Here is a 56,938-nt window from a genome sequence, read left to right on the forward strand (position 1 = left end):
CCACCGGACGTTTGAGGGACCTTCGGGCCCAGGGTCAGGCGCTGAGCGGGAACTCGGCGCCCAACTCGCGGAAGACCGCGCCATTGAAGTCAAAGGCGCGCTTGCACTCGTCGACTATCCGCTGCTTCTCCAGATCGTCCGCGTTCACCGCGTCCAGCAGCTCGCGGTATCCGCGCTTGAAGGCCGCGGGGTTGGCGATGCCCTCGAAGACGTAGAACCGCACCCCATCGCCCTTGCGGGCGAAGCCCCAGGTCTTCTCCGCTCGGTCCCGGATGATCTGACCACCGGAGAGGTCACCGAGGTAGCGGGTGTAGTGGTGGGCGACATAACCCGCGGGCCAACTCCGGGCGCATTCGGCCACCCGGGCCGCGTACGCCTCGGTCGCGGGCAGCGGCGAGGCCGTCGTCTGCCAGTCGGCTCCCCGCATATGCGCCAGGTCGCGCTCCAGTTCGGCCGTGCGAAAGAGCTCGGGCTGGATGAAGGGCCCGGCCACCGGGTCGTCCCTGAGCGCCTCGGCGCCCTCCTCCAGCGCCCGGTACACGAACCACAGCTGCTCGGTGTAGCGCGCATAGGCGTCGACGCCCAGCTGACCACCCATGAGGTCGCTCATGAAGGAGGAGGTCTCGGCCTCGGTGTGCTGCTCGTGCGAGGCGACGCGGATGAGCGTGGAAAAGGGCGTGACGGTGGCGGTGGCGTCCAAGGCGGACCTCCAGGGACAGGTGGCGGAGAAGAACAGAGAGCACCAGCGCATAGCTGCTGCCGCCACCGATCATCCTACTTAGGCATACCTAAGTCAATGGGTTCCCGACGGACTGTCGGTAAATTTCCGACAGGCTGTCGGTAAAAGTGGGTCCCTGGGGTCCGAATCAGGGGAGGGTGAGGATCTCCGCTCCGCTCGCCGTCACCACCAGCGTGTGCTCGAACTGGGCGGTGCGCTTGCGGTCCTTGGTGACCACGGTCCAGCCGTCGTCCCACATGTCGTGCTCATAGGTACCGAGGGTGAGCATCGGCTCGATGGTGAAGGTCATACCGGTCTGGATGACGGTGGTGGCGTGTGCGGCGTCATAGTGCGGAACGATCAGACCGGAGTGGAAGGCGGTGTTGATCCCGTGCCCGGTGAAGTCACGGACCACGCCATAGCCGAACCGTTTCGCATAGGACTCGATCACCCGGCCGATCACATTGATCTGGCGCCCCGGCTTGACCGCCTTGATGGCCCGGTTGAGTGATTCCCGGGTCCGCTCCACCAGCAGCCGGGACTCGTCGTCGACATCACCGCAGAAGTAGGTGGCGTTGTTGTCGCCGTGGACGCCGTGGATGAACGCGGTGACGTCGAGGTTCACGATGTCGCCGTCGCGCAGCACGGTGGAGTCGGGGATGCCGTGGCAGATGACCTCGTTGACCGAGGCGCACAGCGACTTGGGAAACCCTCGGTAGCCGAGCGTCGACGGATAGGCGCCGTGGTCGCACATGAACTCATGGGCGACCCGGTCGAGCTCGTCCGTGGTCACCCCGGGGGCGATGTGCTTGGCGGCCTCTTCCATCGCCTGGGCGGCGATCTTGCCCGCGATGCGCATCCGCTCGACGGTGTCGGAGTCCTGCACCTCCGGGCCGGTGTACGGGGTCGGCGCGGCCTTCCCCACGTACTCGGGTCGGCGGATGGAGGCGGGCACGGAGCGGATGGGGGAGAGCTCGCCGGGAACGAGCGTTGACTGGCCAGACATACCAGCGAGTCTAACCAGGGGTGGTGGGGCAGCATGGCGAGAGAGGGCGGGCACCGAGCCCCGGGAAACCATCGGCGAGACATGAGAAGAGAGGAGCCCCTGATGGCTCTGTTCAAGAGGCGCACGGTCGGAAAGCCGGGCGAGTGGTTCTACTGCCTGGAGCACAAGAAGGTCGAGGAGGGACCGGAGTGCCCGGCGAAGAACCGCTTCGGCCCGTATGGGACACGGGCCGAAGCGGAACGGGCGATGGAGACGGCGCGGGAGAGGAACCTGGAGTGGGAGACCGACCCGAAGTGGCATGACGGTCCCGGCGCTGGTGGCAGCTCCGGGGGTGGCACCGCGGCCTGAGCGGGCCACGACCCCTGGGGGCTGGTTCTCCGGGTCGGGTCCGTTCGGGCGGGCAGCTCATGACCGCGGGCGCGCCCTGTCGACGCCCGGGCTGCCCCCGACTCGCGCCGCCCCCCGGCACGGCCCCTCGAAGGGGCCGGGCCCCTCGGCGCTCCGGTCGGCCCCTCCCCAGAGCGGCCGAGCCGGTGGCTCCCCCTAGGCCTGGGCCTGGGGCGTCTCCTTCTGGGCGCGGCGGCGCAGAGCGTCCTCGTCCGTGTCGGCGTCGTACCGCACCAACTTGGGCAGCACCGCCGTGAGCGCTCCCACCCCCACCAGACAGAGCAGCCCGCCGCCCCAGAACGCCGAGCGCGTACCCGTCCAGCCTGCCATGGCACCCGCCCGGACCTGCCCGAGTTGCGGGCCGACGCTGTACGAGAGCACCTCTATCCCCGCCAGCCGCCCCCGGAGCTCCTCGGGGATCGTCTGGTTCCAGATCGTGGAGCGGCCCAGCCCGCTGAGGGTGTCCCCGGCGCCCGCGAAGGCCAGAGCGAGCAGCACCAGCCAGATGTTGCTGAACCACCCGGCCGCCGCGATGGCCAGCCCCCAGGCCGCCGCGCCGAAGATGACGAGTAGCCCGTGCCGCCGTATCCGCGAGGTCCACCCGCTGGTCACACTGAGCGCCACCGAGCCGACCGCGAGCGCCGTGTACATCAGCCCCAGTGACCACTCCGCGTCCAGATCGTCCGCCAGAAAGGCGAAGACCGCGAGCGGGAAGGCGAAGATCATGGCGACCAGGTCGATCGCATAGGTCCCGAGCAGCACCGGTCGCGACCAGGCATAGCGTGCGCCTTCCGCGATGCCCCGCAGCGAGGGCTTCTCCGCGTCATGGGCGGCCGGTGCGGGAGACAGGCGCAGACACATCAGTAGGGAGAGGGCGTATCCGACGATCGTCCCTCCGTAGGCCGTCGCATGACCGGAGTACGCCACCAGCAGGCCCGCCGCCGCCGGACCCGCGATACCGGCGAGCTGCCAGCGCAGTGTGTTCAGCGCCGCCGCGGCCGTGAGCTGGTCATGCGGGACGATTCGGGCCATGAGGGAGTCCAGCGCCGGGCGCTGGAGGCCGGCGAGGGCGGACACCCCTGCGGCGACCACATACAGCGGCCACAGCAGGGGCTCCGGCAGCAGAGCGTTCACCAGCAGCACGAAGGCGAGCAGGCCGAGGCCCGCCTCGGTGGCGAGGATGAGGACGCGCCGGTCGAAGTAGTCGGCGAGGGCACCGCCGTAGAGCCCGAAGACGATCAGGGGGATCAGCTCGACGGCCCCCATCGCCCCCACGGCCAGCGGCGATCCGGTGAGCTCCTTGATCTGGAGCGGTAGTGCCACCATCGCCATGGAACTGCCGAAGAAGGTGATCAGCCCCTGGACCCACAGCAGTCGAAAATCACGCGAGGAGCGCCAGGGGGAGAGGTCCGGCAGTATCGCCGAGAGCTTGGAGGCCACAACGAGCCATCGTCGGGTTTAGCCACCGCCCCCAGCAACCGATTTACCCGCCCGGCCGGGGGCACGCCGCTGGCACCGGCGGTGGGCTCAGAGGTGGCTCGGCAGTGGGGTGGGACTCACCAACGGGCGGGCGGCGGGGTGGTCAACTGGTCCACCAGACGGGAGAGCCGGTCACGGAAGTGCCGTTGTCCCCGGGCGCCCGGTACGCGGTTCTCCCCGGCTGCCGCGCTCACCAGGTGCTGCACGGTGTCCATGTCCACATCATGGATCGTCTCGTTCACCGTCAGCGCCTCATGCGCCAAACCCTCCACCTCCCGATGCCCGCCGTCCAGCGCCAGCACCGTCGCCCCCGCCCGGCGGGCGTCATGCACCCGCTCCAGCAGTTCGGCCTCCGGCCGCCCCGGGGTGACCAGCAGCAGTGTCTCGCCCTTCCGCGCGGCCTCCAGTCGGCCCAGACCGATCGCCAGATGCGCCGGATCATCGGGGTGCACCTGGTGGCGGACCAGCGTCGGCGTCAGCTCGGGCAGTCCCGACCAGGCCGCCTCGTCCACCAGATGCGCGGCAAGGTGCCAGGGCTCGTACTCCCCGGTCCCCACCAGCAGTAGTCCGCCGCCCCGGGGGACCACGGAGGACCGCAGGACCCCGGCGAACCGTCTGGTCGCGGCGGGCCACGTCGTACCGGCGAGGACTTCACGCAGCAGGGCGACACGTACGGCATCCATGCCCCCGAATCCTGCAACACGCCCGGTGCGCGGATCAGGCGATCAGCTGCGGTTCACCCGTTCGAGAGACTGATACCTGCGAGTAGGGTCGGGGCATGACTTCCACGAATCCCGCGAGCAGCCCCCCGGGGACCGAGAGTTCCACCGGCGCGAGCGCCGCGGCCAAGCCCGCCGCCAAGGACCCCTGGGATCTCCCCGATGTGTCCGGGTTGGTGGTCGGTGTGCTCGGAGGCACCGGTGACCAGGGGCGTGGCCTCGCCTATCGGCTGGCCAAGGCGGGCCAGAAGGTGATCATTGGCTCCCGTGCGGTGGAGCGGGCCGAGAGCGCCGCCGCCGATCTCGGCCATGGGGTCGAGGGCGCCGACAACGCCGACTGCGCCCGGCGTAGCGATGTGGTGATCGTGGCGGTGCCGTGGGACGGACACGCCAAGACCCTGGAGTCCCTGGTCCAGGAGTTGAGCGGCAAGCTCGTCATCGACTGCGTCAACCCGCTCGGGTTCGACAAGTCGGGCGCCTACGCGCTGAAGCCGGCGGAGGGCAGCGCCGCGGAGCAGGCCGCCGCACTACTGCCCGACTCGCGGGTGACCGCCGCCTTCCACCATCTGTCGGCGGTGCTGCTCCAGGACGCCTCCATCGAGGAGATCGACACCGATGTGATGGTGCTGGGCGAGTCCCGTGCGGACACCGATCTCGTCCAGGCCCTGGCCGGCCGCATCCCCGGCATGCGCGGGGTCTTCGCGGGACGGCTGCGCAATGCCCATCAGGTCGAGTCGCTGGTCGCCAATCTGATCTCCGTCAACCGTCGCTACAAGGCGCACGCGGGGCTACGGGTCACCGACGTGTAAGGGCGGGTGGGGCATGGGGGACACTGTGGGGGAAGACCGTCCCCCCGACAGGAGCCTCAACCCCATGCCCCGCCTCGCTCTCTTCGCACTTGCCGTCTGTGTGCTCGCCGTCGTGGCGGCCGTGGTCTCCTTCGCACAGGGTCTGTGGATCGGGGCCATCTGGGTCCTGGTGGTCGGGCTGTCGTCCAACATGGCCTGGTACTACCTGCGCAAGGCCAAGGTCGAGGCCCGCCAGGCCACCGCTGCCACCGACTAGCGCACGCTGACGCGACCACGCACCCGTACCGGTCGACCGGCCGTGCGCCACCGCCAGCCCTTCGCACCCACCGCCAGCCCTTCGCACCCGCCGACCGCTCACTGGTTGACGAAGGACTCACAGAACTCGTTGGTCCCCTGCCAGAAGCGGTAGTACTCCAACCCGCAGTCGGACTCAAGACCGCTCACTCCCAGCCCGCGCAGCACCGCGTCGACCCCGTCGAAGAAGAAGTGGTTGACCTCGGGGATGAAGAGCAGCGCGAACACCGCGAGCAGTCCGAACGGCGCGATGGGCTCCACCTGTCGACGGATCTTGTACGAGAGCCAGGGCTCGATCACCCCATAGCCGTCGAGACCGGGCACCGGCAGGAAGTTCAAGATCGCCGCCGTCACCTGGAGCAGCGCCAGGAAGGCCAGCGCGTACCGGAACACCATCGGCACACCGTCCAGCGCGTCCAGCCAGAACGGCGCCGTGCACACGATCGCGAACAGCACGTTCGTCAGCGGCCCCGCCGCCGAGATCAAGCTGTGCTTCCAGCGGCCCTGGATGCGTCCGCGCTCGATGAAGACCGCGCCACCCGGCAGACCGATGCCCCCCATGATCACGAACAGCACGGGGAGCACGATGCTCAACAGCGCATGGGTGTAGGCCAGCGGATTGAGGGTGAGATACCCCTTGGTCCCGATGGAGATGTCGCCGCTGTGGAGCGCCGTGCGCGCGTGTGCGTACTCATGCAGACAGAGCGAGACGATCCACGCCGAGGTGACGAAGAGGAAGACCGCGAGGCCGACCGTCGCCGCGTAGTCCGTCCACACGGCCCAGCCGCTCACCCCCATCACTGCGACGATCCCGAGGAAGACGGGGCTGATGCGCCGGTCGCTGCGGCGTGAGGCGGCAGTGGGCATGGGACGACTCCAAGGCCATGAGGCTGATGTGTGCTGACCGACCGTACAACCGGTGCTGGTAGAACGGCCGATGGATACGGATCGGTTCCACGCCGGTCGGTCCCACCCGGGAAGGGGATCGGCCATGTGCGCACCGTCCGTGAGCCCGCTTGTCCGTACCGTTCGTGGACCTACCCGCACACCAGGGACAATGAGGGGGTGCACTATCGGCTCCTTGGCACCACCCAGGCTATTGACGACGACGGCAGGCCCGTCCCGATGGGCGGTGCGCGGCTGCGCGCCCTGCTGACCGTACTGGCGCTGCGCGTCGGACGTACGGTCCCGGTCGGCGTCCTCATCGCCGAGGTGTGGGACGACGATCCGCCGGCGGACGCGTCAGCCGCGGTACAGGCCCTGGTCGGCCGACTGCGGCGGGCGATCGGGCGGAAGGCGGTCACATCGGTCGCCGGCGGATACCGGCTGAGCGCCACCGCGGACGACATCGATCTCCACCGGTTCGCCCGGCTGGCGGGCGAGGGCGCACGGGCGTTGGAGCGCGGTGATCCCGGCCGAGCGACCGAGTTGCTCGACGAGGCGCTGGAGCTGTGGCGGGGACCGGTACTGGCCGACCTTCCGCAGCGCGGCGCGGAGGTGTCCCGCTGGGAGTCCCGCAGACTGGACGCCCGGCGCAACCGGCTGTCTGCGGCGCTGCTCCAGGGGCGGGCGAAGGACACACTCGTGGAGCTGAACACGCTCTGCGCTGACCATCCCATCGACGAGTCGCTCCAGGCCCTACGACTGCGCGCACTACAGGCGGTCGGCCGCCCAGCGGAAGCACTGGCCGACTATGAGACGTTCCGCCGCCGACTGGCGGACCGGTTGGGCGCGGACCCGGGGCCGGCCCTGCGGGCGCTGCACGCGGAACTGCTGGGGGTGCGCGAGCGGTCCGCGCCGACCTCCCCCCACCCCGCGATCGCGTCCGCCCCCGCGGCTTCGCACGAGCCCGCGAGTCCGGGCGACCGAGAGCCGGCGGTGGACCACCGAGCCGCTCCGCCCGGTGCCGAGTGGCTCGCCGATCCTCCCCCGGCAGCCCAGGCCCCTGTCCGGCAGCGGCCCGCGGTGGGAAACCTTCGGGCCCGGCTCACCTCCTTCGTCGGGCGGGAGCGCGATATCGAGGCCATTCGGGACGATCTCGCCAAGGCCCGTCTCGTCACCCTCCTGGGACCCGGGGGAGCCGGCAAGACCCGGCTGTCCCAGGAGGCCGCCGAGGGCATCCACGCAGACGCCCCCGATGGGGTCTGGCTCGCCGAACTCGCCCCCGTCGACGACCCCGACGATGTCCCCGAGACCGTTCTGGCCGCACTCGGCGCACGGGAGACGGTGCTCCGAGGCGCGGGCGCCGAGGAGCTACGCGTCGGCGACGCGATCGGCGGCGACCCTCTCGTGCGGCTGATCGAACACTGTTCCCGCCGTCGGATGCTGCTGGTCCTCGACAACTGCGAACATGTCGTCACGGCCGCCGCCACCCTCGCCGAGCAACTGCTGGAGAGCTGCCCGGGACTCACGATCCTGGCCACCAGCCGTGAGCCACTGGGCATACCGGGGGAGTTGGTGCGACCGGTCGGCCCGCTGCCGGACCCCATGGCCCTGCGGCTGCTCGCCGACCGCGGCGCTGCCGCCCGCCCGGACTTCCGCGTCGAGGACGACCCGGAGGCCTGTGCCGAGATCTGCCGCCGACTCGATGGGCTGCCCCTCGCCATCGAACTGGCCGCCGCGCGGCTGCGGATGCTCACCCCGCGTCAGATCGCGGATCGGCTCGATGACCGCTTCAGGCTTCTCACCAGCGGCAGCCGTACGGTGCTGCCCCGCCAGCAGACCCTGAGGGCCGTGGTCGACTGGTCCTGGGACCTGCTCGACGCCGCTGAGCGGGCCGTACTGCGACGGCTCTCCGTCTTCGCCGGCGGCTGTGAACTGACCGCCGCCGAAGCCGTCTGCGCGGATGGCCCAGATGGCGCGGATGGCACCGATGGCGCAGCCGTACCCGAACAACCCCACGGCCAGCAGGGCCCGAACGGATCTGACGAGACAGGTGCCGCAGGGGCCCGGCTCGGCCCCGGCTCCTCGTCGACAGGAAGCGGGCCCGGGCGGACCCATGGGGCGGGCATCGCCGATGTGCTGGGCTCGCTCATCGACAAGTCCCTTGTCGTCGCCACCCCCACTCCCCACGGCGATATGCGCTACCGCCTGCTGGAGACGGTCGCCGAGTACGCGGAGGTACGGCTCGACGAGGCGGCCGAGCGGGCCGCGACCGAGCGCCGCCATCTGGTCCACTACCGTGAGTTGGCGCGCACCACCGATCCCCTGCTGCGTGGCCCTGGGCAGGGTGCCGCCATCGAAACCTTCCAAACGGAGTACGAGAACCTCCGTACCGCGCTGCGCCGTGCCATCGGCGACCGCGATGAGCAGGAGGCCCTCTGCCTCGTCATCTCCCTCTCCTGGTACTGGCAGATTCGGGATCTGCGCGGCGATGCCCGCCACTGGTCCACCCTCGCGGGCGAACTGGGCCCCGACCCCTTCGCCCCGCCGTACGTCCCCGCGCCCCCGGTGTACGAACGGGTCACGGACTCACCGCCGCCGATGGCACCGCTGCTGCTGGATGAGGCCCGCCGCGGGGTCGCCATGCTCCGCATGATCTTTGTGGACCATGGTGTGGAGGAGTGGGGCACCCCCGAGAACCAGGCACGGCTGCGCGGTGTCACCGAGGTCTACCGGCCCGGGCTACCGCAGACCTGTCGCGCTCCCGGGGCGCTCTGGTTCTTCGCGATCCTGATGACCGGCGACATGGAGCAGCTCAAAGCCATGCTCGACGCCACCGTCCAGACCTGCCGTGACCTGGGATACGAATGGGAGTTGGCCACCGCGCTCCAGATGCGGGCCTCCGTTCTCGCCCACCGCGTCCACTGGTCCGGTGACGCGGCGCGCGACGCGGAGGAGGCATGGAAGCTCTTCACCGGGCTCGGCGATGACTGGGGTGCCTCCGAGGCGCTGTCCGCCCGCGGTGAGACCCGGGAGCGCAACGGGGAGTACGAGCTGGCCGCGGAGGACTACAACGCGGCCATCGTGCACGCGGAGCGGATCGGCGCCCGTATCCAGGTGGCGGTGTTGCGGGGCCGGCTCGCCGGGATTCTGCTGGAGATGGGCCAGGGTGAGCAGGGCGAGGCGATGGCCCGCGGGGTGCTGTCCGACTATGACGGCGCGACCAATGAGTCAACGGCCATCGCCCGTATCCATCTGGCGCTCTGGCTGGGTCAGACCGGTCGTCGCGACGAGGCGCGGGCTGAGATCGAGCTCTTGATGGAGCAGTTCCGCCGTAACACCATGGCGATCTTCGAGGGGATGCTCATCGGCATGCTCGCCTGGCTGGACCTCGGGGACGGCGAGTACGAGTCCGCTCGGACGAAGGCCTTGGACGCCTTGGAGCGGGCGCGGGACCGGCTCAGCGTGATGGTCGCCCCGCAGCTCCTCTCGGTGCAGTTGGTGACCCTCGCCAGCGCTCTCGTCGGAGGCTGGCCGGATCGGGCGGAGAGCGCGGCCCTTCTGCTGGGAGTCGCCGGCGCGTCGATTCCGCCCGGTTACACGTCGACCCGCAATGAGCGGGAGATACGGACCTCGGCCGAAGCGGAGGTTCGTGCGGTGCTCGGGCATCAGGCCTATGAGTCCGCGTACGCGCGGGGCGGCGGCCTCAGCCTCGATGAGGCCGCCGCCCTGGCCCGGTAGTCGTCCGTGTGGTGGCGTGTGCCCGGTTCCGATGGGCTCGGGGCGGGCCGGGTCAGGTCCGCTTGCGGAACTTCGCCACCGCCAGGGGCGCCGTGACCAGGGTGATGGCCGCGGCCCAGCCGAGTGTCATCCAGACCGAGTTGGCCAACTCGCCCCCGTTGATCAGGGCGCGGGCGGCATCGGCGAGGTTGGAGAGCGGGTTGTAGTCGGTGAAGGTCTCCAGCCAGCCGGGCATGGTGGTGGGCGGCGCGAAGATCGACGAACCGAACTGCAGAGGTGTCAGGACCAACATGGCGAGTCCCTGAACGGCCTGGGGGGTCTTCAGCGTGAGTCCTAGCAGGATGAAGATCCACATCAGCGAGGCTCCGAAGAGCATGGACAGGCCGATGGCCGCGAGCACCTCGACCAGCGAGGTCTTGACCTCCAGCCCCAGGGCGAAGCCCATCCCCAGCAGGATGGTCATCGCCACCGACATGCGGCCGATCTCGACGACGATCTTCGCGATGAGTACCGAGGACCGGGCGATCGGCATGGACCTGAAGCGGTCCATCACGCCCTTCTTGACGTCGTCGTTGACTCCGGTACCGACGGCCATCGCGATGTTCATGCCCATCATCGCCAGCAGACCGGGGATCACGTAGTTGACGTAGTCGTCCTGATTGCCCTTGCCGGAGATCGCGCCGCCGAAGACATAGACGAAGAGCAGGGTGAAGACGATCGGCATCAGCAGGACGTCGAACATGGACTCGGGGTCCTGCTTGATCTGGAGCACATTGCGGCGGACCAGCGCTTCGATGTGCCGCAGATTGGCCCGTAGCCCGATTCGGCCTTCGCCGACGGGGGGAGCGGGCTTTCGACCGGGCGGTGCGGGCGGCTGGGCCCCGGAGCCGGGGTGGGTGCTCCCCGCCCGGTCGCTGGGGGTCGGGGACGTGGTCGTGTCGACGCTCATGCGGCGGTCTCCTGGAGGGTGGTGGCGCTCTCGGCGCTCTGCTCCGACACCGGGCGCCGTTCCCCGGTGACCGCCAGGAACACATCGTCCAAGCTGGGCAGATGGGTGGTGATATCGGCTATCCCGAAGTGGTGGGACGCCAGGACGCCGACCACGGCGGTCAGTTGTTCATCGGTGAGGATCGGCACGGTCAGCAGGCCCTCGTCCACAGCGGTGTGCACACCCGCGATGCCATCGAGACCGGCGCGGGCGAGCTCCCGCGCCATCGCGTCCAGTTGACTGCGGTCACTCGGCCGGATCCGCAGTGTTCGACCGCCGACCTTCGCCTTCAACTCATCGACCCGGCCCTCGGCGATGACCCGGCCCTGGTCGATGACGGTCAACTCATCCGCGAGTCGCTCGGCTTCCTCCATGTACTGCGTGGTGAGCAGTACGGTGACGCCTTCCGTGACCATCCGCTGGACCTCGTCCCAGACCTCGTTGCGGGTCCTGGGGTCGAGCCCGGTCGTCGGTTCGTCGAGGTAGAGGACGCTGGGCTCGCCGACCAGTGAGGCGGCGAGGTCGAGTCGGCGTCGCATACCGCCCGAGTACTGCATGACGGGCTTCTTGGCCGCGTCGGTGAGTGAGAAGCGCTCCAGCATCTCAGCGGCGCGCCGACGGGCGGCGGCACGGGACAGATCGAGCAGCCGCCCGATCATGTAGAGGTTCTCCCAGCCGGAGAGCTTCTCGTCCACGGAGGCGTACTGGCCGGTGAGTCCGATGGTGCGGCGCAACTGCCGGGGCTGGTGCACCACGTCGTATCCCGCGACGGTGGCACTTCCCGCGTCGGGCAGGATCAGCGTGGCCAGACAGCGGACGAGTGTGGTCTTGCCGGCCCCGTTGGGGCCGAGGACGCCGAGCACCGTGCCCTCGCGGACCGTGAGGTCCACCCCGTCGAGGGCCTTGGTCTCGCCGTAGTGCTTGACCAGCCCCCGTACCTCGACGGCATGGGTCCGGTCGCTGATCCGAGCCGTATCGCTCCGGTGGTTCTGCTGCATGTTGTCAACGATGTGCGGTCCCACCGACAAGCCACCGACAGATCACCGACAGGCACACCGACAACCCGCGATCCCACCGACACACCGACAGCCCACCGACACACCGGCAGCCGACTCGCCCCTGCCGATGGCGCCGCCGGGCCACCGCACTCGGCTACCGCCGGACCGCGCGGGTCGGCCGCGGGGTTCTGACCGGAACCCCGCGCCGAGACCGCGGCCCCACAGCCCGACAGCCCACCGATGGGGGAAGATCGGCGGGCTGTCGTCTGTGCCAGGAGTGGCTCAGGGGGTGGGATCGATCAGTGGAAGGTGTGCTCTTCCTGGGGGAAGGCACCGCCGACGACATCGTCCGCGAAGGCCTTCGCCGCATCACCGAGGGTCCGGCGCAGATCGGCGTACTGCTTGGTGAACCGCGGCACCTTGCCGGCGGTGAGCCCTGCCATATCGGTCCAGACGAGGACCTGGGCGTCCGTGTCGGGTCCCGCGCCGATGCCGACGGTGGGAATCTGCAGTGAACGGGTGATCTCGGCGGCGACCTCGGCCGGGACCATCTCCAGGACCACGGCGAACGCGCCCGCCTCCTGCGCGGCCTTGGCGTCGTGCAGCAGCCGGTGGGCTGCTTCGTCGCCGCGGCCCTGTACCCGGTAGCCCATGGTGTTCACGGACTGGGGAGTCAGACCGAGGTGTGAGACCACGGGGATGCCCGACTGCACGATCAGCTCGGTCTGCACCAGGGAGCGCCGACCGCCCTCCAGCTTGACCGCGCCGACACCCGCCTCCTTCACCAGCCGGGTGGCGTTGCGCAGGGCCTGTACGGGGCCTTCCTGGTACGAGCCGAAGGGCAGGTCACCGATGATGAGGGCCCGCTGGGTGCCCCGGACGACGGCGGCGGAGAGCAGGGTGATCTCGTCCATGGTGACCGGCACGGTGGTCTCGTAGCCCAGATGGGTGTTCCCCATCGAGTCGCCGACCAGCATGACCGGGATGCCGGCCTCGTCGAAGACCGACGCGGTCATCGCGTCATAGGCGGTGAGCATGGGCCACTTCTCGCCCCGCTCCTTGGCGGCGGCGATGTCATGGACCGTGATGCGGCGAGTGCCCTTGCCGCCGTACAGCGTCCTGCTGCTGTCGGAGGGGGGCTGGGCAGCCTGAAGCGTCATGGCTAACGGCTCCTTACGTCATCTCGAGGCGCCCTGACGGCGTCCCCGGATCCCTCCCATGGTGGCACTTCGTGCCGGTCGCGGGGAAGGGGGCCCGTATCGGTGCCCGCAGTCCGGCACTCGGTCCCCTCCCGCACGGTCCTCGCCCAGGGGCTCGCGCGGTCGTCGCGGGAGGGCGGTCGCCCCATCAATGATTTCTATACGAGACGGTCTCGTATCGAAAATAGTTTATGGTATTGCCATGCCGAATCCGCAGCCTCCTTCCGGCCCCCTCGGCGACTCCGAACCGGCCGAACCTCCCGTCAGCCCCGCGCCCGTGCCGCCGCGCATCCCCGAAGTCGTCCACCGGCGCCGCTGGGCCATCCTCACCGTGCTGATGTTCAGCCTGCTCATCGTCGTGCTGGACAACTCGATCCTGAATGTGGCGGTCAAGACCATCGCCAGCCCCGCGCCCACCGGGATCGGGGCCACCCAGGGGGAGTTGGAGTGGGCGATCAACTCCTACACCCTCCTCTTCGCCGGGCTCCTCTTCACGGCAGGACTGCTCGGAGACCGCGTCGGCCGCAAGAAGGTGCTCCTCTTCGGGATCGTCGTCTTCGGTGTGGGATCGGCGCTCGCCGCCTTCGCCACCACCCCCGGTGAGCTCATCGCCTACCGGGGGGTGATGGGCTTCGGCGCGGCCTTTGTGATGCCCTCGACCCTCGCCGTGCTGATGCACGTCTTCGAGCCCGATGAGCAGCCCAAGGCGATCGGGATCTGGGCCGGCAGCATCGGCCTCGCCATCGCGATAGGCCCCGTCACCGGCGGAGTGCTGATCGAGCACTTCTGGTGGGGCTCGATCTTCCTGGTCAATGTGCCGGTGGTGATCATCGCCCTGATCGCCATGGCCATCCTGGTGCCCGAGTCCAAGGACCCGGCCCCCGGCCGCACCGACCCCGTCGGAGTGCTGCTGTCCATCGTCGGCCTGGTGCTGCTGGTGTACGGGATCATCCGCGGCGGGGAGCTCGCCGACTTCACCGAGCCCTCGGTGCTCCTCTCCGTACTCGGTGGTCTCGCCGTACTGGCGGGCTTCGTCTGGCACGAGAAGCGCAGCAACCATCCGGCCATCGACATGGCGTACTTCCGGATGCCCGCCTTCTCCGCGTCCGTCGTCGCCATCGCCCTGGTCTTCTTCGCGATGATGGGCATCACCTTCCTCTCCGCCTACTACCTCCAGAGCGTGCGCGGATACAGCGCGCTGGAGTGCGGACTGCTGGTGCTGCCGCTGGCCCTGGCGCAGGGGTTCTTCTCGCCCCGAGCCCGGCTGGTGGTCGCACGGTTCGGCGCGCGGGCGGTCTGCGCGGGGGCGTTGGTCCTGATCGCCGTGGGGCTCGGTTCCTTCGCCTTCTTCGATGAATCGACGCCGATGTGGGTCTTCGGGGTCTCGCTCTTCATCCAAGGAGTGGGAATGTCACACATCACCGTCCCGGTGACCACATCGGTGATGCAGTCCCTGCCCCGGGAGAAGGCCGGGTCCGGATCGGCGGTCAGCAACACCTTCCGCCAGGTCGGCGGCGCCCTGGGAGTCGCGGTACTGGGCTCGATGCTCTCCATCCGCTACCGGGCCGAGATGGAGGGGCAGCTGGCGACCCTGCCTGCCGGGCTGCGCGAGAGCGCCGGCGAGTCGATCGAGGGGACCCATGCGGCGGCGCGCCGGTTGGGACCGGCCGGTGAGGAACTGATCACCCGGGCCAACGCCGCCTTCATCGACGCCATGCAGCTCACCGCGCTGGGCGCCGCCCTCGTCTGCCTCATCGGGGTGGCGGTCGTGCTGCGCTGGCTGCCGGGCCGGGCGGTTCGGCACGCGAAGGGCCCCAGCGGCTCACAACCGGCCGCTGCGGGGACACCCGATGCGGGGACGCCCGCACTCCGCCGGTCTGACGCCGGCGCCCCCGTACCCGGTCAGGGCCAGCAGCCCGCGCAGTCGAACGGTTCACCGGCCAACGCCGTGCCGCACCTACCGGAGGACGGCCCGCCAGCGCGCCAGCAGCACTGATCGCCATACCGCCCCTCCCGGTCAGGGAGAATCGAGTGGTCATGACCGCGGCGCCGGGCCTCGGCCGCGGCGACGGGAGAGAGATGGAGCGGATGTGCCCTTGAAGAAGCGGCCCAAGGAACACCGCGACGGCCAGGGGACCCCTGCCGCGCCCGACGCCGCCCCGGACACCACCGGTGGCGATCAGGCGGCCGAGCGGGTCCCGATGCCAGGCCGCCGGTCGGTATCCACACCGTCTCCCGACAGGGACTCCACCCCCCTGCACGACCCCACATCGGAACCGGCCCCGGAACCGGCGCCCGCCCGCCGTGGTCGACCGCGCAGCGAAGCCGCCGAACGCTCCATCATCGAGGCCACCCTGAGCCTGGTCGAAGCGGGCGTGCCCCTCTCCGAACTCTCCATCGAACGCATCGCCCGCACGGCCGGCGTCGGCAAGGCCACCATCTACCGGCGCTGGGAAGGCAAAGAGGCGCTCCTCGTGGACGTCGTACGCTCCCTGGACCCGGATGACCCGCCCGCGCCAGGGGCCTCCGTCCGCGAGGACCTCATCTTCTTGATGCAGAGCCTCCACCGGCGGGGGCTGGCCAAGAGGTCATCAGCGCTGCTCGTCACCGTCTTCTCCCAGATGCAGAACTATCCCCGACTCTGGGAGATGCACCATCGGGTCTCCGTACAGCCCAGACGGCGGCAGATGGACGAGGTGCTCCGGCGCGGCATCGCCGAGGGAGAGATCCGGGATGATCTTGACTTCGATCTGCTGGGAGATCTGTTCGTCGGGCCGATCCTGGTACGCACCGTGCTCCGGCCGGAGGTCACCTGGTCACAGGACAGCGCGGAACAGATCGTCGACGCGGTACTGGCGGGCCTCCGCCCGCCCAAGTCCCCTGGAGGGTCGGCCCATGACACCGGGCGGTAGCCGTGAGGGGTGGCACCGGGCCCCTGACGCGTACGGCACCTCAACGCCAAGTCCCCGACCGGGCACTCGTTTTCCCTAGCCCGGTCGGGGGAGGGCTCGCTCCCACGGCAAGGCGAGCGGACGTCCGTACGAGTCAGCGACCGCGGGCGCCCAGGGCGTCGGGCCGTCACCGGGAGCGCGTGGCCGACCGTTCGAGCGGGCTGGGCGCCACGCCGCGCCGGAACACATCTGACGTGTGCGTCTTCCGTCACACCACCTCTACCTGGCCCAATACCAGGAACCACCCGCGCTGTCCCGTCGTCATCGAAAAGGACGGCCGCTCCCGGGCGGTGAGACAAGTACCGTCATCGCCTAGTGTCGACGCCGGGGTTGGAATGACGGCAGCAAGGCAGTGAGGACAGGCTTCATGGTGCAGGCGTACGAGACCGAGACCGGGAATGGCGACCCGGGGGACCGGTTCACCCAATCCCGAGCCCGGCGCCTGCTGGATGGCTGGCGCGGGGATCGGGACATCTGGCGGCGCGGCATCGTGATCGCCGCATCCGCCGTGTTCATCGCACTGTTGATGATCTTTCATGCGCAGGTTCCCAACCGGATCGGGAACTTGGGCAGTCTGAACGAGACGTTTCTGCCCTGGCTCGGGGTGATCTTCATCCCCCTGCTGCTCATCGCCGCGATCTGGCGGCGCTCAGCCACCGCCCTGATCGTGCTGCTCCTGCCGATCGTCGTCTGGTTCAACCTGTTCGGCGGGCTGCTCACGGGCAAGTCCACCCGCGGTGGTGATCTGACGGTCGCCACCCACAATGTCAACGCCGAGAACCCGGACCCGAGCGGTACCGCCAAGGACGTCGCCGCCTCCGGCGCCGATGTGCTCGCGCTCCAGGAACTGCCCCAGGGCCAGGTCTCCACCTACCGCGAGGCCCTCGCGGACACCTACAAGTACCACGTGGTCCAGGGCACGGTCGGGCTCTGGAGCAAGTACCCGATGACGGACAACTCCCCGGTGGAGATCCGGGTGGGCTGGACTCGTGCGCTGCGCTCCACGGTCCAGACGCCCAAGGGCGAGGTCGCGGTCTATGTCGCCCATATGCCGTCCGTACGGGTCAAGATGCACGCGGGCTTCACGGCCAACCAGCGTGACAACAGCGCCGATGCGCTCGGCGAGGCCATCGCCCGTGAGCGGATCAGCAAGGTGGTGCTGCTCGGCGATCTCAACGGCACCATGAACGACCGTGCGTTGAACGCCGTGACCTCCCAGATGCGGTCGACCCAGGGGGCCGCCGGGGACGGGTTCGGCTTCAGCTGGCCCGCGTCCTTCCCGTTGGCGCGCATCGACCAGATCATGGTCAAGGGGGTCGAGCCGGTGTCGTCCTGGACGCTACCGCGCACCGACAGCGACCATCTGCCGATCGCCGCGAGCGTCAACCTCTGAACCCCGGGCGCCTGGAACCCCGTACGCTCCCCGGGTGCGGTGGGTGCGGTGGGTGCGGTGGGTGCGGTGGGTGCGGTGGGTGCGGTGGGTGCGGTGGGTCGGCTCGTCGGACAGCCGACGTCCCCGAGTGCCCGTCCGGCAGGGGCAGCCGGGTGGCCCGTCAACCGCCGGCCCACCCCGCTGCCCGGATGGTTCAGTGGGACGTCGACTCGCGCCAGCGGTTGGTGATGGGCAGTCGCCGGTCCTTGCCGAACCCCTTCGCCGAAATCTTGGTGCCCGGCGGGTACTGCCGCCGCTTGTACTCGGCCATGTCCACCATCCGCAGGGTCCGTGCCACCAACTCCTCGTCGAAGCCGGCCGCCACGATCGCGTCCTTGCCCTGGTCCCGGTCCACGTACAGCTCCAGGATGCGGTCCAGTACGTCGTAGTCCGGCAGCGAGTCGGTGTCCACCTGTCCGGGCCGCAGCTCCGCGCTCGGCGGCTTGCTGATGGACGCCTCCGGGATCGGCGGGGTCTGGCCGCGCTCCCGCGCCGCCCGGTTGCGCCACCTCGCGAGCCGGAAGACGGTCGTCTTGTAGACGTCCTTGATGGGCCCGTACGCCCCGACGGAGTCGCCGTACAGCGTGGAGTACCCCACGGCCAGTTCGGACTTGTTGCCCGGGGCGAGCACGATCTGGCCCTCCTGGTTGGAGATCGCCATCAGCATCGTGCCGCGCAGCCGCGACTGGAGGTTCTCCTCCGCCAGTCCGGTCAGTTCCAGCGAGCCCATATAGGCGTCGAACATCGGCTCGATGGGGACGGTACGGAAGTTCAGGCCGGTGCGCCGGGCCAGTTCGGCCGCGTCGCCCTTGGAGTGCTCGGACGAGTACTTCGAGGGCATGGAGACGCCGTACACATGCTGTGCGCCCAGCGCGTCGCAGGCGATGGCGGCGACCAGGGCCGAGTCGATACCCCCGGAGAGCCCGATCAGCACCGAGCTGAAACCGTTCTTGGCCGCGTAGGCGCGCAACCCGACGACGAGCGCCGAGTACACCTCCTCGTCGTCGTCCAACCGCTCGGCGTATCCGCCGGCCACCTCGGGTTCATACGCGGGCAGTGGTTCGGCGGTAAGGAGCACATGGTCGATCCGCAGCCCGTCGTCCACGACCCCGGACGGGATCTCCCCGGCCGCTGGCAGCTCCAGATCGAGCACCACGCAGCCCTCGGAGAACTGCGGGGCACGCGCGATGACATCGCCCGCCGCGTCGACCACGATGGAGTCCCCGTCGAAGACCAGCTCGTCCTGCCCCCCCATCATCGCCAGATAGGCCGTGGTGCACCCGGCTTCCTGGGCGCGCTTGCGGACCAGCTCCAGCCGGGTGTCGTCCTTCATCCGCTCATACGGTGAGGCGTTGATGGAGAGCAGCAGCCCGGCCCCGGCCGAACGGGCCGCCGGCACCCGGCCGCCGTCCTGCCAGAGGTCCTCGCAGATCGCGAGGGCCACATCGACGCCGTGCACCCGGATGACGGGCAGGGTGTCGCCGGGCACGAAGTAGCGGAACTCGTCGAAGACGCCGTAGTTGGGGAGATGGTGCTTGGCGAAGGTGAGCACCACTGCGCCGTCGTGGAGCACGGCCGCGGCGTTGCGCGGGGCCCCGGCCGGCTGACCGTACTTCGGCTGGGCGCGCTCGGAGCGATCGAGGTAGCCGACCACGACCGGCAACTCGCCGAACCCCTCCGCCTTCAGCCGGACGGCGAGCGAGCGCAGGGTGGCCCGGGACGCCTCCACGAAGGACGACCGCAGGGCCAGGTCCTCCACGGGATAGCCGGTCAGCACCATCTCCGGGAAGGCGATCAGATGCGCCCCCTGCTCGGCGCTGTGCCGGGTCCAGCGCATGATCGCCTCGGCGTTCGCGGCGAGGTCTCCGACGGTCGAGTCGATCTGATTCAGGGCGAGACGTAGTTGAGGCACGCCGCCCAGTGTAATCGTCTTTCTGACGCGATGTCCTGGGTGGGGGTGTGGGACGTCCCACGAAGAAGTCTCGCGAGACGACCGACCGACCCGTGGAGAGGTCCTCGGTGATCGCCCCACACCCCGCTCCGACTGCCTACTTCCGGTAGCCGAGAACCGTCATCATGCCCGCCTCGGCGTGGTAGACGTTATGGCAGTGGATCATCCACAGGCCCGGGTTGTCGGCGTCGAAGTCCACGCTCAGCGTCCCGTTCGGCAGGATCACCGCGGTGTCCTTGCGGGGCCCGCCCGCCACATTGGCCAGCCCGAAGGTGTGCCCGTGCAGATGCAGCGGGTGCCACATCTCGGTCGGATTGCTGAACACCAGCCGTACGCGCTCCCCGGAACGGACCTCATGGCTGGGGTTCGGCGAGTAGGCCCTGCCGTCGAAGCCCCAGTCGTACTTCGCCATCCCACCGGACAGCTTGATCTTGACCGTGCGGTCCGGCTTGCGGTCGGGGAGCGCGACCGAGGCGTGCGCACGGAGCTTGTCCGCGGTCAGCAGCCGCCGCTCCAGTTCCTTGGGCCGCACCGCGGCGCTCGGCACCGCCCCACTGCCCGTACGCAGTACGGCCAGCGCGGCCGCCTTCTTGCCCTCGGCGACCGCGGTGAACGGGAAGACCCCGCTCTTCGCCGTGACCAGGACGTCATAGCGCTCACCCATCCCCAGCAGCAGCGCGTCGGTCGGGGCGTGCTGGACGGGGAAGCCGTCGGTGTGGGTCACCGTCATCTCATGGCCGCCGAGCGCCACCCGGAAGGCGGTGTCGCCACCGGCGTTGATGATCCGCAGCCGGATGCGGTCGCCGGGGCGGGCGGCGAACGACGTGGGCGCCTCGGGGGTGCGCCCATTGATCAGATAGTGGGGGTAGGCCACATCCCCCGCGTCCCCGCCCAGGAGATCGCTCTTGGCGCCCATCATCATCCGCGAGGGCCCCTTCTTGGGGTCAGGGGTCTCATCGGCGCCCAGTGACATGGGCGCCATCCCGCCGTGCCCCTCGTGGCCACCGCCGGTCATGCCCTTGCGCAACTCCGTCAGGACGGCATCGGGGGTGGAGCCGTCCACGCCGTCGACCCAGTCATCCAGGACGATGACCCACTCCTTGTCGTACTTCAAGGGCTCCTTGGGGTCCTCCACGATCAGCGGGGCGTAGAGGCCTCGGTCCTGCTGGACACCGGAGTGCGGGTGGAACCAGTACGTTCCCGGGTGCGCCACGCTGAAGCGGTAGTCGAAGGACGCACCCGGCTTGATGGGCTGCTGGGTGAGCCCGGGCACGCCGTCCATGTCATTGCGCAGGGCCAGGCCGTGCCAGTGCAGCGAGGTCGCCTGCGGAAGGTTGTTGGCGAGGGTCAGCGCGAGGGTGTCGCCCGCGGTGACCCGGACCTCCTGCCCGGGGAGTTGGTCGCCGTAGGCCCAGGAGCGGACGGTACGGCCACCGCCGAGGTCAAGGGGCGTGGCGATGGCGGTGAGCTTCACCTTGCGCTCCGGCCCGCTGCCGCGCTTGGCCTCGGCGGCCTTGACCTCCGGGCCATCGGGTGTGACGAAGCCCTGGGCGTCCTTGCCGGCGCCTCCTTGCCCGCCGCCTCCGCTGTGACCGGAGTGGGAGCCGCCGCCCGAACCCTCCTTGGAGCAGGCGGCGAGTACGCCGGTGCCGGCGACGGCCAGGGACGCGCCCATGAGGGAGCGACGGGAGATGTGTGTACGCATGACGGTGTGCACCTCGTGGTGATGTTCGGTGAAGCAGTACGGACGGGTACGCGTCCGCCGCCCAGGCGGCGGAGGCGCTCCTAGGTCCGCAGTACCGACAGCTGTGCGAGGAGACTGCGAGGAGGCGGTGGGTTGGGTCGCAGCGTGCGCCTGATCCGCACTCCGGCGCCGAGCACGGGCAGCCGGGCACCCCGGGTGCTTCCCCACCACCCGCCGGTGAGGACCAGGACGATGCCCCAGGCGCCGAGCACGGCGAGACAGACCATCGAGGGGTTCATACCGTGGTCATCGCCGTGGGTGTCCGGGCCGGAGGTGAGCCCGGCCGGGCCATGACCGGAAGTCACCGCGACCTCGGGGCCCCCAAGGCCCGCGGCGGCGGTGACCGTGGAGATGGGCTCGGCGCTCGCCGGGGTCGTCGCGGTGAACCCGGTGCTCGCTGGCGCCGTGGAAGTGAGTTCGGCGCTCGCCAGGGCCGTCGAGGTGTGGGGAGCCGCCGCCGTGGAGGTGGGCGCTGTGCCATGGGCCCGCGGTACGGATGCCGCTTCGACGGTCCGCGCGCCAACGGTCCGCGTTTCGGAGGTCCGGGTTTCGACGGTCGGGGTTTGGACGGTCCGCGCCGCGGCCGTCTGAGCCTCTGCCGTCTGCGCCGGTGGGTGCCCGGCCCCCGGCCGTGTGTACCCGTCCGCTGGATGCCCCGTCGAGGCGGCCGTGTGCGGAGGGCTACCGGACTGAGTGGGGTGACCCACCGTATGCATGGTGGCGATCCCGAACAGCAGGGCGATGAGCAGCAGAAGCTGCCCCACCCATCCACCGTTCCTTGTCACCATGCCTAGGGATACTACCCCCTCCGGGTATGCCGGCCATGATGGCCGGCCGTTGAACGATCATGAGGTGGATGACCGCCGCCCTGCTGGCCCCGGGCGCCTCGCCCCCACCGCGTGGACCCTCGAAACCGTCGTCCCCACCGGCCTCGGCCCCCTGCGGACCCATGCCAGCGAGCTCACCGCAACCGACCACCCCTGGGGCCGGCCGCCCGGCGCCTTGCCGTACGCCTCGCCCGTACCGGCGGCGCGGACCCGGCTCCAGCGGATCTGGTGCGTCGGGTCTATGCCACCACCCGGGTCGTCGACGGCGCGCTCCTGGAGAACGCCCACTACCGTGCGGTCGCCGCCGAACTCCTGGCTCTGCGCGAGCGCCACCCCCTGCCGGCGGGGCTGCCCATCACCGTTCTCGCCGCCTCGGCGGGCGGTCGGCGGTGGCTGGCCCGGCAGCGGGCGCTCGCACTGCTGCTCGGGGCCCGGTACCAGGAGGTGGGGCCCGCGGGCCATCTGCTGATGCTGGACCGCCCGGACGCGGTGGCCCGGGCGGTACTCGACGCCGTCAGCGCTCCCGCCGGGTGACGGTCAGCCCTTGGCGTAGACGCGTTCCACCCATCCGGCGAGCTGCTCGTCCGAGAGGTGCTGGGCCAGATCGGCCTCGCTGATCATTCCCACCAGCCGCTTGTTCTCGATCACGGGCAGCCGGCGGATCTGGTGCATCTCCATCTCCTGGAGCACCTCCTCCACCCCCGAATCCGATGCGATCCAGCGGGGAGTGCCCTTGGCCAACTCGCCAGCGGTCACCTTGGCCGGGTCATGGCCGAGCGCCACACAGCCGACGACGATGTCACGGTCGGTGAGGATGCCGCAGAGGCGTTCCTGGGCATCGGCGATCGGTAGCGCGCCCACCCGGTGCGCGCGCATCAGCTGCGCGGCCCGGTCGAGGGTCTCGTGCGCGGGAATCCACTGTGCCCCGCTGTGCATGATGTCCTTGGCGGTGGTCATGGCGTTCGCGCCTCCTAGATGTGTACAGATGCGTACAGATGCCACTCGGCACCAGAGGTCCGGGCGAACTCATCGTCATTGGGCCATTGGGCGTACGCGACCGCTGTAGGCCAAACGGGTGAACGCGTGAACGGATGAACGGGCGATCGAAGGGGATGGGGACGGGGATGGCACGGCTGGTCTTGCGGATCAGGGGCTATGAGCTGCCCGGCAGCGCGTGCGGTGAGTACCGCGATGTCCATGTGGGCACCCAGCGCGGCAAGGACCCGGACCAGTTGGTGTCGGCCGATGCGGCGGAGGTCGTCTTCGAAGTCCCCGTGGAGACATTGACCCGTGCCGATGGCACGGTCGATTTCAAGGGGCCCTACGTCCAGGGCCGGCCCGGGGCCAGATTCACCTATCTGACCTGGGGCGAACTACCACCGGGAGGCCGGTTCGCGATGTTCCGCAGGGCGAAGCTCTTTCTGGCCGATCTCCCGGCCGGGGCAGCGGCCGGGGGCATCGCCCAAACCGAGCTCGCCCTCACCGACGGCAAGGGGCTGCCCCGATGCGCGGGGCTCCGTCCGCCCCAGATCACCTGGCGGCTCTCCGGGACGGACGACATGAACGACCAGAGCTGAGAACGGGCGACTCAGGTTCGCACCTGAGCGCCCCGCTTCTTCAGCAGATCCACCATCAGCTCCACCTCGGAGCGCTGGGCGTCCACCATGCCCTGGGCCAACTTCCGCTCCGGCCCCACCGTGCAGAGCTCCACACAGCCCTGGGCCATGGTCACCCCGGCGTTGTGGTGCACGATCATGAGCTGGAGGAACTCCACCTCAGCGGCCTTACCGCCCAGTGTCTCCAGCCGCTCCAACTGCTCCTTGGTCGCCATCCCCGGCATCAGCGAACCACTTTCGGACGCCGACCGCTGTCCGGAGTGCCCGCCATGCCCGCCGTTGCCCGCCTTCGCCATCCAGGCCATGGATGTGCCATCGCCCGAGGTGACCGAGAGCCCCCACAGGTCCAGCCAGCCCAGCATCATGCCGCGCTGGTTGGCCTGGGTGTTGGCGATGTCATAGGCCAGCCGGCGAATCCCCTCGTCCTGGGTGCGGTCGCGGACGATGAACGACATCTCCACCGCCTGCTGGTGGTGGACGGACATATCGCGGGCGAACCCGGCGTCCGCTGAGTCGGTCGCCGGAGTGGCCGGCCGCGAGTCGTCGCCATCGCCCGCGGTGGCCACCGTCGCCGCTCCCGCGAAGAGCAGCGCCAGAACGACCGCGGTGATGGCCGCCCAATGCGTACGGGTCATCCCGGTCACGAGCCGCTCACTTGCCCTTCAGGCCGCCCGTGCAGGCCGCGCCCTTCTCGGGGGTCTGCTCGCCCAGCACGTACTTGGCGAGGAACCGGTCCACCCGGGGGTCGGACGCCGTCTCCGCGGTGATCTGCTTGCCCCAGGCGCTCAGCATGATGGCGCCCGCCTGGTCCTTGACCGGGCTCATCAGCGTGTACTGGTTGCCCTTGACGCGCTTCTCCAGCTTCTCCACGTCCGCCTTGGCGGCCTTGTCGTTGTAGGTCACCCACACGGCTCCGTGCTCCAGCGAGTGCACGGCGTTCTCGTTCGGGATGGACTCCTTGTAGACATCGCCGTTGCAGTTCATCCAGGCATGGTGGTGGTCACCGCCGACCGGGGGCTTCATCGGATACTGGACGGCCTTGTCCACGTGGTTGCGGCCGAGCTTCTTCGCGTCCCAGGTCTGCTCGTTCGCGATCGGGGCCTTCGCCTCGGCGACCTTCTGCTCCTGCTCCTCGCTCTCCTTGTTCATCACATAAACGCCGAAGCCGATGAGCGAGGCGACCACGACACCGCTGATGCCGATGGTGAGGACGCGATTGCGGCGCTCACGGGACTGCTCGGCCTTGCGCATGGCCTCTATTCGGGCGCGCCGGTCATCGCTGGTCTTACGGGAAGCCATGATGTGTCGTCCTTCTTCACTGGGTGATCGATGGGGGTGCGGAGAGGTGGGGGGCGGAACTCAGGTCCGCAGCACCTGAAGGACGTGCAGATTCGGCGCCCTGGCCAGCGCCTCGGAACCCGCCGGACGGCCGGCGCCGGGCTGCTGGTCGTAGCGGACGCCCTGCTCCTCGGCGTCGATGGGCCCCTCCGGGGGCGGTGAGGTGAGCACGGCGGCGTTGACCGTCGGTTGCAGCCCACAGGCCCCGTTCTCGTAGGGGCAGGAGAAGGCGGGCATCACATCGTCGGCGGCCAAGGCGGAGATATGGTGCTCGGCGGGCGGGCTCAGACAGATGAAGAGCGCGCCGAGGAGCGTCGCCACGGCACTCAGCAGTGCCACGGGACGCTCGTTGGGCGCGATGAGGCCGTGCCGCGAACTCCTCATGGCCGCTGATCGTAGCGAGCGAGGCCGCTGGGCACCTCATACGGGGCGGCCAAAACCGCTTCTGGCGGGTGGCTGGAACAGCGGGCGACAGGCCCCGGAGGCCTCAGGGTCGTCCTGAGGTGACCTCTGACCCACAATGGGGCTCAGTGCTGGTGCGCAATGTGCCGGAAACCCATGGGTGGGATGCTCGCGGGAGCGGACGGCTTGACCAGCAATAAGTGGGTGGAAGGATTGGGTGGCAATGGATAAGCAGCAGGAGTTTGTGCTCCGCACGCTGGAGGAGCGCGACATCCGCTTTGTGCGTCTGTGGTTCACCGACGTGCTCGGCTTCCTCAAGTCGGTCGCGGTGGCCCCCGCCGAGCTTGAGCAGGCATTCGACGAGGGCATCGGCTTCGACGGGTCCGCGATCGAGGGCTTCGCCCGGGTGTACGAATCCGACATGATCGCGAAGCCGGACCCGGGCACCTTCCAGATCCTGCCCTGGCGCGCGGAGGCGCCCGGTACGGCCCGGATGTTCTGCGACATCCTGATGCCCGACGGGTCGCCGTCCTTCGCCGACCCGCGCTACGTACTGAAACGGATGCTCGCCAAGACCTCCGATCTGGGCTTCACCTTCTACACCCACCCGGAGATCGAGTTCTTCCTGTTGAAGGACAAGCCGCTGGACGGCAGCCGCCCGGTTCCCGCCGACAACTCCGGGTACTTCGACCACACCCCGCAGAACGTGGGGATGGACTTCCGCCGTCAGGCGATCACCATGCTGGAGTCGATGGGCATCTCGGTGGAGTTCAGCCACCACGAGGGCGCACCGGGCCAGCAGGAGATCGATCTGCGGTACGCGGACGCGCTCTCCACCGCCGACAACATCATGACCTTCCGGCTGGTGATGAAGCAGGTGGCGCTGGAGCAGGGCGTTCAGGCGACCTTTATGCCGAAACCGTTCAGTGAGTACCCGGGGTCCGGAATGCACACCCATCTCTCCCTTTTCGAGGGGGACCGGAACGCGTTCTACGAGTCGGGTTCGGAGTACCAACTCTCCAAGGTGGGGCGGTCCTTCATCGCCGGCCTGCTGAAGCACGCCGCTGAGATCTCCGCCGTCACCAACCAGTGGGTCAACTCCTACAAGCGCATCTGGGGCGGCTCGGCCCGTAGCGCGGGTGCCGGCGGCGAAGCGCCCTCGTACATCTGCTGGGGCCACAACAACCGCTCCGCGCTGATCCGGGTACCGATGTACAAGCCGGGCAAGACGGGCTCATCGCGGGTGGAGGTGCGTTCCATCGACTCGGGTGCGAACCCCTATCTGACGTACGCCGTTCTGCTGGCGGCCGGGCTGAAGGGCATCGAAGAGGGCTATGAGCTGCCGCCCGGTGCCGATGACGATGTCTGGGCGCTGTCGGACGGGGAACGGCGGGCGATGGGCATCGAGCCACTGCCGCAGAACCTCGGTGAGGCGATCGCGCTGATGGAGCGCAGTGAGCTGGTGGCCGAGACGCTGGGGGAGCATGTCTTCGACTTCTTCCTGCGCAACAAGAAGCAGGAGTGGGAGGAGTACCGCTCCGAGGTGACCGCCTTTGAGCTGCGGAAGATGATGCCGGTGCTGTGAGCGCGGCTCACGGCGGCTTGCGATGGCTTCGGGCCAGTGGCGATATGCCGCTGGTCCGAAGCCTTTTCGCCGCTCAGGGGCGGCCCGTGGGCCGCTGCCGGGACCGTTTCGGCGAGTTCCTTCCGCGCAGGGCGCCGGTGAGGCTGCCGAAGGCTGTTCTGCTGTCCTCCCCGGTCGGGACATGACCACCAAGAGGTCGGAATCCGTCCTCGTGGTGGTCCGCTGGGTCTGCGCCGGGATGCGGACCCAGGGATACGCGGTGACCCTGGAGGAGTGGGGGGATGTGAGGGAAGAAGGGATGACCCCATGTCCGTGCTGGACAAGCTCAAGAACATGCTCAAGGGCCATGAGTCCCAAGTGGACAAGGGCGTCGACAAGGCGGGCGACAAGGTCGACGACAGGACCCAGGGCAAGTACACCGGTCAGGTGGACACGGCCCAGGACAAGCTCAAGGGCCAGTACGGCTCCGGCGGCACATCGGGCACGGGGCAGCCCCCCGGGCCCCCGCAGAGCTGACACCCTCAGCAGGTCCTCACACGGGAGTCTTCACGCGGACTCTCCGCACGGGAGTCTTCGTGCGGGAGTCCTCGTGCGGCAGGATCGGCGCGCTCTGAACCTGCCGCGCGCTGAACCTGCCGTGCTCTGAACCTGCCGTGCTCTGAACCTCTCCGACGCACCAGCCGCGCGGGCCCCAGCGGTCGGGGCGGTAACCCCTGGTGTCCCGTCCGGCGGATCACGGCGCAGGGAAAATGGATTGATCGTTGATCGGGCACACATGGTGCACTGCCGCTCATGGCGACACTTCCCGTATGGAGGGGCGGAGTACGACCCGCTCGGCCGCTCGGATCAGCGGCAGGCGCCTGGCACTGGTGGGACCCAGGTCCCACCAGTGCCAGGCGCCTGTGACCGGGGCCAGCCCCGACCCGATAGGGCGACCAAGATCTCTCAGCGTTCCGACAGCGGTGACGGGGCCTGCTGGATGGCCCAGCCGTTGCCGTCCGGGTCCTTGAAGAAGAGGAAGGAGTTCCACTCCCCGCCCGGCCCCTCCTCCCAACCTCTCTCGCCGACGTGCTGGATCTCGCTGACATCCACCGCGTTCTCCAGAAGTGCCGCCCGGGCACCCGCCAGATCGGTCACACAGAGCTGTAGCCCCTGGAGTGAGCCGGGTGCCATGGCGCCCTGCCCGGGAGCGAGCGGGAAACCGCTCATCAGGGCGATCGAGCAGCGGGAGCCCGGTGGGGTCAGCTGGATGATCCGCACACCGGGCGCCACCTCCTGGTCCAGGTCGAGTCTGAAGCCGCAGGCCTCCGCGTAGAACTCCTTGGAGCGGTCCAGATCCGTCGCCGGGACCGTGACGACCTCAAGTGTCAACTCCATGAACGGGACTTCCTTCCTAGCGATCTGATCTCTCCAGCCCCGAGGGTTGGTATGAGCCGGTACAGCCGCAGAGGATCACTCCTGCCCAAACCGCCAGCGCGTCATCCCATACGGACCCTTGGCGAACCCGAACGCGGTACGCGGCTCCACCCGGAAGACCAGCGCCGGGCCGCCCTGGCCGACGAACGCCCCGTCCCGGACCTCGAAGGTCCAGTCGGCGCCGTACTTCTGTGTGTAGGCGGCGGCCAACGAACGCAGTCGCGCATCGTCGGTCACCCGGTCCGCGGTGCCCTCGACCACCAGGTCACAACCCCCGTGGAGGGAGTTCACACCGGTGGTGAGCACCACTTCCCCGTTCACGGCGATGTTCTTCGCCTTGCGCTCGTCCTCACCGGTGCAGAAGTTCAGCCCGCCGTCATGCCAGACCGCGATCAGCGGTGTGACATGGGGTCGGCCATCGGGCCGGACCGTCGACAGCCAGAAGACCTCTGCCGCCGTCAGCAGCTCAACGGCCTCGGACCAGTCCTCAGCTGCCGCCTTGTCCTCGCTGAAACGGGTGATCAGCTGGGTCAGTGGGGGAGGGGATGCGGAGTCGACCATGGCGCTCGGTCCTCTCGTGCTCGGTGCGGCGCAACGTTTCGCCGCAGTCGGAGGTCGCAATGCGGGCTGCAAGGGAGACTGCCTCCGCGGCCCATACTCATCGCTCGGGCGTGGACCACAGGGGACCGCCGCGCACTGGTGCGGCTAGTCTCAGGTCCGGACCTTGATCGCGGCCTGATACGAGCGCCGGGTATGAGGCGAGCGCGGGGCGAGCGCGGAATGGAGACGGCAGGATGACGGCGGTGCCGGGGCGCAGAAGCAGTACCTTCACTCGGCTGCTACGGCAAGGATTCACCGACCCCGCCGCCGCCGAAGTACTGCTGGCGCTGCCCGCCATGGCACCCGTGCGGGATGACTCGGTGCTGCTGGACGCCCTCGGAGCCGCCGCCGACCCCGATCTGGCACTGCGCGGTCTCGTCCGGCTGGTGGAAGCGCAGGACCCGGAGGAACCGCGTGTCTTCCTCGACACCCTCGTCGCCGCCAAACCGCTCCGCGACCGCCTTCTCGGCGTCCTCGGCGCGTCCGAGGCGCTCGGGGACCATCTGGCGCGCCACCCCGGTGACTGGCGGGTTCTCGCCACCTATGAGTCGACCGATCTCCACCCCGGGGTACCGGAGTTCGAGGAGTGCCTGGCCGATGCCACCGACCCCGAGTCCCTACGGGTCGACTACCGTCGCTGCCTGCTCGCCATCGCCGCCCGGGATGTGTGCGGACTGACCGATGTGGCGCAGACCGCCGCCGAACTGGCCGACCTCGCCACCGCGACCCTCCGGGCCGCCCTCGCCATCGCCCAGGCGGCGGCCCCCGACGACGCGGCTCGCTGCCGGCTCGCCATCATCGCCCTCGGCAAGTGCGGCGGCCATGAGCTGAACTACGTCTCCGACGTCGATGTCGTCTTCGTCGCCGAACCCTTCGGCGGCGCCGATGAGAACAGCGCGATCCAGGCCGCCACCCGGCTCGCCTCCCATCTCATGCGGATCTGCTCCGAGACCACCGTCGAGGGCACCATCTGGCCGGTCGACGCCAATCTGCGCCCCGAAGGGCGCAACGGACCGCTGGTACGCACCCTCTCCAGCCATCTGGCCTACTACCAGCGGTGGGCGAAGACATGGGAGTTCCAGGCCCTGCTGAAGGCCCGTCCGGTCGCCGGTGACTCCGCCCTGGGCCAGGAGTACATCGACGCCGTCTCCCCGCTGGTGTGGCAGGCCGCCGAGCGGGAGAACTTCGTCGCCGACGTCCAGAAGATGCGCCGCCGGGTCATCGACAACATCCCCGCCGCCGAAGTGGAGCGAGAGCTCAAGCTCGGCCCCGGCGGGCTGCGGGACGTCGAGTTCGCCGTACAGCTACTCCAACTGGTCCATGGCCGCGCTGACAACACCCTGCACAGCGGCAGCACCCTGGAGGCCCTGCACGCACTCGCCGAAGGCGGCTACGTCGGCCGGGTGGACGCCGCCCAACTCGACGACGCCTACCGCTTCCTCCGCGCCATGGAACACCGCATCCAGCTCTACCGGCTGCGCCGCACCCATCTCGTCCCGGAGGCCGAGGAAGACCTACGGCGCCTCGGCCGTTCCCTGGGGCTGCGGGTCGATCCGGTCGCCGAGCTCAACCGCTCCTGGCGACGGCACGCCGCCGTGGTACGACGCCTCCACGAGAAGCTGTTCTACCGGCCGCTCCTCGACGCCGTGGCCCAACTCGCCTCCGGTGAGACCCGGCTGAGCACCAAGGCGGCCGGACAGCGCCTGGAAGCACTCGGTTACGCCGACCCGTCCGCCGCGCTGCGCCATCTGGAGGCGCTGGCCTCCGGAGTCAGCCGCAAGGCCGCGATCCAGCGGACCCTGCTGCCGGTGCTGCTGGGCTGGTTCGCCGACTCCGCCGACCCGGACGCGGGACTGCTCGGCTTCCGCAAGGTCTCCGACGCGCTGGGCAAGACCCCCTGGTACCTGCGGCTGCTCCGGGACGAGGGCGCCGCGGCGGAGAACCTCGCCCGGGTCCTCTCGGCCGGACGTCTCGCCCCCGATCTGCTGCTGCGAGCCCCGGAGGCCGTGGCCATCCTCGGCAACCCCGGCGGTCTCGACCCACGGCGCAGGGACCATCTGGAACCGGAGATCCTGGCGGCGGTCGGCCGCGCGGTGACCGCCGAGGACGCCGTTGTCGCGGCTCGTGGCGTGCGCCGCCGGGAGCTGTTCCGTACCGCGGCGGCCGATCTGATCGGCTCGTACGGCACCGAGGAGAGCCCCGCCGAGGCCGACCCCGGCGCCCTGGTCGACCGGGTCGGCCTGGCGATCACGGATCTCAACGCGGCCACCATCGCCGGTGCCCTGCGGGCCGCCGTGCGCGAGCGCTGGGGCGATGAGCTGCCGACCCGGTTCGCCGTGATCGGCATGGGCCGCTTCGGCGGGCGGGAGTTGGCCTACGGCTCCGACGCGGATGTGCTCTTCGTCCATCAGCCGCGCGAGGGCGTGGACGAGCAGGAGGCGGCCAAGGCGGCGAACACCGTGGTCACCGAGATGCGCCGACTGCTCCAGGTACCGACCGCCGACCCACCACTGCTGATCGACGCCGATCTGCGGCCGGAGGGCAAGAGCGGCCCGCTGGTCCGCACCCTGGCGTCGTACGAGGCCTACTACCGGCGCTGGGCGCTGGGGTGGGAGAGCCAGGCGCTGCTCCGGGCGGAGCCGATGGCGGGCGACCCGGAGCTGGGCGCGCGCTTCATCGATCTGATCGACCCGCTGCGCTACCCGGTGGAGGGGCTCGGGGACGACGCGGTACGGGAGATCCGCCGGCTCAAGGCCCGGATGGAGTCCGAACGCCTCCCGCGCGGCGCGGACGCCACCCTCCACACCAAGCTCGGGCGGGGTGGACTCAGCGATGTGGAGTGGACCGTCCAGCTCATCCAGATGCAGCACGCCTGGAGGGAGCCCGGTCTGCGCACCACCCGTACCCGGCCCGCCCTGGCCGCGGCCCAGCACGCCGGCCTGATCGGCACCGAGGAGGCGCAGATCCTGGACGAGGCCTGGGTGCTGGCGACCCGGGTCCGCAACGGAGTGATGCTGGTACGCGGCCGGGCGGGGGACACCTTCCCGTCGGACGGCAGGGAACTGGCCGCGGTGGGAAGGTACTTGGGGTACGAGCCCGGCCATGTCGGCGACATGCTGGATGACTACCGCCGCACCACCCGCCGGGCCCGAGCGGTGATGGAGACACTGTTCTACGGGGCGTGAGAAACCCGTCTGCGAACGTCAGGCGAGACCCGGCGACCACCGTGGAGGAGGACGGATGGAAACCACCGGGCCCGGGTCTTGAGGCGCTGGTCTCCGCCAGCGGGGTCCCGGTGGACAGGGAGGGTGACGAGGACCTCTCCGTTGTTCCGGTGACGGTCTCGCGCGAGGCCTACCAGATCATCCGCGAGGGGCTGACGAACGCCCGGCGCCACTGCGACGGCACCCCGGTGCTTGTCTGGCTCGGCCTGCGCGACGCCTGGAAGGACGACCGCAGGACCGGTGGATGGTCGTTGCGCTGGAGCCCGGGGAAGACGGATGGCCAGCGGCGCCGAGGTGCTGGAGACCAGGATGGAGAATCAGGATGGAGAATCTGGTGGCCACGGACTCCACGGGCACGACCCGGCGCGTCGGCCGTGGGCTGCCCGAGATCACCGACCGGGCCGCGCTGCTCGGCGGCCGAGCCGAAGCCGGTTTCGTCTCCACCGCCCTTGGGGAAGGGGTCTGGCGCCTGCTGGTCCTACTGCCGGTGGACGGCCGCTCCAGCAAGCACCAAGGCCAGCGCTGACCGGGTGCCGGCAGCGGCGCTGCCAGCGCTCTCCCCGCCGTACTGGCGTCATGGGCTCAACCTCTCCCTGACGGAGCCGCGGGCGCGCCGAGTGGCACGGTGGGTACGAGAACCGAGGTCGATCGGGTGGGGCCGCCCTGCGGGGACTACGCCTCCAGCAGCCGCCGAAAACGCTCCACACACGCACCCAGCGCCAACTCGAACGCCGCGTCCGTCTGGCCAGGTGGCACCGCGGCCAATGCCTCGGCCAGTGCGGGAGTACTCGCCTCGTCGGTCAACTCCCACATCGACTCGGGAGCCGCCAAGTCCAGCGCGGAGCCCAGCACCACGTTCTCCACGGCGATGATCACCGTCATCACATCCCGGAGGGCGAACCCGGCCTCCAGCAGTGCCCCCACCGCCCGCTCGTACCCCTCCAGCACCTTGGGCGCGCGCACCGGCGAGCCCGCCAGCAGCGGGATCGCCCGGGGGTGGGCGGCGAAGGCGGCCCGATAGGAGCGGGCCCAGCCCGCCAGGGCCTCGTCCCAGGGCAGCAGCATCAGCACCGAGGTGTCGATGGCGCCGGCCACGCGCTCCCGCACCAGTTCGATGATGCCGTCGCGCCCCTCCACATGGTGGTAGATCGAGCCCGTCTGCACCCCGAGCTTCCGGGCGATCCCCGGCACGCTGAACTCACCCTGGGCATCGACGAGTTCCAGGGCGGCCGTGGTGATGCGCTCCCGGTCGATCAGTGGTGTGCGCGGCCGTCCCATGTCTGCGATCTCCCCGTTGTCATTTTCCTGAACCCAGGGCGGTCTCTTCCCTGAACCCCATGGCAGAGGCTACATTGCCAAAACCGAAAGCCTTTAGGTTTACGGTTGTCATCCGTACCTCCGGGGCCTGCGATATCCACACCGACCCTCAGCACAGGAGTGAGTAGTGTCCGCAGCCGACATCATCCTGACCGGCGCCAACGTCCACACCCTGGACCCGGCCCGCCCCCATGCCACCGCCGTGGCCGTCAAGGACGGGAGCGTCATCGCGGTCGGCGATGAGCGCGACGTACGGGACCGGCGCGGCCCGGCCACCGAACTGGTGGACCTCGCCGGGGCGACCCTCACCCCCGGACTCACCGACGCCCACAGCCACCCCGTATGGGGTCTGGAACTCACCACGGGCACCGACCTCACCGGTATCGCCGACTTCCCCAGCCTGCTCGCCGCACTGCGGAGCGCCCCACGGGTCAATGGCTGGGTCATGGGCTACAGCCTCGATCACAACGCCTTCGAAGGCCGTCCGATGCACTACGGGCTGATCGAGGAGGCACTGCGCGGCGCGCATGGATATCTGCGGCTCTACGACGGCCACTCCGCCCTGGTCAGCGAGAGCGTGCTGCGGATGGCGGGGATCGACGGCCCGCGCACCTTTGACCAGCGGGCCGAGGTGGTGTGCGACGCCGAAGGGCGGCCCACCGGCCATTTGAACGAGCACGCCGCGATGGATCTGGTCTCCCCGGTGCTGATGTCCGCCCCGGCTGCCGAGCGCGGCACCCGACTGATGGAACTGCTCTCCTCGATGGCCGCGACGGGACTCACCTCGGCCCATGTGATGGACCTCGGCAGGGACGCCTTCGAACTGCTGGCGGCCGTCGAGTCGGAGACCGACCTACCGATACGGCTGCGCTTCGCCCCCTGGTGCATGCCCGGGGCCACCGATGACGACCTGGCCGAACTGATCGCACTCCAGCGGGTGCGGGGCCGCCGCTGGCAGGTCGGCGGAGTGAAGCTCTTCATGGACGGCACGGTCGAGGGCGGCACGGCCTGGCTGGAGCACGCCGACTGCCACGGCCAGGGCACGGACGCCTTCTGGCCGGACCCCCACGCGTACAGCGCTGCCGTACGCCAGCTGCACGAGGCCGGTGTCCCGACCGCGACTCACGCCATCGGCGATGCCGCGGTACGGCATGTGCTCGACACGGTGGAGTCGCTGGGGGCGGGCGGTCCGCGCCATCGGATCGAGCACATCGAGACGATTCCCGACGACCAGATCCCCCGCTTCGCCCGACTCGGGGTGGTCGCCTCGATGCAGCCGCCGCACACGGCGTTCACCCGTGCCGATCACACCGACGACTGGTCGCAGCGTCTCGGCGATGTACGGGCCTCCCGGGCCTGGCGCTGCCGTGACCTACGGGACGCCGGTGCGGTGCTGGCGCTCGGCTCCGACTGGCCGATCGCCCACTTCGACGCCCGCCAGGTCCTGGCCATGGCCCGCACCCCCAAGGGCGCGGCGGTCCGGGGCACCGGACTGACAGGCCTGATGGCACTGGAGGGCATGACCAGCCAGGCCGCCTTCGCGGCCGGTGAGGATCATGTGACGGGCCAGATCGCCGTCGGCTACCGCGCGGACCTCACGGCCTTCGGCCTCGACCCGATCGCGGCCCCGGCGGATGAGGTCGCCGAGGCCCCGGTGGCGCTGACGATGACGGCGGGGCGGATCGTGTTCCGGGGCTAGAGCCCCGAGCGCCCCGAGTGCCGCTGGGTCTGACCGTATCCGGGTTACGTATCCGGGTTACGGGAGACCCAGCGTGGTGTTCTGGGCGTGGGGAGTGGTCAGGCCGCCGCGCGGAGTTCGCTCGCGGTGACGATCCGCAGAAACGCGGGGATGGTGGCCGCGATGGCGGCGGCGAAGACGAGGAAGGCGATCTGCGTCCCGAACCACTCGGCCAGAACGCCGATCAAGCCCGCTCCCACCGGCATCCCACTCGCCACCATCGCCATCGCCTGGAGCGAACTACTGATCACCGGCGAAGCGGTCCGCCTCAAACGCTGCGCCGAACACGCCTGCGCCTGGGTCTTCCGGGACGTCTCCAGGAACCGCAGCCGCCGCTGGTGCTCCATGCGCGTCTGCGGCAACCGCACCAAGGCCCGCCGCTACGCGGCCAAGCAGGCGACAGGGGCCGAGTAGAGCCATCCGGGTCTGCATCTGGAACGGCGCAGGGTCCCCGAGGGGTCACTCAGCGCGGCTTGAGGGCTGAGAACGCCCCGCCGTGGTTCCTTGGTTCAAGGGTGGTGGCGGGGCTTTCGGTGGTGCGGTGTGTTGCGCTGTGCGTGTTGTGTCGGTTGGTCAGGCAGTGCCGAGCTCTCCGGCCTTGACGCCTGCTGTGAAGGAGGTGAAGGCGTTGACGGGGAGGTTCAGTACGGGTCCGCTGGGGTTCTTGGAGTCGCGGACGGGGATGGTGCCGGTTGTGGTCGCGTGTGCGGGGGCCCACTCGACGCAGGAACCGCCATTGTTGCTGTAGGAGGATTTGACCCAATGCAGGTTCTTGGGCTCAGTTGTCACGGGGTGCCCTTTCCTGGCTGGTCGGTCATGGTCGTGGTCTGCCCTGGGGGTTGAGAAAGCCCCGCCGTGGTGTTCCTTGGGTTCAAGGGTGGTGGCGGGGCTTTCGGTGGTGCGGTGTGTTGCGCTGTACGTGTTGTGTCGGTAGGTCAGGCAGTGCTGAACTTCCCGGCCTTGACGCCTGCTGTGAAGGAGGTGAAGGCGTTGACGGGGAGGTTCAGTACGGGTCCGCTGGGGTTCTTGGAGTCGCGGACGGGGATGGTGCCGGTTGTGGTCGCGTGTGCGGGGGCCCACTCGACGCAGGTACCGCCATTGTTGCTGTAGGAGGATTTGACCCAATGCAGGTTCTTGGGCTCAGTTATCACAGGGTGCCCTTTCGTAGCTGGTGGATCATGTCCACGGACGCTGTCTGCGACAGTGATACGGCCTGGAGTTGATGGTAGGCCCTCACCAACGGCAGTACGGAAGTGAGCGCCCGGTCCAGATGCCCTTGTGTCTGGGACTCCACGTAGGCGAGTAAGGACCGGTCCGACAGGGTCAGCAGATTCACCGATCGGTCGAATGGCCGGTGTTCACCGATGGAGTAGGGAGCGATCTGAAGCATGGTGTTCGGTTGTTCCGCGAACTCCATCAGCCATGCCAACTGGGCGTCCATCGCAGCAGTACCGCCGATGGGTCGGCGGACACAGCTTTCATCCAGTACCGCGATCACCATGGGCGGTTGAGGGCGTACCAACGCGGCTTGACGCTCTATGAGGAACGAGACGCGTTCATCGGCCTGTTCACGGGTGATGACTCCCCGCTTGATGGCGCTATCGGCTAGCGCCTGCGCATACTCCCGTGTCTGAAGTAGGCCAGGAATCAGGCCCGACTCAAACAGCCGGATCTCTGCCGCGAGGGCCTCCTGCCCCAGGTACTCCGGGAAACCCTCCAGTAACGACCCGCGCCGGAGCTGGCTCCAGGCGCGTTCGAACGACGCGGTGGTGTCGGTGTACCCAAGAGCGGTATCTAAGCTCCGCGAAAATTGAAGAGTTGGCGGCTTACGGCCAGTTTCAATCGCGGAGATATGCCTGCCGGAGTAGCCAACCAGCGCGGCAAGATCGTCTTGCTTCCAGCCGCGTGTCTCGCGGGTGCTGCGTACGCGTGCACCGAAGGCGGCTTGCGGACTGGCGTCCGGGTTCAGTTCCTTGCGGTTTACCAAGGTGCTCTCCATGTCTGCAACGTTGAAGACGGGCCCGACTCTAGGACACGCTGACTCCGCTTGGTAGTGGAAGCGCTACAGAGAGGAGCGATGGTGCCGAGGAAGAATATTCACCTAACTGGGCGGAACTACCAATTCCCCCTAGTCGCTGGGGCGCTCGCCAAGAACGTCGGCTGTTTCGCCGGCCCGATGCCTCGGTTACCTGCCAACGGTCCGTGTTGGGTTGGGGTAACGCTCACCCCGATCGACGGATGGCCCCCGGTGACCCGTGCGTTCCTGCTGCGGCTGAGGGGCGCGCTCACCTCGTACCGAGATCGATCGAGCACACAGAACAACGAACCCCCGATGCCCTCACCCGCCCCTGGGTGCCGCGTCTGTAGCGCGCATATGCGCCTCGCCGCGCACTCGCTCATCACCGGCAGTGTCAGTCAGTCCCGGCATTGCGCCGATGTGATCGCCAGGCACCCCCATCGGATCGCGAGGGCGATGTGATGGGTCAGGAGTTCGCGATCGGGGCTGTGGTGCGTGACGCCGATGCCAAAAGGGTGGGGGAGGTCATGGACTACTTCACCGGAATCTATTTCCTGCGGCCTCTCGGCGGTGGGCAGGAGTGGAGTGTGGGCGGCGAGAGTCTCAGTCTCTGGACGCGGGCCGATCAGCTCAGTGCGGCCGTGGCCACGGTCAACGCCACCAGCCGTCGGGGAGAGCTGTGATGGGAATGGTCCGGCGCTTTCGGCAGCTGATCTGGACGCTCACGCTCCTTGCGGACGACGGGGTTTCCGTGCATGTCGCCTGTGTCTCGGGGGAGCCCGGGTGCGGGGCGGACCCGGAGGGCGCGGAAGATCTCAGCGTTGATGACGCTGAGGCATGGACGGAGTACCACTTCCGGCGCACCGGCCATCGTCGCTACCTGTTCGTCCACTGCTCCACCAAGCAGTGGGACCCACCGGCGGATGTCGACCCCCGAACGATCGAGGGGGTGACCACATGAAGAAGACGCGCACCTACTGCCCGGGGGTCCTCTTCCTGGGAATCACCTTGTCCCTGGTGTTGCTGTTTCTGCTGGTGAGATACCAGCCCTGAGAGCGTCCACCCCCTGAATACCCGGCCAATCGAATGCAGCGGGATTATCAAGCGGGGTGGCGACAAGGGCCCGTCCGACCAAGCCCGGACAGCGACGGTCGGGCGGGCCCACCCCATCTCTCCTGACCGGTGCCGCTCCCTGTCAGGGGACACGGGGGCGACATGCGGTCAGCCCCCGGGCCCCGGTCGACTCAGCCCCCGACGACCGGGGCCACCAACGGGACGGTCATTCTGGAGTGAACCCGTACCGGTCCGGTGGGTGGGCACTCTCATCCGATTCTGATGTCGTACTGGAGTCGCCGACGGTTGGCCGGCATGATCATGATGTCCACCTGGATCGGCTTGTTGTCCCGGTCCAGCGTGGTGCGCACCACTTGCAGGACAGGTTCATCATCGCTGGCACACAGCGACTCACGTTCATGGTGATGGGGCATTCGGGCGCTGATGTCCTCGCGCGCACGTGCGGCGATGTACCCCAGGCCCGCGAGATACGTCACCGCTCCACCGGGGATCTTGGCTGTCTCCGCCAGCCGTGTATCCCGGGCGATGTCGGCTGGGTAGTAGGTGTCCGTCAGCTCGCACGGTCGGCCGTCGAGAAGCATCAGACGACGGCGGATGATGATCATGTCGTTCTCGCCGATGCCAAGCCGTTCGGACACTTCCTGTGGCGCGGGAGCTTCACCAGCGTGCAGGATGCGCTGGCTGCCTCGGCGGCCCTGGGCTGCGGTTTCCGCGGCCCAGGCGTCTGTCTGCCCCTTCGCTCGTGGAGTGAGGTACGGAATCGAGGTACTGATCCACTCGCCTGTGCCCACAGAGTCCCCCTGCGCCGATGGCGATCTACCATTCGGTCCCGGCCAGACTTCGGGGCGAGGGCTGCACCTCGTGTACCCCGGACCCCGGAAGCCCCGCCGGGCGGTCGGCTTCCCGGCCAGGCCCTGCATGAGGGACCCCGCTCCCGGAAGTCGTGGCTGCCCGGAAGGCTACGCCTCCGCCTCCGCCGACCTCAGTCGCTTGGGCTCCCGCTCCCGATCCCGTACCGGGAGCTTGGGCAGCTGGTGGGGTAGCGCTCGGTACCAGGCGTATGACAGGGCGAAACCGAATGCCAGGCACAGCATTCCGCCCACCGCGTCCAGCCAGAAGTGGTTCGCCGTCGCCACGATCACGACCAGGGTCGCCACCGGATAGAGCAGGCCGAGGATCTTCGCCCAGGGCGCGGACGCCACCGCGAAGATGATCAAGCCGCACCAGAGGGACCAGCCGATGTGCATCGACGGCATCGCCGCGTACTGGTTGGACATGTTCTTCAGGTCGCCCGAGGCCATCGAGCCCCAGGTCTGATGGACCAGGACGGTGTCGATGAAGTTCTGGCCGTTCATCAACCGGGGCGGAGCGAGTGGATACAGGTAGTAACCGACCAGGGCCACACCCGTGGTGGCGAAGAGGACCAGACGGGCGGCGGCGTAGCGGCCGGGGTGCCAGCGGTAGAGCCATACCAGCACGCCTATGGTCACGATGAAGTGCAGCGTGGCGTAGTAGTAGTTCATCCCCACGATCAGCCATGTCACCGAGTTCACGGCATGGTTGACCGACTCCTCGAACGCCAGGCCCATCGCCTTCTGGGCATCCCAGATCCAGTCGGCGTTCTTCAGCGCCTGGGTCTTCTGCTCCGGGACCGCGTTGCGGATCAGCGAGTACGTCCAGTAGCTCACGGCGATGAGCAGGATTTCGAACCAGATGCGGGGGCGGCGTGGAGATCGCAGCTCGCGAAAGCGGGCAGAACGAGAACGCGGCGCTGGCGCATCCTCCTCCACCATGGGTGGCGGGGTGGCCTTCTGGCCTTCCAGAGTCTTCACGGTCGCTTCACCCATGGGACGAGAGTCTGCCAGATGTGCGCCCACCCATCGATCATCCCTCGGTCCCGTTCGAGGCGCACCCGCTCCACCTTACGAACGATCTGACCGTGCCTGTTGGCTCAGGGTCGAACCCGGGACGGCCTTCGGGACCCGGGGGGTTCGCATCCTCGAAGTGCCAGCTCAGACGGGCGGACTCGGACACGATACGTGGCGTTGGCCATGATCGTCCATCGGTCGTGGTCGCCTCGGGGCCGACTCGTCGGGGGCCGAGCGGCCCGTGTCCCCTCAGAGCGCTAGGCCGCCCACCACACACAGCTCTCTCCCGGAAGTCTCACCACGCCCTCATGGATCTCCAGCGCCGTCGATGAGAGCACCGGCCGACCAGGAGCGGACAGTGTGAGCTCCCGCTCCAAGGTGTTCAGGGTGCAGACGAACCCGGGGCGAGCGAACACCAGCACTCCCTCCGGTCCCACAAGCCACTCCAGTGCGCCATCACCCAGGCCGGGCAGCTGTCGGCGCAGGGCGATCGCCGAGCGGTAGAGCTCCAGAGTGGAGTCCGGGTTACCGCGTTGCGCCGCCACGGAGAGCGACTTCCAGCTCTCCGGTTGCGGCAGCCAGCTACCACCGGGCCCAAAGCCATAAGGAGCGGAGTCGCCCGACCAGGGAAGGGGCACCCGGCAGCCGTCGCGAAGCCCCTCCTGGCCGTCGCCCCGGAAGAAGGCCGGGTCCTGCCGGAGGGAGTCCGGGACATCCACCTCCGGCAGTCCCAGCTCCTCTCCCTGATAGACATACGCGGACCCGGGGAGCGCCAGGGTGAGCAGGGCCGCGGCCCGAGCCCTGCGCAGTCCCCGCTCGCCGTCTCCGTAGCGGGTGGTGTGGCGCACGACATCATGATTGGAGAGCACCCAGGTGGTGGTCGCACCCACCGAGGTGGTCGCGGCGAGTGATTCATCGATGACTCGGCGCATCGCAGCCGCGTCCCAGGCGCAGGTCAGAAACTGGAAGTTGAACGCCTGGTGCAGTTCGTCGGGTCGCACATAGAGCGCGAGCCGTTCCGCAGACGGGGCCCAGGCCTCGGCGACGCCGATGCGCTCACCGTCGTAGCTGTCCAGGAGCCGGCGCCAGGAGCGATGGATCTCATGGACGCCGTCCTGGTCGAAGAACGGCAGTACCTGCGCGCCGATCATCTTGGCCTGCTCCCGCTGCCCGATGTCCGGCATCCCCGCTGCCTTGATCATTCCGTGGGCGACATCGATACGGAATCCATCGATGCCCAGGTCCAGCCAGAACCGCAGGATCGACTCGAATTCCGTGTGTACCGCGGGGTGCTCCCAATTGAGATCGGGCTGCTGGGACGCGAAGAGATGGAGGTACCAGTCGCCCGCGGCCGTACGGGTCCACGCCGGGCCGCCGAAGACGGACTCCCAGTCATTGGGCGGCAGTTCGCCGTTCGTACCGCGGCCGGGGCGGAAGTGGTACCGGTCGCGCTCGTCCCCTCCGGCGAGGGCGGCCTGGAACCAGGTGTGTTGGTCGGACGTGTGGTTCGGCACGATGTCCACGATCACCCGCAGCCCCAGCCGGTGGGCCTCGCGCACCAGGCTGTCCGCGTCGGCGAGGTCACCGAAGAGCGGGTCGACAGCGCGGTAGTCGGCCACGTCATAGCCGCCGTCGGCCTGGGGTGATCGATAGAAGGGGGTGAGCCAGACGGCGTCCACGCCCAGTTCCGCGAGATGGGGCAGCCGGGCGCGGGCGCCCTGGAGATCGCCGATCCCATCGCCGTCGCTGTCGGCGAAGGACCGTACGTACACCTGGTAGATGACGGCGTCCCGCCACCAGCCCGCCGGGTGTGGGGCGGGCTGGCCGGCGCGGGTGGGAGCGAGCTCCTGGGTCATGGGGTTCCCTTGTGAGTATGAGTACGGCGTCACACATGCCGTGGTTGCCGACACGCACGGGGGATGTTTTCCCCTCATCTCCGGGTCAACGCGCTCCGGCGTTCGCGGATACGAGATGACCCCCGCCATCGGGGTCTTGCGCGGGGCGTGCGAAATTCCGCGTCAGCGCCGTCGGGTGCGGTCGTGAGCCGGTCCCGCTCCCCGACCCTCCGCTGAGGGGAGTGCGGGGCCACTAGCCGGGGAAGGGGCGGGCCTGTTGGCGGGTGCCACGCGCTCATCGGGGCTCAAGGGAATCGCTCGCATCGAGTCGCGTCCGGCGGATGAAGCGGAGAACGCTGTGACAGTCATACTCGGAGCATCGCTGGCTGGTGTGCGCAGAATCGACGAACACCACGACACTTCGCACCTGGCGACCACACTCGGTGACCGCAAGTCCCCCGGCGCCGCTTGACCTTACCGCTGGCGGCAGGGTTGAACGATGGCCGGCCTGGAAAGCAGCACCGCGCCCCAGATCAGCAGGATCGTCGTCGTCACCGGGGCCGGCACCGGGATCGGCCGGGCCACCGCCCGCGCCTTTGCCCCCGTGGCCGCACACGGTGACCACCGGATGCCCTCACCGAGCGATACGCGACAGCCGACTACGCGAGGTCGCCAGCTTCATGCCCCTTGCGGGGCGCCGGAACCTTCGGCTTGATCGCTTCCTCGGACAGCGACTCCACGGCGGGCGATACCGTCGGCTCCGGCGTCGGGGCGGTGGCCGAGGAAGCCAGGGGTTCGGCAGCGGAGGAAGTAGCGGGGGCCAAGGCCAGTAGTCGGACCAGCAGGTCTCCGAACGGCCCCTGGCCCGGCTCGTTCGCGAGCATCCCGCTGACGACGCCGGCCATGTCCTCGTCGTACGCCGCACTCACCGCGCAGAGCGCCGCGAAGTCATGCACCAACTGCAACTCCAGCTCCGTGCGCGGGACATCGCGCCCGTCCAGCCAGAGCAGTGCGGTCGATTCGGCGAGCGCCACCCAGGAACGGACCACCAGGGTCAGCCGCACCGGTGGGTTCTCGATCTCCAGATGGGCCATGATCTGGTCGTAGGCGGCCTGCCGGACCTCGTCGATCATCGCGTTGGTCGTGGTCGAGCCGACCGCCGGGCCACCGCGCATCAGCGCGGAGAATCCGGGTCCGTGGTGGTCGACGAAGTCGAAGAAGCGGCCCATCACCCGCAGCAGCCGTGCTCCGAGCGGGCCTTCGTGCGGCTCGTTGAACCGAGCCGCCAACTCATCGGCCGCGCGGCGCAGAGCCGCCTCGTACAGACTCTGCTTGCCGGGGAAGTAGTGGTAGACCAGCGGCCGGGAGATGCCGGCCGCGGCGGCGATCTCATCGATCGAGACATCGTCGGGGGAGCGCGAGCTGAACAGCTCCAACGCGACGCCGATCAACTGCTGCCTACGCTCGTCGACGCCCATCCTGCGGCGAACCCCGGTGGTCATGCGAACACCCTACCGACTGTCATCCGCGCACTTGTTCTATAGGTTGCCCTCATGGCTGCTCGGCACCTTGTGCTAAAGGGGTGGGAGAGAGGGGAGAGTCTGGTGTCAGAGATCGAGTACCAGCCGTCCGTCTCGGCAGCGTGACACGCAGATCAGCATGGACTCCCGCTGTTCGGCCGCGCTGAGCAACTCGTCCCGGTGCTCGACCTCGCCCGCCAACACCCGCTGCCGGCAGGTCCCGCAGAACCCCTGCTGACAGGAGTACGGAACATTCGGCAGCTCCGCCCGGATCGCGGCGAGGGCCGACTGCCCCGGCGCCACCGTGACCGTACGCCCGGATCGACGGAGTTCGATGTCGAAGGGGCCACCGTCGCCGGTGGATGCGGTGCTCGCGGTGAAGCGCTCCAGACGCGGTGTCCGGCCCGCCGGGAGCAACGCGCCGACCGCGTCCATCAACCCACTGGGACCGCAGCAGTAGACCGCGGTCTCGGCGGGGAGCGCGGCGATGAAGGAGAGGTCAGCGCGCCCCGACTCATCCCCGGCGACCACGGTGACCCGCTCACCGCGGGAGCCCAGCGCCTCGATCTCATCCAGGAACGGCATCGCGGCCCGGGACCGCCCGCAGTACAGCAGCCGCCACTGGGCGCCCGCCGCTTCCACGGCCCGAAGCATCGGGAGTACGGGGGTGATGCCGATGCCACCGGCGATGAACTGATACGTGGTCGAGTCCACCAGGGGGAACCGGTTGCGCGGACCTCGAACGCTGATCTCCGTGCCCTCGCGAAGCTGTTCATGGACCTCGCGCGAGCCGCCGTCGCCATCCGTGATCAGTCGGGCCGCGATGGTGTAGGCGGCCCGGTCGGCCGGATCGCCGCAGAGGGAGAACTGCCGGGTCAGACCGGACGGCAGCACCACATCGAGATGGGCGCCGGGCTGCCAGGGCGGCAGTGGGTTGCCCGCTCGGCCCGCTCGGGGCGCTCGATTCGCGGTGGCCGTCGCCGTCGACGCCAGCCGGAGTTGGACCACCCCGTCGGCGGGTACCGTCCGCTCGATGACCACCACCCGTCGCAGGGTCGTCGGCCCCTGGGCGGTGCGCTGCCCCGAGATGGGTTCCGGGAGCGCGGGCAGTGGCCAGAGCGGCGAGGCGTCGATCCTGCGGTGCAGTGCCCGCCTGGCGAGTAGGGCGGCGCCGGCAGCCAGCGCGACCCCCAGGGCGCGGGGAGGCGAAGGAGCCATCAGCGGCCTCCGTTCGCGCCCGGTGAAGCGGTGAGATAGGCGACGGCCTGGGCCGTGTCCCCCTCCTGGGAGGGGTGGTAGGCCCGACTGAGATAGCGCGGTATGGATCGCAGCATCTCCGGCGTCGACGGCAGCACGCCCTGTTGGCCCGCACGGAAGAACTGGGCGAAGGACGCCCGGCCGTCCACCAGCGAGGGATCGTTGGCCATGAAGAACCGGGTGCCGCGCTGCCAGAGGAAGACCAGGGCCGAGAAGGCGGTCGCCCAGGTCCGAACTCGTCGGTGATAGCTCCCGTCCAGGTGCTGGAACAGCTCATAGGCCACCGACCGGTGTTCGACCTCCTCCGCGCCGTGCCACCGCAGCAGGTCCAGCATGGTGGCATCGGCGCCGCGCCGATCCAGCTCATCGGCGTTGAGGACCCAGTCGCCGAGGAACGCGGTGTAGTGCTCGATCGCGGCGATGAGCGCCACCCGCTCCAGCAGCCACCAGCGGCTGGCCCGGCCCGGTGGCAGGGTCCGATCGCCGAGGAGCTTCTCGAAGAGCCAGTCGACCTGGGCCGTGTAGGGGGTGGGGTCCAGACCGAGGCGCTGGAGGTGGGGCAGCACATCGTCGTGCGCCTGGGAGTGCACGGCCTCCTGACCGATGAACCCGATGACGTCCTCGCGCAGAGAATCGTCCCTGATCAGGGGCAGCACCTGCCGGTAGACATGGACGAACCACCGCTCGCCGGCCGGGAGCAGCAGATGCAGAACGTTGATGGTGTGGGTGGTGAAGGGGTCGCCGGGGACCCAGTGGAGCGGGGTCCGTTCCCAGTCGAAGGACACCTTGCGGGCCTTGAGTTCGATCCGGTCCGACGCAACGGGCGAGGGCCGAGTATGAGACATTGCGTCAATATACTGACAGGTAGGCCCGAGCAACAGGGTGCTGCGGGACATCCTCGCCAGATCCCGCACGCGCCGAAATGGCGGGAAGCGCCGCCCGGCCCGGCCGTGGACGTGGTTCCGGGGGGCCGAACCGTGGGGCGCCCAACTCCGGGGCTGCTCCGGACCGCGGGGCTCACTCCAGCGCGGCCACCTTGGTGCCGTCCGTCAGTCGACCCGTCAAGGTCGCACGGGCGCCCTCCCGCGCCGGGATCGCGAGCAGTCGCCCGCTTGCCTGGCCGGTCACCCCGCCCGATGCCGCGACCGAGGTGAACTGGTCGCTCCCGGCCGCCAGTACGTACCAGTCGCCGGCCCCTGACCGCCACACCACACCGGCCAGTGCCTTGGCGTCGCGTACCCCGCACGCCGCCGAGTCCTCGGCCCGGGCCACCACCGCACCCAGCGAAGCGCCCGGCGGCTGGAACTGCGCCAGAGCCCGGCTGCCCCGGCCCCGCCAGGTCTCCGCCCGCAGACACAACCAGCTCGCCGTGCCGTTCGACTCCGGCAGCGGCTGCTTGGCGTACTGCCAGAGATTCACCGTACGCACCCCCAGGCCGCGCATCTCCGGCAGGAGACAGGCCGTCCTCGCCCAACTGGGCCGGGCCGTCGCACCGGCCACGTCCTGTGGAGCGGTCGGCGCACCGAAGGTGAGCCGAGCCGGAGTCAGCTCGCCCAGGTCGGTCAGCAGCCGGTCCACCGTTCCGTCGCCCACCTCCAGCGCCTCCCAGGTCCGGCACTCACGAGCCTGCGCCGGACTGGGGAGCGGACCGGTCACCCCGTAGGTGTCCCGCCGTAGTGTCCGGGCGCCACCGAGCGGGGTGAGCAGATCCCGCACGGACAGCTTCCGTACCCAAGGGGCGGTCAGATAGCGGACGTTCCCATCGGTCCTCCCCACCACCAGGGCATCCGACGACAGTGTCTCAGCCCCGTCCGTACGGGCGAAGTCAAGGGCCGCGCCGCGGGTCTCATCGGTGGGCTCGGCATAGCGGACCACCCGCAGACCGTCGTGCAGCAGCACCACCCGGGCCTGGTCGACCAGACCGGCGTAGAGCAGATGGGCGGGCCCCATCGGCGGCCCCGGAGGGGTGGCCGGGGTGGCCGACACCTGTACCGACTTACCCGGGCGCGCCCAGACGGCGAGCGCCCGGCGCAGCAGGGACTTGTCCTCGGTGAGATCGCCGCGCGCGGGCCACACCGAGAAGTCCATCCGCGACGACTGCTGCCACACCGTGGGGGAGACCCGTACCAGCCGGTTCGGGTCCAAGGCCTGCTCGGCGACCGGGTTGCGGGCATACGGCGGAGCCGCCGCGCCGTGGGTGCCCCAGCCGTCACCGGGCATCCCGAGCAGAGCGCCGCACACCGCGAGCGCCGCAGCCCCCACCAGCGCCGCCCGGAAGTGCTGGCGCCGGCGCATCAGATCGGTGGGCCGGACCTGGAGCGAGCAGGGGTCGAACTCGTCCGATGTCAGCAGGGCGGCGGCCCCGGCGTCCGCGTGATGCGCCTGGTCGACTTCGGCGATCGCCAGGGCGGTGTTCTCCACGCCGGAGTCATGCAGCACCTGCCGTACGGCTTGGTCGTCGAGGCCCTCCAGATGGCGCAGCACATAGGCGGCGCGCGCCAGGCCCGAGAGGGCGGAGAGCCGCTGGTCCAGGGCGAGTTCATCGGCGCCACCCGCGCGGGGGAAGACCCGGAGCCCCCAGACCTGGGGGAGGAGCGGAGGGAGTTGGGAGCGTCGGGGGCGGGCGAGTCTCCTGAGCGGCAGCCCTGCCTCCAGGGCCTGCTCCAGCACGCGGGCCCGGACGTAGGAGTAGCCGCTGCCGCCCTCCTCGACCCGGCCGCGCGGCAGCGAGCGCTGCACCACGGAGTGGGCCGTGAGGACTCGGCGATTGCGGCCGAGCGAGGGCGGGAGCACGAGGTAGGCGATGCGAACGAGCCGGGGGTAGTGCTCGACGAGGGCGGCCTCGGCGTGTTCGAGTTCGAGGGGGGACCCGGGTGAGGGGATGGTGTCCTGTGAGCGCACGTTCAGCTGAACGAGCGAATCGTCGTATGGTCACCCACGGGTGGCGGCTGGGGAATCACCCGCCCCAGCAGCATCAAATCAGGGCGTGTCCAGGCGAAGACCGCGCTCGATGGGAGATCCCGGCTCGGGGCGGGGTGTTCGGGCGCCGAGGCCGGGACACCGGCTCGATGGGGCAGTTGTTCGGGAGCGGTCATCCGCTGGTCGGTCCGCGGGCGGGGAGTTCCGAGGAGCGGTTGCCCCGGCAGTCCTGACCGGCGGCTCCTTCGTTCGGGGGAGCGGTGGCCTGGGCCCGGGGCTGTCGCCGGCTCCCGGGCCCCGCGGCGCGGCGCTCAGCCGGTGGTCACGCTCCAGCCGCTGAACTTCACCGTCCCCCGCGCGCCGCTGCCACCGTTTATGGCCGTCATGAACAGCCCCACATCCTGCGTCTGGGCGGCACCCGGCACGGTCACCGTCGCCACCGTCCGCCAGGTGGTGCCGCCGTTCACCGAACAGGCCCCGGTGAAGGAGGTGCCGGTCCCACGGGTCAACCGCAGCAGCACCGGAGCCCGCACCCCCGTGATCCGGCGGTAGGTGTCCAGGGTGCTGTCGCCGTTGGAGTCATAGGACAGTGCCACGCCCTGGCCCGGGGTGACCGCGAGATTGAGGAACCCCGGATCGCCCTGGACACCGAGCCGGTTGCGCACGACGATGCCCGCCCGCGCCCAGCCGGCGGTGTTGGCCTGTGCGTCCACCCGTAGGACCACCGTGGTGCCGGGGCTCATCGCCGCCTCGCGGTAGGCCGTACCGAACTGGACCGTGCCGCGCCAGAGGTCATTGCCCGCGCCGTTGATCGCCAAGCGGTCGCCCAACTGCCCGAAGACGGCCGCGTTGCTGGTGAACGTACGCCACTGGGCATCCAGCGGAGCCGCGACATGCAGCGCACCCTGCTGGGTCACCGACACCCGGTCCTCGTCCTTGGGCCCGTACCGGGTGAGCAGGCTGTACGGCAGGGGGTGCAGTGGCTCGGTCAGCGCGGTGGCGGGTGCGGTGACCCGCCAGGCGACGGAGCCGTTTCCTCCCGCCGGTACGGATTCCACCGAGGTCGGTCCCGTCGGCTCGGGGGCCAGGTCCGCGCCCGTGAGGGCGAAGTCCACCTTGCCGGTGGCGCGCAGTCCACTGAGGTTGCGGAAGGTCGCCGTCACCGTGCCGGAGCCGCCCGGGGAGAAGGCGGGTGGGTCCATGCTCACCGAGGCGAAGCCCTGGTAGGGCGCGGTGGCCAGGGTTTCGTACACCCGCTGGGCGGTGCGGTAGGCGTCGCCTGTGGGCCGGGTGGGATAGGAGCGCTGGTCCTTGGTCCATGCCTCCTCGGATACGTACCAGTCGAAGGACTTGGCCGCCCGTCCCTCGGTGAGCGCTGCGACCAGTTCGCCGAGGTACGCCTCCCACTGCGGCACATGGACATCGCTGATCAGCCCGTGCCAGTCGCGGTTGGCGTAGTTGCTCAACTGACCCGCCACGACCCGGTCGCCCCAGGTGGTGACCAGGACCCGGGCGGTGCGCTCCAGTTCCAGGGCCTCCTCGGGGCTGGTGGCGAACCGTTTGGCGTCCTCCAGCCAGGGACCGAGGAGAAAGGAGCGATGGCAACCGGCCATGGTGTCGCTGAGCCGCATGAGTTTCAGCCAGAGCACCGACAGCGCGCGCACGGTCTCCACGTCCTTGCCGGCGTAGGCCGCGCGCAGGGGGAGTTGGAGGGTGCGGGAGCGATTGGCCAGTGCCTGGCGGGCCACATCGGTCAGATCATGGCGGTAGGCGTCACTGTCGCGGAGTTCGGAGCGGACCTTGAGCAGCTCGGCGAGCGCCAGGTCGAAGCCGGCCGGATCGAAGGCCGTACCGATCGCCGATGTGAGGTTGGGGCGCCGGCCGAACTGCGAGTCATAGGGGCGGCCATCGGTGCTGGTGAGCTGGTAGGCGGTGGTGGCCAGCGCGGCGAAGGCGGCCTGCGCCGCCTGGTCCTGGCCGCCGTAGCGGACCGTGGCGTACTCGGCGAACCAGGCGGCCCGGTCGATCCGCTCCTCGCGCCACGCCAACTCGCTGAAGAGCTCCAGGGCGGCCGGATCGCGCTCGGCGGCCTCGGGCATGTAGGCGGTGCCGACGAGCGCGCTGCCCGGCTTGTCCCGCCAGGCCGTGAACTTGGCCGTCCACCGGTCGGTGTTCGCCCCGATCGTGGTGCGACCGCCGAAGTTGGGGATGGTGCCGAAGGCGTAGGGCGCGCCGCCCCACTCCTGGTCGCGGTCGACGACGGTGTCCAGGTCGGAGAGCCCGTCCACGATCAACACCCGGCTGGTGTCGATGGCGTTCAGCAGCGCCGGGCGCGGATTGGACTGCCAGCCGAGGATCACCCAGGTCGCCTCCGGGCGGGCGGTGCGCAGCGAGGTCTCGACGGCCCGCGCCGCATCCGCCACGGGGACGTCGCCCGCGGTACCGCCCTCGTGCAGCAGATCCATCTTGAAGTAGTCGATATCGCCGAAGAGCTCCGCCTGGTGCCGGTAGTAGGCGGCGGCGACCTCGGGGAAGACGGGGGTGCGCGGATCGAGCCAGTCGGGGCGGCGCAGCCCGTTCCAGGTGCCCTGGGGGATCACCCGGGCACCGGGATTGCGGGAGACGAAGCCGTCGGGGACCGTACCGAAGTACCCCGGCAGCACCGCCCGCATCCCCAGCTCACGCAGCCGCTCCACGATTCTGCGCCCCAGCTCCGTACGGGCCGCCAGCAGTGCCGGCGACACCGGACCGCCGTAGTCGCTCATGTTCTGGAGCAGCCACCACGGCTGGTGGGAGGGGGCGGGCAGCCAGGTGCGGGCTTCGGTGTCCGAGTAGCCGAACCCCGTCAGCAGCCGGTGGTAGACCGCTTCCTGACCGGGTGTGACCAGGATTTCATTGCAGCCGTGGAGGGCGAGCACATCGATCAGCCGCTCCCAGCGGGCCCAGTCGGCGTAGGGGGCGGTGTAGCCGTCATGGGTGTCGTTGCAGGCGAAGCGATGGGGCACGGTGGCGCGCCGCTCCAACGCCCCCCGGGGCGCGGGAAGTCGCTCGGGTAGCTCCAACTGACTGCCGGACCAGGAGATCTGGGCCCGGCAGACGTACTTGAGGTACCAGTGCGCTCCGGTGAGGAGCACGGCGGCCGAGGTACCGGCCACATCGACGCGGCCGGTGGTGCCGGTGACCTTGAAGCGCTCGGGGCCTTCGATGGCCCGGAGCCGGAACTGATCGGCGTGATCCGGCAGCAGCCGCCGCAGCGCGGCCAGCGCCGGGGCGGTATCGAAGACGGCCTTGCGGCGGGGGGATGGTGCCAGGGGCGGGGTGTGGGCCGCGGCGGTGTGAGCAGGGCCGGCGAGGGCCGCGCCCACGCCGATCGCTCCCGCGGTGCCCAGGACCGTACGTCTCGACAGCTCGGACATCAGGACTCCTCCGTGTACTCCCGTATCCGTGAGCGCGCAGCGACAGCAGGTGCGTGCGTGGCGCACGTTACTCGGCGTTCACTCCCGCGGAGGGGCTCCGCACGGGCACGATGGCCGAATGCGGACGAGGACGGATTCCCGGGTGAGGCGTACAGCCCGTGCGGTACTGGCAGTTGTGGCGCTCGCGGCCGTCGCGGCATGTTCTTCGGGCGGTGACGGTGATCGGCGTGGCGGCGGGTCGACCAAGGGCGAGGAAGCACCTGAGCCGGCCGTGGGCACCCTGGAGGAGCTCGCCGCACGGGCGCGGTGCAAACCGAACATCCAGACGGACGCGGATGAGCTGCGGCAGGCGAACTGCGCCACATCCGATGGCAGGTATGTGCTCACCACCTTTGCCACCGACCGCGGGCAGCGCGAGTGGATCAATGAGGCCAATGACTACGGTGGCACCTATCTCGTGGGCCGTCGCTGGGTCGCGGTCGGCGAGGAGAAGGTGGTCACGGCGCTGCGCGGTCGGCTCGGGGGCATGGTGGAGACCGGCTCGCTACACCACTCGGGGGGAAGTAAGGGGAGTGGCGGCGGGGGGAGCGAGGATCACTCGGACCATGGCAGCTGACCGCGCAGGACTGGGGGGCGCCGCTCCGATGACGGGCGCCACTGCCGCGAGGTGAGATCGGTGGGGCGTACGGGGTGTGGGGGGTGGGCGGTGAGCAGGTGACGGCCGGATCGGCCCCCGCGCCAAGAGGGGCCGAGCCGGCCTGCTCAGGTCACCGGCACCTGTCGCCGCTGTTGATGCAGCTGACCATCCGGTTCATCACTTGCCGATCGAAGACATTGATGAAGTCGCCGTGGTCCGTGACGGGCTTGTGCAGCTGCTCCGGGAAGGAGTCGACCGCGAAGCCCGGACCGGGCGGGACCTTGTAGACGACCCGCTGGACCAGTTGGGGAATCGCCCGGAAGCCCTTGCCGCACCGGCCGTTGCGGTCCGCGAAGGCCACATGGGTACGGTGGTTGGCACTGTCGGTGTTGCGACCGTCCCAGCAGCTCTGGAACTTGAACGTACGCACCACCTGGCTGCCGCGCGGGCAGATCGGGTACTTGTCCTTCAACTGGCGCTCTTCGAAGCCGGTGCAGCTCCATGACGCGTTGGCATTGCCGGGGCCGTTCGCGAAGGCCTTGGCGTCGCCGGTGATGATGCGCAGGAAGCGGGGCATGGCGGTGACCTTGCCCACCGGGCTGCCGACGAAGGTCAGGGAGACCTGGGTCGGGGTCTGGATCTCGCCCACGTTCTGGTCCTCGCCGCCGCCGGGGGCGTTGGCGTCGGTCTCGTCCCGGCCGTTCTGGACCCTCAGGACGGGCCAGTAGTAGGTGGACTTGTCACCACGGTTGCTACAGGTGGTACGGCCTCTGGCGAGGCTGTCATTGCTGGCGAAGGCGTTGTTTGCCTGGTTGCCGATGTAGTCGTGCATATGGTGCGCGCCATTGCTGACACCGGGCGCCACGATCACATTGTCGGAGTTGAACAGGCCGTTGGCGTTGACTCCACAGCTGCTGGTGAAGGTGCCACGGGAGGCGCCTTGGCGCTGCTGTGCCTTCTGGACGTTGGGGCGGATGGACTTGATGTCGACGAAGTCGGAGCGTACGGGGCCATTGCCGCCCTGGCCGCTACCCTGCCCGTTTCCGTTGCCGTTCCCATTCCCACTGCCTGGACCGTTGCCGTTGCCGTTGTTTCCGTTTCCCTTGCCTTTCCCCTTCACCGGGTTGTTGTTCTCGTCGCTGTCGTCATCGTCGTTGTCGCCGTCGTCACCGGAGTCGTCCGCGCGCAGGGTGCAGGAAGCCATGCTCTCCATGCCCTGCGGTCTCGCGCCGCTCCGGTCGATGGCCGTGACGATCCGGTCGATGCTCTGCTGGCGATCGTCCTGCAACGGGCTGAGGATCTCTTTGTCAGCCAGTTGAGGGTCGCGCTGAACCTGATCTCTGCGCTCGGCGAACCGCTGGTACGCGTCGGTGATCTGGGTGTCCATCGCCGCCAGTTCGCGGTCCACCTCGGCGCGTGCCTGTCCCGGCATCTCGCGAGGAAGCCCGTTGGCGACCTCGGGGCAGTCGATGGTGGACACCTGCTGTCCGGCATTCAGATTCCGTGGCTGTCCCTGGTCGGACCGGCCTTCGCCCGCGGACGCGGTCACATTGACCGCGACCAGCCCACCCCCGCCCAGGATCAGTGCGACCGTCGAGATGATCGCGCGGTTCGCCAGCTTCGAGCGTCTTCTTGTCGTGCGTCCCAAGGGAACTCCTCTGCTTCGTTGCCGGGGAGGAGGTCGGTTGAGGGTTGTTGAGCGTCCCCGGCAGAGGGAGAAGCGCTCCGTTCCATACGGACCGGGCTCAGGAGGCGTTCAGTCCCCGTGGGAATTCGGAGGAAAGTCCAGTGACAGTCCGGGCATAGTGGGGCAAAAATGGCCTTGGGGGAGCGGTCTCGACCAGCCGGCGGTCTCGATCAGCCGAGGTCGGGTCCCCATGGATGGATCAGCCCCGGTCGAGTCCCCACGGGTGGATCAGCCCCGGTCCAGATAGGCGAGCACCGCGAGCACCCGCCGGTTGTCATCGTCCGAAACCGGTAGCTCCAGCTTTCCGAAGATGTTCGAGGTGTGCTTGGCCACCGCCCGCTCGGTGACCGTCAACTGCGCGGCGATCGCCCCGTTGGAACGTCCCTGTGCCATCAGCTCCATGACCTCCACCTCACGTGGGGTCAACCTGGCCAACGGCCGGTCCTGTGCGCGTCGGCTGAGCAGTTGCGAGATCACCTGCGGGTCCATGGCCGTGCCGCCCGCCGCCACCCTGCGTACCGCGTCGATGAACTGGTCGGCGTCGAAGACCCGGTCCTTGAGCAGATAGCCGACCCCACCGGTACCGTCGGCCAGCAGTTCGCGCGCGTACAACTGCTCCACATGCTGGGAGAGGACCAGCACGGGCAGCCCCGGCCGCGCCCGCCGTGCCGCCAGAGCGCACTGCAACCCCTCGTCCGTGTGGGACGGGGGAAGCCGGACATCGACCACGGCGACATCCGGTTCCAGCTCGGCCAGCGCCTTGGCGAGCTCGGGCCCGCTCTCGACGGCGGCCACGATGGTGAATCCGTACGCCTCCAGGAGTCGCACCAGGCCATCGCGGAGCAGAAACAGGTCCTCGGCTAGAACAACTCGCAAGGGATCTCCATGGTGACCATGGTGGGGCCGCCGACGGGAGAGCTGACGGCCAGGACACCGTCGAATGTACCGAGCCTGCGTTCGACACCGCTCAGCCCCGATCCCGCGGTCAGGGACGCGCCACCTCTGCCGTTGTCCGTGACCGCGATCCGCAGCGATCCGTCCGCATGGGTGATGTCCACCCAGATCCGGTCGGCACCCGAGTGCTTGACCGCGTTGGCCAGCGCCTCGCTGACCGCGAAGTAGGCCGCCGATTCCACCGGGGCGTCCACCCGGCCCGACAACTCCACATCCACTTCGGTCCGCAGCGGGAGCCGCAGCGCCAGCGCCTTCACCCCATCGCCCAGTCCCCGTTCGGCGAGCACCGGCGGGTGGATGCCCCGAACCAGGTCACGCAGCTCCACCAGGGCCTCCGCCGAGGTCGCCCGGGCCTGCGCGAGCAACTCCCTCGCCTGTGCCGGGTCCCGCTCGATCAGGGCCTCGACGGTACTGAGGTTCATGCCGACCGCCACCAGCCGGGCCTGCGCGCCGTCATGGAGGTCGCGCTCGATGCGGCGCAGCTCGGCGGCCGAGCTGTCCAGTGCGTCATGCCGGGTCTCGGTCAGCCGCCCGATGCGCTGTGCCAACTCGGCCCGGCTGGGGGCCAGCATCGAGCCCGCGATCCTGAAGTGGGTGCGCACCAGAAGCGGATTGACCTTGATGCCGATGCCGATCAGCCCCGCACCCACCATCGCCGCGGCGCCCGCCGTACTCCAGCTGTCCACGGGGACGAAGGTGAACCAGTGGGTGCCGCCCGCGGACACGATGGGCACCCAGAGCCCCATGACCAGCAGCAGACCGAAGAGGCCCTGCGCGAAGAGTCCGGGGCCGAGGACGGCGACCACCGCACCGGCCGTCAGATCCACGAAGAGCCACTGCACATCCCGCCAGGTCGCCGGGTCGCGCAGCATATGGACGCAGCGCTCGACCTGGCCGGTGACACCGGTACGCGCGTCTCTCGGCAGGGGCCGGTAGCGCGCCGGTATGGGCTCGGCACCCCACTGGCCCGCCAGTCGCCGACGGAAGTCCGCGTGCGCCCGAACCAGCCTCAGCACGACGGGGGTGGTGAAGACGCCGACCCCGGCCACCACCAGAGCGAGGGACACCACCGTCAGGACGAACAGGATGATCGATCCGGTCAGTGCCATCAGCGCCAGCGCCAGCCCCTGGGCACCTGCGATCGCCGCCGCCCGTGCCGTTGTGGCGTTCATGGGCCTTCCCCTCGTCCGGTGGAGTGAGCTCCTAGTCTGTCGTGCCGCCAACCGCTGGTCACTGGCCCCTTCCCCCCGGGGATGGTGGCACTAGCACCACCCCCCGCCCTCGCCTTCGGGCTCCACGGCCGGGGGTTTCAACGGCTGGGGGACAGCGGCCCAGCTTTCTAGCGTCGTACCCGAACGGCGACGAAACCCCAGCGCGGCGGCGCCGGCCCAACCGGCCGCCGCCGCGGTGCCGCACCCCGGAAGCCACTCAGGATCGTCGGTGCCGCGGTGTGAACGGGGCTCGTTGCCACCGTCCGGTGCTCACCTCAGCACCCGGCCCTTGGGGGAATGAAGACCATGAGACGCAATCTCGCGGCTCGTATCGGTGTGTGGAGCGCGCACCACCGCAAGACGGCCATCGTCGGATGGCTACTTTTCGTAGTGCTGGCCACCGTTGTGGGGGGCTCGGCCGGCATGGTGGAGATGTCGGATTCCGAGATGGGCACCGGTGACTCCGCACGGGCCCAGAAGATCCTCGACGATGTGGGTCTGGACCGGCCAGCTGGAGAGCTCGTGCTGGTCAGCGCCGATATGGCCGGGGGATGGCGGACGGCCGCCCGCGAGGTGACCGCCGCGATCGAGGGAACCGGCGAGGTCCAGAGGGTCGAGCCGCCCCTCGCCTCCCAAGACGGACGGCAGGCGCTGATCCGCTTTGAGGTCAAGGGGGATTCCAAGACAGCCGGGGACCGGGTGCAGCCGGTGCTCGACGCGGTGGCGGAAGTGGATCGAACCCACCAGAACATCGAGGTCCACCAGTTCGGCCAGGCCAGTGCGGACAAATGGCTGGGGGATCTGCTCGCCGACGACTTCAAGCGGGCCGAGTTCACCGCCGTACCGCTGGCGCTCGGCATCCTGCTGGTGGCCTTCGGGGCCGTTGTCGCGGCCCTGCTCCCGGTGGGGCTCGCACTGACCGCGTGCCTGGCGGCCTTCGGTCTGCTCTCGCTCGCCAGCCATCAACTCCATCTGTTCCAGACGACCTATTCGGTGATGTTCCTGATGGGGCTGGCCGTCGGCGTTGACTACTGCCTCTTCTACCTGCGGCGCGAACGCGATGAGCGGGCCGCCGGCCATGACGCCGAAACCGCGCTGCGGATCGCCGCGGCCACCAGCGGACGGGCCGTGCTGATCTCCGGGGTCACCGTGATGGTGGCGATGGCGGGGATGTTCCTCTCC

The 56,938-nt window shown here is 69.4% G+C and carries 49 protein-coding genes and 2 pseudogenes (1 of these 51 running past the window's edge); 19 read left to right on the forward strand and 32 right to left on the reverse strand.

Going from position 1 to position 56,938, the window contains the following annotated elements:
• Positions 1–34: 34 nt before the first annotated feature.
• A complete protein-coding gene (locus NBG84_RS22355) occupies positions 35–700 on the reverse strand; it encodes a biliverdin-producing heme oxygenase (protein WP_250921339.1) in 666 nt (221 codons plus the stop codon).
• Between the two features lie 166 nt (positions 701–866).
• Positions 867–1,724 (reverse strand): type I methionyl aminopeptidase, encoded by an 858-nt coding sequence (gene map, locus NBG84_RS22360; RefSeq protein WP_250921340.1) that lies wholly within the window; start codon positions 1,722–1,724, stop codon positions 867–869.
• Between the two features lie 102 nt (positions 1,725–1,826).
• Here map and NBG84_RS22365 point away from each other — a divergent pair, with 102 nt between their 5' ends.
• The gene (locus NBG84_RS22365) at positions 1,827–2,072 is read left to right on the forward strand and encodes a hypothetical protein (RefSeq protein ID WP_250921341.1); all 246 of its coding nucleotides are present in this window, start codon (positions 1,827–1,829) and stop codon (positions 2,070–2,072) included.
• Positions 2,073–2,267: 195 nt separating this feature from the next.
• On the opposite strand, the gene NBG84_RS22370 is transcribed toward NBG84_RS22365, so the two are convergent.
• Positions 2,268–3,551: an MFS transporter gene (locus NBG84_RS22370; RefSeq protein WP_250921342.1), complete on the reverse strand. Its 1,284-nt coding sequence runs from the start codon at positions 3,549–3,551 to the stop codon at positions 2,268–2,270.
• Positions 3,552–3,667: 116 nt separating this feature from the next.
• Positions 3,668–4,273, reverse strand: coding sequence for a hypothetical protein (locus NBG84_RS22375; RefSeq protein WP_250921343.1), 606 nt, complete (start codon positions 4,271–4,273; stop codon positions 3,668–3,670).
• A 95-nt stretch (positions 4,274–4,368) separates the two neighbouring features.
• Between NBG84_RS22375 and npdG the strand changes: the two genes are divergently transcribed.
• Both npdG and NBG84_RS22385 read left to right on the forward strand, forming a co-directional pair.
• Positions 4,369–5,118, forward strand: a complete 750-nt coding sequence (npdG, locus tag NBG84_RS22380; protein WP_250921344.1) for an NADPH-dependent F420 reductase — start codon at positions 4,369–4,371, stop codon at positions 5,116–5,118.
• A gap of 64 nt (positions 5,119–5,182) precedes the next feature.
• The gene (locus NBG84_RS22385) at positions 5,183–5,374 is read left to right on the forward strand and encodes a hypothetical protein (RefSeq protein ID WP_250921345.1); all 192 of its coding nucleotides are present in this window, start codon (positions 5,183–5,185) and stop codon (positions 5,372–5,374) included.
• A 98-nt stretch (positions 5,375–5,472) separates the two neighbouring features.
• On the opposite strand, the gene NBG84_RS22390 is transcribed toward NBG84_RS22385, so the two are convergent.
• Positions 5,473–6,279 (reverse strand): site-2 protease family protein, encoded by an 807-nt coding sequence (locus tag NBG84_RS22390; protein ID WP_250921346.1) that lies wholly within the window; start codon positions 6,277–6,279, stop codon positions 5,473–5,475.
• Between the two features lie 198 nt (positions 6,280–6,477).
• Here NBG84_RS22390 and NBG84_RS22395 point away from each other — a divergent pair, with 198 nt between their 5' ends.
• Positions 6,478–10,035: an AfsR/SARP family transcriptional regulator gene (locus NBG84_RS22395; RefSeq protein ID WP_250921429.1), complete on the forward strand. Its 3,558-nt coding sequence runs from the start codon at positions 6,478–6,480 to the stop codon at positions 10,033–10,035.
• Between the two features lie 52 nt (positions 10,036–10,087).
• Here NBG84_RS22395 and NBG84_RS22400 read toward each other — a convergent pair whose 3' ends face one another.
• From NBG84_RS22400 to panB, 3 genes are all read right to left on the reverse strand, one after another.
• The gene (locus tag NBG84_RS22400; RefSeq protein ID WP_250921347.1) at positions 10,088–10,984 is read right to left on the reverse strand and encodes an ABC transporter permease; all 897 of its coding nucleotides are present in this window, start codon (positions 10,982–10,984) and stop codon (positions 10,088–10,090) included.
• On the reverse strand, positions 10,981–12,021 hold the full coding sequence (locus tag NBG84_RS22405) for an ATP-binding cassette domain-containing protein (protein ID WP_250921348.1): 1,041 nt from the start codon (positions 12,019–12,021) through the stop codon (positions 10,981–10,983). Before NBG84_RS22405 ends, NBG84_RS22400 begins: the two co-directional genes overlap by 4 nt.
• 299 nt (positions 12,022–12,320) lie before the next feature.
• Entirely contained in the window at positions 12,321–13,181 is an 861-nt protein-coding gene (panB, locus tag NBG84_RS22410; protein ID WP_250921349.1) for a 3-methyl-2-oxobutanoate hydroxymethyltransferase, read from the reverse strand.
• A 241-nt stretch (positions 13,182–13,422) separates the two neighbouring features.
• Between panB and NBG84_RS22415 the strand changes: the two are divergent.
• From NBG84_RS22415 to NBG84_RS22425, 3 genes and pseudogenes are all read left to right on the forward strand, one after another.
• Positions 13,423–15,057 (forward strand): annotated as a pseudogene (locus NBG84_RS22415) (DHA2 family efflux MFS transporter permease subunit); the annotation flags it as partial.
• A 253-nt stretch (positions 15,058–15,310) separates the two neighbouring features.
• On the forward strand, positions 15,311–16,132 hold the full coding sequence (locus NBG84_RS22420) for a TetR/AcrR family transcriptional regulator (protein WP_308312103.1): 822 nt from the start codon (positions 15,311–15,313) through the stop codon (positions 16,130–16,132).
• 406 nt (positions 16,133–16,538) lie between these two features.
• A complete protein-coding gene (locus tag NBG84_RS22425; RefSeq protein WP_250921350.1) occupies positions 16,539–17,564 on the forward strand; it encodes an endonuclease/exonuclease/phosphatase family protein in 1,026 nt (341 codons plus the stop codon).
• A gap of 193 nt (positions 17,565–17,757) precedes the next feature.
• On the opposite strand, the gene NBG84_RS22430 is transcribed toward NBG84_RS22425, so the two are convergent.
• The 3 genes from NBG84_RS22430 to NBG84_RS22440 all read right to left on the reverse strand — a co-directional run bounded on the left by NBG84_RS22430 (position 17,758) and on the right by NBG84_RS22440 (position 22,062).
• Entirely contained in the window at positions 17,758–19,515 is a 1,758-nt protein-coding gene (locus NBG84_RS22430; RefSeq protein ID WP_250921351.1) for an NAD+ synthase, read from the reverse strand.
• A gap of 136 nt (positions 19,516–19,651) precedes the next feature.
• Entirely contained in the window at positions 19,652–21,259 is a 1,608-nt protein-coding gene (locus NBG84_RS22435) for a multicopper oxidase family protein (protein ID WP_250921352.1), read from the reverse strand.
• An 80-nt stretch (positions 21,260–21,339) separates the two neighbouring features.
• On the reverse strand, positions 21,340–22,062 hold the full coding sequence (locus tag NBG84_RS22440; RefSeq protein WP_250921353.1) for a hypothetical protein: 723 nt from the start codon (positions 22,060–22,062) through the stop codon (positions 21,340–21,342).
• 291 nt (positions 22,063–22,353) lie between these two features.
• On the opposite strand from NBG84_RS22440, the gene NBG84_RS22445 reads away from it, so the two are divergent.
• Positions 22,354–22,659, forward strand: a complete 306-nt coding sequence (locus NBG84_RS22445; RefSeq protein ID WP_425608682.1) for a hypothetical protein — start codon at positions 22,354–22,356, stop codon at positions 22,657–22,659.
• Between the two features lie 3 nt (positions 22,660–22,662).
• Here NBG84_RS22445 and NBG84_RS22450 read toward each other — a convergent pair whose 3' ends face one another.
• Positions 22,663–23,082, reverse strand: a complete 420-nt coding sequence (locus NBG84_RS22450) for a CBS domain-containing protein (protein WP_250921354.1) — start codon at positions 23,080–23,082, stop codon at positions 22,663–22,665.
• 167 nt (positions 23,083–23,249) lie between these two features.
• On the opposite strand from NBG84_RS22450, the gene NBG84_RS22455 reads away from it, so the two are divergent.
• Positions 23,250–23,702 carry a DUF5990 family protein gene (locus NBG84_RS22455; RefSeq protein WP_250921355.1) on the forward strand — a complete coding sequence of 151 codons (453 nt, stop codon included), beginning with the start codon at positions 23,250–23,252 and terminating at the stop codon, positions 23,700–23,702.
• 11 nt (positions 23,703–23,713) lie between these two features.
• Here the strand turns inward: NBG84_RS22455 and NBG84_RS22460 are convergent, their stop codons facing one another.
• The 3 genes from NBG84_RS22460 to NBG84_RS22470 are packed head-to-tail and all read right to left on the reverse strand — an operon-like array spanning position 23,714 to position 25,463.
• The gene (locus tag NBG84_RS22460; RefSeq protein WP_250921432.1) at positions 23,714–24,376 is read right to left on the reverse strand and encodes a DUF305 domain-containing protein; all 663 of its coding nucleotides are present in this window, start codon (positions 24,374–24,376) and stop codon (positions 23,714–23,716) included.
• A 16-nt stretch (positions 24,377–24,392) separates the two neighbouring features.
• Positions 24,393–25,040, reverse strand: coding sequence for a thioredoxin-like domain-containing protein (locus NBG84_RS22465; protein ID WP_250921356.1), 648 nt, complete (start codon positions 25,038–25,040; stop codon positions 24,393–24,395).
• A 60-nt stretch (positions 25,041–25,100) separates the two neighbouring features.
• Entirely contained in the window at positions 25,101–25,463 is a 363-nt protein-coding gene (locus tag NBG84_RS22470) for a hypothetical protein (RefSeq protein WP_250921357.1), read from the reverse strand.
• Positions 25,464–25,704: 241 nt separating this feature from the next.
• On the opposite strand from NBG84_RS22470, the gene NBG84_RS22475 reads away from it, so the two are divergent.
• Both NBG84_RS22475 and NBG84_RS22480 read left to right on the forward strand, forming a co-directional pair.
• Positions 25,705–27,066, forward strand: a complete 1,362-nt coding sequence (locus NBG84_RS22475; protein ID WP_250921358.1) for a glutamine synthetase family protein — start codon at positions 25,705–25,707, stop codon at positions 27,064–27,066.
• A gap of 306 nt (positions 27,067–27,372) precedes the next feature.
• Positions 27,373–27,582 (forward strand): antitoxin, encoded by a 210-nt coding sequence (locus tag NBG84_RS22480; protein WP_250921359.1) that lies wholly within the window; start codon positions 27,373–27,375, stop codon positions 27,580–27,582.
• A gap of 429 nt (positions 27,583–28,011) precedes the next feature.
• On the opposite strand, the gene NBG84_RS22485 is transcribed toward NBG84_RS22480, so the two are convergent.
• Both NBG84_RS22485 and NBG84_RS22490 read right to left on the reverse strand, forming a co-directional pair.
• Positions 28,012–28,443 (reverse strand): VOC family protein, encoded by a 432-nt coding sequence (locus NBG84_RS22485; protein ID WP_250921360.1) that lies wholly within the window; start codon positions 28,441–28,443, stop codon positions 28,012–28,014.
• Positions 28,444–28,518: 75 nt separating this feature from the next.
• Positions 28,519–29,043, reverse strand: coding sequence for a pyridoxamine 5'-phosphate oxidase family protein (locus NBG84_RS22490; RefSeq protein ID WP_250921361.1), 525 nt, complete (start codon positions 29,041–29,043; stop codon positions 28,519–28,521).
• A gap of 233 nt (positions 29,044–29,276) precedes the next feature.
• On the opposite strand from NBG84_RS22490, the gene NBG84_RS22495 reads away from it, so the two are divergent.
• Together NBG84_RS22495 and NBG84_RS22500 are read left to right on the forward strand one after the other, a co-directional pair.
• Positions 29,277–32,267 (forward strand): bifunctional [glutamine synthetase] adenylyltransferase/[glutamine synthetase]-adenylyl-L-tyrosine phosphorylase, encoded by a 2,991-nt coding sequence (locus tag NBG84_RS22495; protein ID WP_250921362.1) that lies wholly within the window; start codon positions 29,277–29,279, stop codon positions 32,265–32,267.
• 361 nt (positions 32,268–32,628) lie between these two features.
• Positions 32,629–32,832, forward strand: a complete 204-nt coding sequence (locus NBG84_RS22500) for a hypothetical protein (protein ID WP_250921363.1) — start codon at positions 32,629–32,631, stop codon at positions 32,830–32,832.
• Between the two features lie 146 nt (positions 32,833–32,978).
• Here the strand turns inward: NBG84_RS22500 and NBG84_RS22505 are convergent, their stop codons facing one another.
• A complete protein-coding gene (locus tag NBG84_RS22505; RefSeq protein ID WP_250921364.1) occupies positions 32,979–33,584 on the reverse strand; it encodes a TetR/AcrR family transcriptional regulator in 606 nt (201 codons plus the stop codon).
• A 166-nt stretch (positions 33,585–33,750) separates the two neighbouring features.
• On the opposite strand from NBG84_RS22505, the gene NBG84_RS22510 reads away from it, so the two are divergent.
• Complete coding sequence (locus NBG84_RS22510) at positions 33,751–35,322, forward strand: amidohydrolase (protein ID WP_250921365.1); 1,572 nt, start codon at positions 33,751–33,753, stop codon at positions 35,320–35,322.
• Between the two features lie 246 nt (positions 35,323–35,568).
• Positions 35,569–35,775 (forward strand): annotated as a pseudogene (locus tag NBG84_RS22515) (CGNR zinc finger domain-containing protein); the annotation flags it as partial.
• A gap of 159 nt (positions 35,776–35,934) precedes the next feature.
• On the opposite strand, the gene NBG84_RS22520 reads toward NBG84_RS22515, so the two are convergent.
• The 3 genes from NBG84_RS22520 to NBG84_RS22530 form a co-directional block, all read right to left on the reverse strand.
• Positions 35,935–36,150: a DUF397 domain-containing protein gene (locus NBG84_RS22520; RefSeq protein ID WP_250921366.1), complete on the reverse strand. Its 216-nt coding sequence runs from the start codon at positions 36,148–36,150 to the stop codon at positions 35,935–35,937.
• Positions 36,151–36,296: 146 nt separating this feature from the next.
• Complete coding sequence (locus NBG84_RS22525) at positions 36,297–36,512, reverse strand: DUF397 domain-containing protein (protein ID WP_250921367.1); 216 nt, start codon at positions 36,510–36,512, stop codon at positions 36,297–36,299.
• Positions 36,509–37,360, reverse strand: coding sequence for a helix-turn-helix domain-containing protein (locus NBG84_RS22530; RefSeq protein WP_250921368.1), 852 nt, complete (start codon positions 37,358–37,360; stop codon positions 36,509–36,511). Before NBG84_RS22530 ends, NBG84_RS22525 begins: the two co-directional genes overlap by 4 nt.
• A gap of 479 nt (positions 37,361–37,839) precedes the next feature.
• Between NBG84_RS22530 and NBG84_RS22535 the strand changes: the two genes are divergently transcribed.
• Both NBG84_RS22535 and NBG84_RS22540 read left to right on the forward strand, forming a co-directional pair.
• A complete protein-coding gene (locus NBG84_RS22535; RefSeq protein ID WP_250921369.1) occupies positions 37,840–38,061 on the forward strand; it encodes a hypothetical protein in 222 nt (73 codons plus the stop codon).
• On the forward strand, positions 38,061–38,339 hold the full coding sequence (locus NBG84_RS22540) for a hypothetical protein (RefSeq protein ID WP_250921370.1): 279 nt from the start codon (positions 38,061–38,063) through the stop codon (positions 38,337–38,339). The genes NBG84_RS22535 and NBG84_RS22540 overlap by 1 nt, the downstream gene beginning before the upstream one ends.
• Positions 38,340–38,700: 361 nt before the next feature.
• On the opposite strand, the gene NBG84_RS22545 is transcribed toward NBG84_RS22540, so the two are convergent.
• From NBG84_RS22545 to NBG84_RS22585, 8 genes are all read right to left on the reverse strand, one after another.
• Positions 38,701–39,372 (reverse strand): UTRA domain-containing protein, encoded by a 672-nt coding sequence (locus NBG84_RS22545; RefSeq protein ID WP_308312104.1) that lies wholly within the window; start codon positions 39,370–39,372, stop codon positions 38,701–38,703.
• 39 nt (positions 39,373–39,411) lie between these two features.
• Complete coding sequence (locus NBG84_RS22550) at positions 39,412–40,299, reverse strand: phosphatase PAP2 family protein (protein ID WP_250921372.1); 888 nt, start codon at positions 40,297–40,299, stop codon at positions 39,412–39,414.
• Between the two features lie 278 nt (positions 40,300–40,577).
• Complete coding sequence (locus NBG84_RS22555) at positions 40,578–42,176, reverse strand: glycoside hydrolase family 13 protein (protein WP_250921373.1); 1,599 nt, start codon at positions 42,174–42,176, stop codon at positions 40,578–40,580.
• A gap of 638 nt (positions 42,177–42,814) precedes the next feature.
• On the reverse strand, positions 42,815–43,657 hold the full coding sequence (locus NBG84_RS22565; protein ID WP_250921374.1) for a TetR/AcrR family transcriptional regulator: 843 nt from the start codon (positions 43,655–43,657) through the stop codon (positions 42,815–42,817).
• A 105-nt stretch (positions 43,658–43,762) separates the two neighbouring features.
• Positions 43,763–44,893 (reverse strand): PDR/VanB family oxidoreductase, encoded by a 1,131-nt coding sequence (locus tag NBG84_RS22570; protein ID WP_250921375.1) that lies wholly within the window; start codon positions 44,891–44,893, stop codon positions 43,763–43,765.
• A complete protein-coding gene (locus NBG84_RS22575; RefSeq protein WP_250921376.1) occupies positions 44,893–45,777 on the reverse strand; it encodes a metal-dependent hydrolase in 885 nt (294 codons plus the stop codon). The genes NBG84_RS22570 and NBG84_RS22575 overlap by 1 nt, the downstream gene beginning before the upstream one ends.
• Before the next feature lie 172 nt (positions 45,778–45,949).
• Positions 45,950–47,833, reverse strand: a complete 1,884-nt coding sequence (locus NBG84_RS22580; RefSeq protein ID WP_250921377.1) for a hypothetical protein — start codon at positions 47,831–47,833, stop codon at positions 45,950–45,952.
• A 329-nt stretch (positions 47,834–48,162) separates the two neighbouring features.
• The gene (locus tag NBG84_RS22585; protein WP_250921378.1) at positions 48,163–51,267 is read right to left on the reverse strand and encodes an alpha-N-acetylglucosaminidase; all 3,105 of its coding nucleotides are present in this window, start codon (positions 51,265–51,267) and stop codon (positions 48,163–48,165) included.
• Positions 51,268–51,385: 118 nt separating this feature from the next.
• Between NBG84_RS22585 and NBG84_RS22590 the strand changes: the two genes are divergently transcribed.
• The gene (locus NBG84_RS22590; RefSeq protein WP_250921379.1) at positions 51,386–51,883 is read left to right on the forward strand and encodes a hypothetical protein; all 498 of its coding nucleotides are present in this window, start codon (positions 51,386–51,388) and stop codon (positions 51,881–51,883) included.
• A gap of 151 nt (positions 51,884–52,034) precedes the next feature.
• Here the strand turns inward: NBG84_RS22590 and NBG84_RS22595 are convergent, their stop codons facing one another.
• The 3 genes from NBG84_RS22595 to NBG84_RS22605 form a co-directional block, all read right to left on the reverse strand.
• Positions 52,035–53,552, reverse strand: a complete 1,518-nt coding sequence (locus NBG84_RS22595) for a DUF1996 domain-containing protein (RefSeq protein ID WP_250921380.1) — start codon at positions 53,550–53,552, stop codon at positions 52,035–52,037.
• Between the two features lie 267 nt (positions 53,553–53,819).
• Complete coding sequence (locus NBG84_RS22600) at positions 53,820–54,467, reverse strand: response regulator transcription factor (RefSeq protein ID WP_250921381.1); 648 nt, start codon at positions 54,465–54,467, stop codon at positions 53,820–53,822.
• A complete protein-coding gene (locus tag NBG84_RS22605; RefSeq protein WP_250921382.1) occupies positions 54,452–55,717 on the reverse strand; it encodes a sensor histidine kinase in 1,266 nt (421 codons plus the stop codon). Before NBG84_RS22605 ends, NBG84_RS22600 begins: the two co-directional genes overlap by 16 nt.
• A 345-nt stretch (positions 55,718–56,062) precedes the next feature.
• Between NBG84_RS22605 and NBG84_RS22610 the strand changes: the two genes are divergently transcribed.
• Positions 56,063–56,938: the beginning of an MMPL family transporter gene (locus tag NBG84_RS22610; protein WP_250921383.1), read on the forward strand. 1,275 nt of this gene lie beyond the right edge of the window; 876 of the gene's 2,151 nt are visible here — the first part of the coding sequence; the start codon lies at positions 56,063–56,065; its stop codon lies off the right edge, out of view.

The sequence above is a fragment of the Streptomyces albipurpureus genome (assembly GCF_023701525.1).
GTDB classification, from domain to species: domain Bacteria; phylum Actinomycetota; class Actinomycetes; order Streptomycetales; family Streptomycetaceae; genus Streptomyces; species Streptomyces albipurpureus.

What these genes read in the sequence shown, in the direction of transcription:
- NBG84_RS22505 (WP_250921364.1), bottom strand. Translation starts at nt 33,584, where the DNA reads ATGGGACGGCCGCGCACACCACTGATCGACCGGGAGCGCATCACCACG.
- NBG84_RS22590 (WP_250921379.1), top strand. Translation starts at nt 51,386, where the DNA reads ATGCGGACGAGGACGGATTCCCGGGTGAGGCGTACAGCCCGTGCGGTA.
- NBG84_RS22535 (WP_250921369.1), top strand. Translation starts at nt 37,840, where the DNA reads ATGGGTCAGGAGTTCGCGATCGGGGCTGTGGTGCGTGACGCCGATGCC.
- NBG84_RS22375 (WP_250921343.1), bottom strand. Translation starts at nt 4,273, where the DNA reads ATGGATGCCGTACGTGTCGCCCTGCTGCGTGAAGTCCTCGCCGGTACG.
- NBG84_RS22530 (WP_250921368.1), bottom strand. Translation starts at nt 37,360, where the DNA reads ATGGAGAGCACCTTGGTAAACCGCAAGGAACTGAACCCGGACGCCAGT.
- NBG84_RS22400 (WP_250921347.1), bottom strand. Translation starts at nt 10,984, where the DNA reads ATGAGCGTCGACACGACCACGTCCCCGACCCCCAGCGACCGGGCGGGG.
- npdG (WP_250921344.1), top strand. Translation starts at nt 4,369, where the DNA reads ATGACTTCCACGAATCCCGCGAGCAGCCCCCCGGGGACCGAGAGTTCC.
- NBG84_RS22605 (WP_250921382.1), bottom strand. Translation starts at nt 55,717, where the DNA reads ATGAACGCCACAACGGCACGGGCGGCGGCGATCGCAGGTGCCCAGGGG.
- NBG84_RS22550 (WP_250921372.1), bottom strand. Translation starts at nt 40,299, where the DNA reads ATGGGTGAAGCGACCGTGAAGACTCTGGAAGGCCAGAAGGCCACCCCG.
- NBG84_RS22480 (WP_250921359.1), top strand. Translation starts at nt 27,373, where the DNA reads ATGTCCGTGCTGGACAAGCTCAAGAACATGCTCAAGGGCCATGAGTCC.
- NBG84_RS22465 (WP_250921356.1), bottom strand. Translation starts at nt 25,040, where the DNA reads ATGGCTTCCCGTAAGACCAGCGATGACCGGCGCGCCCGAATAGAGGCC.
- NBG84_RS22460 (WP_250921432.1), bottom strand. Translation starts at nt 24,376, where the DNA reads ATGACCCGTACGCATTGGGCGGCCATCACCGCGGTCGTTCTGGCGCTG.
- NBG84_RS22570 (WP_250921375.1), bottom strand. Translation starts at nt 44,893, where the DNA reads ATGGCTCCTTCGCCTCCCCGCGCCCTGGGGGTCGCGCTGGCTGCCGGC.
- NBG84_RS22475 (WP_250921358.1), top strand. Translation starts at nt 25,705, where the DNA reads ATGGATAAGCAGCAGGAGTTTGTGCTCCGCACGCTGGAGGAGCGCGAC.
- NBG84_RS22450 (WP_250921354.1), bottom strand. Translation starts at nt 23,082, where the DNA reads ATGACCACCGCCAAGGACATCATGCACAGCGGGGCACAGTGGATTCCC.
- NBG84_RS22495 (WP_250921362.1), top strand. Translation starts at nt 29,277, where the DNA reads ATGACGGCGGTGCCGGGGCGCAGAAGCAGTACCTTCACTCGGCTGCTA.
- NBG84_RS22555 (WP_250921373.1), bottom strand. Translation starts at nt 42,176, where the DNA reads ATGACCCAGGAGCTCGCTCCCACCCGCGCCGGCCAGCCCGCCCCACAC.
- NBG84_RS22365 (WP_250921341.1), top strand. Translation starts at nt 1,827, where the DNA reads ATGGCTCTGTTCAAGAGGCGCACGGTCGGAAAGCCGGGCGAGTGGTTC.
- NBG84_RS22470 (WP_250921357.1), bottom strand. Translation starts at nt 25,463, where the DNA reads ATGAGGAGTTCGCGGCACGGCCTCATCGCGCCCAACGAGCGTCCCGTG.
- NBG84_RS22485 (WP_250921360.1), bottom strand. Translation starts at nt 28,443, where the DNA reads ATGGAGTTGACACTTGAGGTCGTCACGGTCCCGGCGACGGATCTGGAC.
- NBG84_RS22540 (WP_250921370.1), top strand. Translation starts at nt 38,061, where the DNA reads ATGGGAATGGTCCGGCGCTTTCGGCAGCTGATCTGGACGCTCACGCTC.
- NBG84_RS22490 (WP_250921361.1), bottom strand. Translation starts at nt 29,043, where the DNA reads ATGGTCGACTCCGCATCCCCTCCCCCACTGACCCAGCTGATCACCCGT.
- NBG84_RS22405 (WP_250921348.1), bottom strand. Translation starts at nt 12,021, where the DNA reads ATGCAGCAGAACCACCGGAGCGATACGGCTCGGATCAGCGACCGGACC.
- NBG84_RS22545 (WP_308312104.1), bottom strand. Translation starts at nt 39,372, where the DNA reads ATGCAGGGCCTGGCCGGGAAGCCGACCGCCCGGCGGGGCTTCCGGGGT.
- panB (WP_250921349.1), bottom strand. Translation starts at nt 13,181, where the DNA reads ATGACGCTTCAGGCTGCCCAGCCCCCCTCCGACAGCAGCAGGACGCTG.
- NBG84_RS22455 (WP_250921355.1), top strand. Translation starts at nt 23,250, where the DNA reads ATGGCACGGCTGGTCTTGCGGATCAGGGGCTATGAGCTGCCCGGCAGC.
- NBG84_RS22390 (WP_250921346.1), bottom strand. Translation starts at nt 6,279, where the DNA reads ATGCCCACTGCCGCCTCACGCCGCAGCGACCGGCGCATCAGCCCCGTC.
- NBG84_RS22435 (WP_250921352.1), bottom strand. Translation starts at nt 21,259, where the DNA reads ATGCGTACACACATCTCCCGTCGCTCCCTCATGGGCGCGTCCCTGGCC.
- NBG84_RS22565 (WP_250921374.1), bottom strand. Translation starts at nt 43,657, where the DNA reads ATGACCACCGGGGTTCGCCGCAGGATGGGCGTCGACGAGCGTAGGCAG.
- NBG84_RS22500 (WP_250921363.1), top strand. Translation starts at nt 32,629, where the DNA reads ATGGAGAATCTGGTGGCCACGGACTCCACGGGCACGACCCGGCGCGTC.
- map (WP_250921340.1), bottom strand. Translation starts at nt 1,724, where the DNA reads ATGTCTGGCCAGTCAACGCTCGTTCCCGGCGAGCTCTCCCCCATCCGC.
- NBG84_RS22385 (WP_250921345.1), top strand. Translation starts at nt 5,183, where the DNA reads ATGCCCCGCCTCGCTCTCTTCGCACTTGCCGTCTGTGTGCTCGCCGTC.
- NBG84_RS22585 (WP_250921378.1), bottom strand. Translation starts at nt 51,267, where the DNA reads ATGTCCGAGCTGTCGAGACGTACGGTCCTGGGCACCGCGGGAGCGATC.
- NBG84_RS22575 (WP_250921376.1), bottom strand. Translation starts at nt 45,777, where the DNA reads ATGTCTCATACTCGGCCCTCGCCCGTTGCGTCGGACCGGATCGAACTC.
- NBG84_RS22425 (WP_250921350.1), top strand. Translation starts at nt 16,539, where the DNA reads ATGGTGCAGGCGTACGAGACCGAGACCGGGAATGGCGACCCGGGGGAC.